The sequence below is a fragment of the Haloactinopolyspora sp. genome (assembly GCF_027324685.1).
Taxonomy (GTDB): domain Bacteria; phylum Actinomycetota; class Actinomycetes; order Jiangellales; family Jiangellaceae; genus Haloactinopolyspora.
Window position 1 is genome coordinate 1 of the sequence record NZ_DAHVSH010000105.1, and the last position, 40,972, is coordinate 40,972.

Annotated in this window: 41 protein-coding genes and 1 pseudogene; 19 read left to right on the top strand and 23 right to left on the bottom strand. The window is 67.7% G+C overall.

Translation table 11 applies throughout. The features are described from left to right. Positions 1-96 precede the first annotated feature (96 nt). The 5 genes from alaS to M6444_RS11995 all read left to right on the top strand — a co-directional run bounded on the left by alaS (position 97) and on the right by M6444_RS11995 (position 5,966). Entirely contained in the window at positions 97-2,778 is a 2,682-nt protein-coding gene (gene alaS, locus M6444_RS11975; RefSeq protein ID WP_298327380.1) for an alanine--tRNA ligase, read from the top strand. Positions 2,779-2,780: 2 nt separating this feature from the next. Next, positions 2,781-3,239: a Holliday junction resolvase RuvX gene (gene ruvX / locus M6444_RS11980; protein WP_363326339.1), complete on the top strand. Its 459-nt coding sequence runs from the start codon at positions 2,781-2,783 to the stop codon at positions 3,237-3,239. A gap of 145 nt (positions 3,240-3,384) precedes the next feature. Continuing rightward, entirely contained in the window at positions 3,385-4,440 is a 1,056-nt protein-coding gene (gene mltG, locus M6444_RS11985; protein WP_298327384.1) for an endolytic transglycosylase MltG, read from the top strand. A gap of 6 nt (positions 4,441-4,446) precedes the next feature. Beyond that, positions 4,447-5,286: a shikimate dehydrogenase gene (locus M6444_RS11990; RefSeq protein ID WP_298327386.1), complete on the top strand. Its 840-nt coding sequence runs from the start codon at positions 4,447-4,449 to the stop codon at positions 5,284-5,286. After that, entirely contained in the window at positions 5,283-5,966 is a 684-nt protein-coding gene (locus tag M6444_RS11995) for a prepilin peptidase (protein WP_298327388.1), read from the top strand. Before M6444_RS11990 ends, M6444_RS11995 begins: the two co-directional genes overlap by 4 nt. 7 nt (positions 5,967-5,973) lie before the next feature. Here the strand turns inward: M6444_RS11995 and M6444_RS12000 are convergent, their stop codons facing one another. The 6 genes from M6444_RS12000 to M6444_RS12025 all read right to left on the bottom strand — a co-directional run bounded on the left by M6444_RS12000 (position 5,974) and on the right by M6444_RS12025 (position 11,215). Next, positions 5,974-6,453, bottom strand: a complete 480-nt coding sequence (locus tag M6444_RS12000) for a hypothetical protein (protein ID WP_298327390.1) — start codon at positions 6,451-6,453, stop codon at positions 5,974-5,976. Then, positions 6,450-7,268 (bottom strand): polysaccharide deacetylase family protein, encoded by an 819-nt coding sequence (locus M6444_RS12005; RefSeq protein WP_298327392.1) that lies wholly within the window; start codon positions 7,266-7,268, stop codon positions 6,450-6,452. The genes M6444_RS12000 and M6444_RS12005 overlap by 4 nt, the downstream gene beginning before the upstream one ends. Before the next feature lie 68 nt (positions 7,269-7,336). Then, a complete protein-coding gene (locus M6444_RS12010) occupies positions 7,337-9,004 on the bottom strand; it encodes a substrate-binding domain-containing protein (protein ID WP_298327394.1) in 1,668 nt (555 codons plus the stop codon). 100 nt (positions 9,005-9,104) lie between these two features. Next, positions 9,105-9,305, bottom strand: coding sequence for a DUF1918 domain-containing protein (locus M6444_RS12015; RefSeq protein WP_298327396.1), 201 nt, complete (start codon positions 9,303-9,305; stop codon positions 9,105-9,107). 84 nt (positions 9,306-9,389) lie between these two features. After that, the gene (locus M6444_RS12020; protein ID WP_363326340.1) at positions 9,390-10,154 is read right to left on the bottom strand and encodes an ABC transporter permease; all 765 of its coding nucleotides are present in this window, start codon (positions 10,152-10,154) and stop codon (positions 9,390-9,392) included. 98 nt (positions 10,155-10,252) lie between these two features. Next, positions 10,253-11,215: an ATP-binding cassette domain-containing protein gene (locus M6444_RS12025; protein WP_298327401.1), complete on the bottom strand. Its 963-nt coding sequence runs from the start codon at positions 11,213-11,215 to the stop codon at positions 10,253-10,255. Positions 11,216-11,306: 91 nt separating this feature from the next. Between M6444_RS12025 and M6444_RS12030 the strand changes: the two genes are divergently transcribed. The 3 genes from M6444_RS12030 to M6444_RS12040 all read left to right on the top strand — a co-directional run bounded on the left by M6444_RS12030 (position 11,307) and on the right by M6444_RS12040 (position 14,147). Further along, on the top strand, positions 11,307-12,080 hold the full coding sequence (locus M6444_RS12030) for a TetR/AcrR family transcriptional regulator (RefSeq protein WP_298327404.1): 774 nt from the start codon (positions 11,307-11,309) through the stop codon (positions 12,078-12,080). Positions 12,081-12,228: 148 nt separating this feature from the next. After that, positions 12,229-13,671, top strand: coding sequence for an NADP-dependent phosphogluconate dehydrogenase (gndA, locus tag M6444_RS12035; RefSeq protein ID WP_298327407.1), 1,443 nt, complete (start codon positions 12,229-12,231; stop codon positions 13,669-13,671). A gap of 14 nt (positions 13,672-13,685) precedes the next feature. Continuing rightward, on the top strand, positions 13,686-14,147 hold the full coding sequence (locus tag M6444_RS12040; RefSeq protein WP_298327410.1) for a VOC family protein: 462 nt from the start codon (positions 13,686-13,688) through the stop codon (positions 14,145-14,147). 27 nt (positions 14,148-14,174) lie between these two features. On the opposite strand, the gene M6444_RS12045 is transcribed toward M6444_RS12040, so the two are convergent. Beyond that, positions 14,175-14,879 carry a haloacid dehalogenase type II gene (locus M6444_RS12045; protein ID WP_298327412.1) on the bottom strand — a complete coding sequence of 235 codons (705 nt, stop codon included), beginning with the start codon at positions 14,877-14,879 and terminating at the stop codon, positions 14,175-14,177. 72 nt (positions 14,880-14,951) lie between these two features. Between M6444_RS12045 and M6444_RS12050 the strand changes: the two genes are divergently transcribed. After that, a complete protein-coding gene (locus M6444_RS12050; RefSeq protein WP_298327414.1) occupies positions 14,952-15,347 on the top strand; it encodes a hypothetical protein in 396 nt (131 codons plus the stop codon). Here M6444_RS12050 and M6444_RS12055 read toward each other — a convergent pair. The 4 genes from M6444_RS12055 to M6444_RS12070 form a co-directional block, all read right to left on the bottom strand. Continuing rightward, positions 15,344-16,264 (bottom strand): aminoglycoside phosphotransferase family protein, encoded by a 921-nt coding sequence (locus tag M6444_RS12055; protein ID WP_298327416.1) that lies wholly within the window; start codon positions 16,262-16,264, stop codon positions 15,344-15,346. The two genes, M6444_RS12050 and M6444_RS12055, sit on opposite strands and share 4 nt — an antisense overlap. Beyond that, entirely contained in the window at positions 16,261-16,776 is a 516-nt protein-coding gene (locus M6444_RS12060; RefSeq protein WP_363326341.1) for a putative immunity protein, read from the bottom strand. Before M6444_RS12060 ends, M6444_RS12055 begins: the two co-directional genes overlap by 4 nt. 182 nt (positions 16,777-16,958) lie before the next feature. Further along, a complete protein-coding gene (locus M6444_RS12065; RefSeq protein ID WP_298327419.1) occupies positions 16,959-17,642 on the bottom strand; it encodes a hypothetical protein in 684 nt (227 codons plus the stop codon). Between the two features lie 179 nt (positions 17,643-17,821). Next, on the bottom strand, positions 17,822-18,712 hold the full coding sequence (locus tag M6444_RS12070; protein ID WP_298327422.1) for a phosphotransferase: 891 nt from the start codon (positions 18,710-18,712) through the stop codon (positions 17,822-17,824). Positions 18,713-19,302: 590 nt separating this feature from the next. Here M6444_RS12070 and M6444_RS12075 point away from each other — a divergent pair. After that, positions 19,303-19,914, top strand: coding sequence for a DnaJ domain-containing protein (locus tag M6444_RS12075; protein WP_298327425.1), 612 nt, complete (start codon positions 19,303-19,305; stop codon positions 19,912-19,914). A 199-nt stretch (positions 19,915-20,113) separates the two neighbouring features. Further along, positions 20,114-21,844 (top strand): FAD-dependent oxidoreductase, encoded by a 1,731-nt coding sequence (locus M6444_RS12080; protein WP_298327428.1) that lies wholly within the window; start codon positions 20,114-20,116, stop codon positions 21,842-21,844. A gap of 6 nt (positions 21,845-21,850) precedes the next feature. Here M6444_RS12080 and M6444_RS12085 read toward each other — a convergent pair whose 3' ends face one another. Then, the gene (locus M6444_RS12085) at positions 21,851-23,482 is read right to left on the bottom strand and encodes a cytochrome b N-terminal domain-containing protein (protein ID WP_298327431.1); all 1,632 of its coding nucleotides are present in this window, start codon (positions 23,480-23,482) and stop codon (positions 21,851-21,853) included. A 168-nt stretch (positions 23,483-23,650) separates the two neighbouring features. On the opposite strand from M6444_RS12085, the gene M6444_RS12090 reads away from it, so the two are divergent. The 4 genes from M6444_RS12090 (at position 23,651) to M6444_RS12105 (ending at position 27,423) form a co-directional block, all read left to right on the top strand. Beyond that, positions 23,651-24,547, top strand: a complete 897-nt coding sequence (locus M6444_RS12090) for an RNA polymerase sigma-70 factor (RefSeq protein WP_298327433.1) — start codon at positions 23,651-23,653, stop codon at positions 24,545-24,547. Between the two features lie 35 nt (positions 24,548-24,582). Continuing rightward, positions 24,583-25,380, top strand: a complete 798-nt coding sequence (locus tag M6444_RS12095) for a GNAT family N-acetyltransferase (protein ID WP_363326338.1) — start codon at positions 24,583-24,585, stop codon at positions 25,378-25,380. A 459-nt stretch (positions 25,381-25,839) separates the two neighbouring features. After that, positions 25,840-26,463 carry a DUF47 family protein gene (locus M6444_RS12100; RefSeq protein ID WP_298327439.1) on the top strand — a complete coding sequence of 208 codons (624 nt, stop codon included), beginning with the start codon at positions 25,840-25,842 and terminating at the stop codon, positions 26,461-26,463. A gap of 24 nt (positions 26,464-26,487) precedes the next feature. Further along, a complete protein-coding gene (locus M6444_RS12105; RefSeq protein ID WP_298327442.1) occupies positions 26,488-27,423 on the top strand; it encodes an inorganic phosphate transporter in 936 nt (311 codons plus the stop codon). A 50-nt stretch (positions 27,424-27,473) separates the two neighbouring features. Here the strand turns inward: M6444_RS12105 and M6444_RS12110 are convergent, their stop codons facing one another. From M6444_RS12110 to M6444_RS12135, 6 genes are all read right to left on the bottom strand, one after another. Beyond that, positions 27,474-28,373 (bottom strand): zinc-binding dehydrogenase, encoded by a 900-nt coding sequence (locus M6444_RS12110; RefSeq protein WP_298327444.1) that lies wholly within the window; start codon positions 28,371-28,373, stop codon positions 27,474-27,476. A gap of 46 nt (positions 28,374-28,419) precedes the next feature. Further along, complete coding sequence (locus M6444_RS12115; RefSeq protein WP_298327447.1) at positions 28,420-28,785, bottom strand: MerR family transcriptional regulator; 366 nt, start codon at positions 28,783-28,785, stop codon at positions 28,420-28,422. Between the two features lie 388 nt (positions 28,786-29,173). Next, on the bottom strand, positions 29,174-30,133 hold the full coding sequence (locus M6444_RS12120) for a TIGR03621 family F420-dependent LLM class oxidoreductase (protein WP_298327450.1): 960 nt from the start codon (positions 30,131-30,133) through the stop codon (positions 29,174-29,176). A 96-nt stretch (positions 30,134-30,229) separates the two neighbouring features. Further along, the gene (locus tag M6444_RS12125; RefSeq protein WP_298327453.1) at positions 30,230-30,649 is read right to left on the bottom strand and encodes a PPOX class F420-dependent oxidoreductase; all 420 of its coding nucleotides are present in this window, start codon (positions 30,647-30,649) and stop codon (positions 30,230-30,232) included. A 72-nt stretch (positions 30,650-30,721) separates the two neighbouring features. Next, positions 30,722-32,236 (bottom strand): DHA2 family efflux MFS transporter permease subunit, encoded by a 1,515-nt coding sequence (locus M6444_RS12130; RefSeq protein ID WP_298327456.1) that lies wholly within the window; start codon positions 32,234-32,236, stop codon positions 30,722-30,724. A 110-nt stretch (positions 32,237-32,346) separates the two neighbouring features. Next, positions 32,347-32,931, bottom strand: coding sequence for a TetR family transcriptional regulator (locus M6444_RS12135; RefSeq protein WP_298327459.1), 585 nt, complete (start codon positions 32,929-32,931; stop codon positions 32,347-32,349). A 328-nt stretch (positions 32,932-33,259) separates the two neighbouring features. Here M6444_RS12135 and M6444_RS12140 point away from each other — a divergent pair, with 328 nt between their 5' ends. From M6444_RS12140 to M6444_RS12155, 4 genes are all read left to right on the top strand, one after another. Then, entirely contained in the window at positions 33,260-33,511 is a 252-nt protein-coding gene (locus tag M6444_RS12140) for a hypothetical protein (protein WP_298327461.1), read from the top strand. Positions 33,512-33,638: 127 nt separating this feature from the next. Next, positions 33,639-34,406: an SDR family NAD(P)-dependent oxidoreductase gene (locus M6444_RS12145; RefSeq protein WP_298327464.1), complete on the top strand. Its 768-nt coding sequence runs from the start codon at positions 33,639-33,641 to the stop codon at positions 34,404-34,406. A gap of 55 nt (positions 34,407-34,461) precedes the next feature. Further along, on the top strand, positions 34,462-34,845 hold the full coding sequence (locus M6444_RS12150; protein ID WP_298327467.1) for a DoxX family protein: 384 nt from the start codon (positions 34,462-34,464) through the stop codon (positions 34,843-34,845). A gap of 51 nt (positions 34,846-34,896) precedes the next feature. Further along, the gene (locus M6444_RS12155) at positions 34,897-35,793 is read left to right on the top strand and encodes an RNA polymerase sigma-70 factor (protein WP_298327469.1); all 897 of its coding nucleotides are present in this window, start codon (positions 34,897-34,899) and stop codon (positions 35,791-35,793) included. Between the two features lie 12 nt (positions 35,794-35,805). Here M6444_RS12155 and M6444_RS12160 read toward each other — a convergent pair whose 3' ends face one another. From M6444_RS12160 to M6444_RS12180, 5 genes and pseudogenes are all read right to left on the bottom strand, one after another. Next, complete coding sequence (locus tag M6444_RS12160) at positions 35,806-36,690, bottom strand: glycine betaine ABC transporter substrate-binding protein (RefSeq protein WP_298327471.1); 885 nt, start codon at positions 36,688-36,690, stop codon at positions 35,806-35,808. A gap of 57 nt (positions 36,691-36,747) precedes the next feature. Further along, positions 36,748-39,138 (bottom strand): excinuclease ABC subunit UvrA, encoded by a 2,391-nt coding sequence (locus M6444_RS12165; protein WP_298327474.1) that lies wholly within the window; start codon positions 39,136-39,138, stop codon positions 36,748-36,750. A gap of 78 nt (positions 39,139-39,216) precedes the next feature. Next, the gene (locus M6444_RS12170; RefSeq protein WP_298327477.1) at positions 39,217-39,708 is read right to left on the bottom strand and encodes a nitroreductase family deazaflavin-dependent oxidoreductase; all 492 of its coding nucleotides are present in this window, start codon (positions 39,706-39,708) and stop codon (positions 39,217-39,219) included. Between the two features lie 33 nt (positions 39,709-39,741). After that, a pseudogene (locus tag M6444_RS12175) lies at positions 39,742-39,997 on the bottom strand (VOC family protein). Between the two features lie 97 nt (positions 39,998-40,094). After that, positions 40,095-40,972, bottom strand: an 878-nt coding sequence (locus tag M6444_RS12180; RefSeq protein ID WP_298327479.1) for a hypothetical protein, incomplete at its 5' end; no start/stop codon positions are given.

Below are 40,972 nucleotides of genomic sequence, written 5' to 3' on the forward strand. Positions count from 1 at the left end.
TATCGCCGCCGACGGTTCCGGCGCCACCCCCGGTGTCGCCGACGTCAAGGCTGTTGACGACCTGTTTCGCACCACACCGAGAGGCACGTACTGATCATGGAGACCGCCGAGATCCGGCGCCGCTTCCTCGACCACTTCGAGAAGAACGGTCACACCGTCGTCCCCAGTGCCTCGCTGGTCTCTCCGGACCCGTCGCTGCTGTTCACCGTGGCCGGCATGGTGCAGTTCATTCCGTACCTGACCGGCCAGCAACCCGCGCCGTGGCCGCGCGCGGCCAGCGTGCAGAAGTGCATCCGCACCCAGGACATCGAAGAAGTCGGCAAGACCACCCGCCACGGCACGTTCTTCCAGATGAACGGCAACTTCTCCTTCGGCGACTACTTCAAGGAAGGCGCCATCGAGTTCGCCTGGGACCTGATCACCCGGTCACAGGCCGACGGCGGGTACGGCTTCGATCCGGCGAAGATCTGGGTCACCGTCTACGAAGAGGACGACGAGGCCGCCACGCTGTGGCGCAAGATCGCCGAGTTGCCCGAGGAACGGATCCAGCGGCGTGGGCGCAAGGACAACTACTGGCACACCGGCCAGCCCGGCCCCGGCGGGCCCTGTAGCGAGATCTACGTCGACCGTGGTCCGGAATTCGGCCCGGACGGTGGTCCGGTGGTCGACGAGGACCGCTTCCTCGAGATCTGGAACCTCGTGTTCATGCAGTACGAGCTCGCCGATGTGAAGAGCAAAGAGGACTTCACCATCGTCGGGGACCTGCCGTCGAAGAACATCGACACCGGCATGGGCTTGGAGCGGGTTGCGTACCTGCTGCAAGGCGTCGAGAACATGTACGAGATCGACCAGACCTTCCCGGTCATCGAGCACGCCTGCGAGCTGGCCGGCAAGCGTTACGGCGCCGACCACGACGACGACGTGCGCCTGCGCGTGGTGGCCGATCACGTGCGCAGCTCGTTGATGCTCATCGGAGACGGCGTCACGCCGGCCAACGAAGGCCGCGGCTACGTCCTGCGGCGGCTGCTGCGCCGCAGCGTGCGCGCGATGCGGCTGCTCGGCGTCGACACTCGCGTGTTGCCCGAACTGCTCCCTGTGAGCCGCGATTGCATGCAGGCGGCCTACCCCGAGGTGGCGGCGGACTTCGCACGCATCTCGTCGGTGGCTTACGCCGAGGAAGAGACCTTCCGCAAGACGTTGCAGACCGGCACCCAGATGTTCGACCTGGCCGCGGCGCAGGCGCGAACGGCACAGCGCACCGAGCTCCCGGGTGAGACGGCGTTCAAGTTGCACGACACGTACGGCTTCCCCATCGACCTCACGCTGGAGATGGCCGCCGAGCAGGGCCTGTCCGTCGACGAGGCGGAGTTCCGGCGGCTCATGACCGAACAGCGTGAACGCGCCAAGGCCGACGCGCGGGCCAAGAAGACCGGCGCGGGCGAGTCGCCGGCCTACCGGGAGCTGCGCGAGGCGGGTCCCACACCGTTCACCGGCTACGACGAGCTGCGTACCGACAGCCGGGTACGCGGCATCGTCCGCGATGGTGTGGCGGTCCCGGCGGCCAGCGAAGGCGAGATCGTCGAACTGGTGCTCGATCGCACCCCGTTCTACGCCGAGTCCGGCGGCCAGGACAGCGACGCCGGCCGGATCCGGGGCGAGGGCGTCGAGCTCGACGTCCTCGACGTGCAGCGCCCGATCAAGGGCCTGATCGTCCATCGTGTCCGTGTCCTGCACGGTGAGCTGGTCACCGGCCAGGAGGTCGAGGCCGCCGTCGACGTGGAATGGCGGATCGGCGCGTGCCAGGCCCACTCGGGCACGCACGTCATGCACGCCGCCCTGCGGCAGGTTCTCGGTCCCCAGGCGCTGCAGAGCGGCTCGTACAACAAGCCCGGCTACCTGCGCCTCGACTTCTCGTGGGGGCAGGCGCTGGGCGCAGCCACGCGCAGTGAGGTCGAGGAGGCCGCCAACCAGGCCATCCGTCGTGACTATCCCGTGTCGGCGACGTACATGCCGCTGGACAAGGCGCGCGAGATCGGTGCGCTCGCCCTGTTCGGCGAGACCTACGACGAGCAAGTGCGAGTCGTCGAGATGAACGGCGCCTGGTCGCGCGAGCTGTGCGGCGGCACGCACGTCCAGCATTCGTCCCAGGTCGGGCTCGTGACGATGATCGGTGAGAGCTCCGTCGGCGCGGGATCGCGCCGGGTCGAGGCCTACGTCGGCATCGAGGGATTCCGGTACCTGACGAAGGAACGTGTCCTGGTGACGCAGTTGGCGGACCTGCTGAAGGTGCAGCCGGAGCAGCTGCCCGAACGCGTGGAGCGACTCGTCACCCAGGTCCGCGATGCCGAGAAGGAGCTCTCCAAGGTCCGCGCGGCGGCGCTGGGCTCGCGGGCCGCGGAGCTGGCGAGCTCCGCACGCGACGTGTACGGCGTGTCGTTCGTCGGTTTCGAGGCGCCCGTGGGCTCGGCGGCCGACGATCTGCGCAGCCTCGCTCTGGACGTCCGAGGGCGGCTCGGAGCGGACCGCCCGAGCGTCGTGGCCATCGCCGGAACATCGGACGCCGGGCGGCCCAGCGTCGTCGTGGCGGTGAACGAGACCGGCCGCGATCAGGGCCTGAAGGCCGGCGACCTCGTGCGGGTCGCGGCGAAAGAGCTCGGTGGCGGCGGAGGCGGCAAGGACGATGTCGCCCAGGGTGGCGGCACGAACGCCGCCGCGGTGGGTCAGGCGCTCGCTCGAGTCGAGCAGGCCGTCGGCGATACCGTCACGCGCGGTTCGTGACTGTGCGATCTGGGGCCAGGCTTGGCGTCGATGTCGGCAGTGTCCGCATCGGGGTAGCGGTCTGTGATCCGTCCGGGCTGCTCGCCACGCCGCTCGAGACGGTTCGGCGTGGCTCCGGCGATGTGCGTCGACTCGCTCGGCTGGCCGCTGAATACGAGGTCATCGAGATTGTCGTGGGCCTGCCGCGTACGCTCAGCGGTGAGGAGGGCATCGCTGCCGAGCACGTGCGTTCCTTTGCTGCCGATTTGGCGCGATTTGTGGCACCATGCCCGGTGCGGCTGGTCGACGAACGGCTGACCACCGCTGTGGCCACGCGCGGCATGCGGGCCAGCGGTGTCTCTGCCCGTTCCGGGCGGGCCACGGTTGACCAGGCCGCGGCCATGGTGATCCTGCAGGATGCGCTGGATGCCGAGCGAGCGGCCGGGAGGCCGCCGGGAGAGGTGCTGACGTTGACGCCATGACGGACCGCACGTATCGCCCGCACACATCCGTCCGGTGACCAAGAAGGCGAGCTTGACCACTAGCGATACCGACGAGATAGTCCGACCCCGGCGGCACCGCCGCCGGCGCCGGCGAAAGAGCCGTTTCGGATCATTCGTAGCGGTCGTGGCCTCGATCGCTGTCATCGGCGGCTTGGTGGCCGGGTTGTACTACGGCGGCAGCGCCGTGTTGGACAGCGCCTCGGACATGTTCGGCGAAGCCGAGGACTATCCCGGGCCGGGTTCGGGCGAGGTCACCATCACCATCGAGTCGGGGGATTCGCTGCGCTCGATGGGTACCACGCTCTACGAGGCCGGCGTCGTCGCCAGCCAGGACGCCTTCCTCGCTGCCGCCGACGCCAACCCGGACTCCACCAGCATCCAGCCCGGCACCTACGTGCTCGCGCGCGAGATGCGTGCCGCGGATGCGGTGGCCTCGCTCGTCTCCGGTGACACCGCGCGCCCGAGGCTGACCATTCCCGAGGGTTTCCGGGTGCGTCAGGTGGTGGCCCGTGTGGCTGAGCAGGCAGGCTTGCCGCCCGAGCAGGTCAAGGCGGCCATCGACGCAGCGCCGCTGCCGGAGTACGCCGAGGGCGATCCCGAAGGCTTCCTGTTCCCGGCGAGGTACGAGCTGCCCGATGACGTGACCGCCGAAGCGCTGGTCAAGCAGATGTTGGGGCGGTTCAACCAGACGGCCGGCAAGGTCGGGCTGGTCGACGGCGCGGCCGGGCTGGAGTACACGCCGCGCGAAGTCCTGACCGTGGCCAGCATCGTGCAGCGCGAAGTGAGCAACACCGAAGACATGCCGCAGGTCGCCGAAGTGATCTACAACCGGCTCAACGGCGCCTGCGAAGCCAACGGTGTTCCGAAGCGGCGGTTGCAGATGGATTCCACCGTGCACTACGCCGTTGACGACTACTCCAGCGTGTTCACCACCGCTGAGATGCGCCAGAGTGACTCCCCATACAACACCTACCGGGTCTCCGGGCTTCCGCCGGGACCCATCGCGTCACCCGGGGAGCAGGCGATGGCGGCCGCGCTCAATCCGTCTTCGGAAGGCAACTGCTACTTCGTTGCGGTCAACCTCGAGACCGGCGAGACGCGCTTTGCCGCCACCGCTGCCGAACACGCGCAGAACGAGAAGATACTGAACGAGTATTGCCGAAAGAGTGACCTGTGCTGAGGTGCCGTGTCCGATCCTGACCGTTCGCGGCGCTGCGCCGTACTGGGCTCTCCGATCTCACACTCCCTGTCCCCGGTGATCCACCGCGCGGCGTACCGCCACTTGGGCCTCGACTGGCACTACAGCGCCCATGACGTCGGCGAGGCGGACCTGGCGAGTTTCCTGGCCACGCTGGACGCGGACTGGCGTGGACTGTCGCTGACCATGCCGCTCAAGCGGGTGGCCCTGGACCTCGCCGACGACGCTTCGGACATCGCGCGAACGGTCGGCGCTGCGAACACGCTGATCCACGACGGCGAAGGGCGATGGTCGGCTGACAACACCGACGTCGGTGGCGTCGTGGCCACCCTGACCGAGCACGGTGTCGATGTCACCGGCTCGGTCTGCGTCTGGGGCGGCGGGGCCACCGCGGCCAGCGTTCTGGCCGCCCTGGCGCAGATGGGCACCGGCGCCGTACATGTCCACGCGCGTTCACCGCAACGTGCGGCGTCGGCGTTGGGCGTCGCTGAGGCACTCGGACATCCCGCCGCGCCGGTGGCCTGGGCGGTGAGCGAGCAGTGTCATGAAGCGGCGACGACGATCTCCACCGCACCGGCCGGTGCGGTGGACCCACTGGTCGCCGACATCGCGGAGCGCCCGAGTGGACGGCTGTTGTTCGACGTCGTGTACGCGCCGTGGCCGACCCCGTTGGCCGCGGCCTGGGCTGCGGGCGGGGGAACCGTCGCCGGCGGACTCGACCTGCTGGTGCACCAGGCGGTCGGACAAGTGCTGCTGATGACCGGTGCATCGGTGCCCGCCGGGGTACTGCGGACGGCTGCGGTCGAGGCGATGGGTACCCGCACGTGATCCCTGCTCTGGCTGCGGCCGGGCTCCTGGCCGGGCTGATGCTGCCCCAGGTGATCGCCCGCATCCCGGATCGCGCCCCGGCCGACGACGAGCCGGAACCGACGCCGTATGCCGAGCTCGCGCGGGCGCCACGACTGGCGTTGTTGCTGGGCGTGACCGCTGCCGTGGTGTGGGCGTTGGTCGGCTTCACCGGGCTCGAGGCGGTCGAACTCCCCGCGTACTTGCTGGTCGCCACGCTCGGCGTGGCCATGGGCTACATCGACCTGCGTGAGCACCGCCTACCGGACTGGCTGACCCTGCCCGCCCTGGCCGGCGCCGCTGTGTTGTTGGCGGTTCCCGCGGTGCTCGACTCGGACTGGTCGGCCTATGGGCGCGCCTGGGTGGCGGCGGGCGCGTGCTTCGTTTTTTATCTCGTTCTCGTTCTGCTGCGCCCGGCAGATCTGGGCTTCGGCGACGTCAAGCTGGCTGCTGTGCTGGGCCTCCTGCTCGGCTGGGTCGGGTGGCCGACGGTCGTGCTGGGGGTGTTCTGCGGCTTCCTCGTCGGCGGCGTCGTGGGCGTGATGCTGCTGTCGACCGGGCGGGCCGGTCGGCGTTCGAGCATCCCGTTCGGCCCGCCGATGCTGGTCGGCGCCCTGATCGCGCTGGTGTGGGTGGAGTTCGTCGCAGCACTGCCGGCCTAGGGGTCGCTCAGGTACGGCCGTGGCGTTCCTGAGCGGCGTGCAGCGTGGCCGCCTGGGTACCCCAGCTCACCTGCCGGACCTGGAATCCGGCCGTGCGCGCGGCGTCGCAGACTGCCGGGTCGTCATCGACGAGTAGGGCCACCGTCCGCTGGGCGGCCAGCCGCTTGAGCACGCCGATCTTGAACAGGCGGGCCGGGCGGCGGTCGTCGTCGGGGCGCAACATCACCCGTCCGTGCGGTGCCTCGTGCGCGGCCAGCCACGCTTGGGTGACCGCGCGAGTGCGTTCCGGGCGACCGCTGAGGTAGACGACCGCGTGCTCGGCGGCCAACTGGTGCGCCAGGGCCAGCCCCTCGGTGTACGGCGGGTCGTCGCCCATGCCGGCGAAGAAGCCGGCCCAGTTCTTGGGGCGGCCGCGCAGATGATGTAGCCGGTGGTCGACGTCGGCCAGCACACCGTCGATGTCGATGACCGCTAGGGGCCGGGTCATGTGTCCGCCCCCGGCAACACGTAGCCGTAGCCCGCGCGCGACAGCGCGTCGAGGATCTGCCCGAGCGCGGTGACCGTCTGGGAACGGTCGCCGCCACCGTCGTGCAGCAGCACGATCGCACCGGGCTGGACCTTGTTCAACACGCCCTGAACAATAGAGGCCGAACCCGGGCGTGACCAGTCTCGTGGGTCTACGGTCCAGTCCAGCGGCGTGAGGCCGTGGTCGGCGACGACGCCGGCAACAGCCGGCTTGACGAAGGTGTTCGGTTGGCGGAAGTACCGGACTTCGACGTCGGTGCCCACCGCGGCGTCAATGGCGGCGTCGGTGACCTCGATCTCGTGCTCGATCATGTCGTCGTCGCGCTGAGCCAGCTCCTCGTCGTGGCTGTCGGTGTGGTTGCACAGCGCATGGCCATCGTCGACGATGCGCCGGACGATCTCGGGGTGCGCCCGGACCTGCTCGCCGACGACGCAGAACACAGCCGTGGCCTCGTACTGCTCGAGAAGGTCGAGGATCTGCGGCGTATAGGTAGGATGCGGGCCGTCGTCGAACGTGAGAGTCAGCGCATACGTCCCGTTGGGGTCGGTCGTGGTGGGGGAGCCGTCAGTGATGGTCTCGTCCGGTGCGTCCGAGCCTGACCCGCTCGAATCCGGTGCGCCGTCGTTCGACGCGTCCTGCGCGCCCTGGCCGCCGGACGTCTCGGCGCCGTTGCGCTCGTCGACGCTACGGTCAGCGGCCACCAAAGCCAAGCCGAGCAAGATGCCCAGCAGGACGCACGTTGGCCACGACAGGTTGTTCATCGAGACCATGATCATGCGAACGCTCCGCCGGAGGCGGAAGGCGCGCCGCGCGGAGCCTCGTCAGCAGATGGTCAGCAGGTGGGTCAGCAGTTGGGGCGGCATTGCCGTTCGACCATGGCCTGGAAGAACACGCTGCGGATCTCGCGCGGGTCACGGGCCTGGTAGGCCGTCGTGCCGGTCGCGTCGGAGATCTGGCGCAGCGCGTCCATGTCGGCGTCCGGCCCCATACCGATGGTGATGACCGGTACCGGCGCACTGGGATCGAACTGCGCCGTGAGCGTGTTGAGCAGAGTAGCCAGGTCGACGCCGTCGGGATCGTCCTCGTTGCGCCCGTCGGTGAGCAGGACGACGGAGTTGATCATCCCGGGCTGGTAGTTGGCTCGCATCTCCTGGAACGCAGCCATCACCGTGTCGTACAGCCCGGTTCCGCCTTCGGCGAGGTCCGGCAACGACTCCAGTCCGGCGACCAGGTCGTCCATCCGTGTCCCGCCGTCGTCGAGGACGTCGTCGAGCGGACCGACCTCGACCAGTTCGATGTGATCGTCGGGTGGATTGCGCAGCGTGGAGAACGCCCAGAGGCCGACCGACGACGACGGCGGGAACAGTTGGACCGCTTCGAGTGCGGCGTCACGCGTCAGCTCGATCCGGGTGCCTTGGTCACCGACCTGCTCTTTCATCGAGCCGGACACGTCGATGACCGCCAGCATGCGCATGTCCAGCGACAAGGCGGCCCACTGTCGCTCGATCCCCGCGATCACCGCCGGATCGGGCTCGGGCAGCAGGTCAGGCATCTCCGCTTGGATACCTTCGACGATCTTGGCGACTTCGGCGGGCACGCCGTCCGGAGAGCGCAAGCCCGTGGCCCGGATCGTCTCCAACGCGTCGGCGGTGCCCAGGTACGTCACGAAGTCCGTCACCGCGGTCTGCACCGACTTGTCGGTGTCGGGACCGCGCACCGCCAGGGCGGGGAAGTCGAACGCCAGCGTTCCCTCGCCCGGGTAGACCGCCACGTACGGGGATTCGGGGACCTCGCGGTTGTGCAGGATGACGTCGCGCTCCAAAGCCGTGAACGTGTCGCCGCCGTTTTCGGCGGTGGAGGCGAAGGCGGTCTCGGTCGTGGGATGCACGGTCTGCGCGACCTGAGTCATCACCTGGACCAACTCGGCCTGGTCCACGTTGTCGCCGAGCGCGGCCTGCAACGCCAGCAGGCTGGCCAGACCCTCGTCGGTGCTCGCCGGGTCGACCAGGATCCCGGGGCCGCTGTCGAGCAACGATTGCCAGGAGTACTCGGCGTCGGGCCAGCCCAGCTCCTCGGCCTGGTCGCGGGGCATGGCGACGACGAGCGGTGAGACGGCCACCTCCGCCAGGCGCTCGAGGTCCGCACCCTCGCCCGGGCGGGCCAGCAGCTCAGTCTTCGGCACCCAGAGGTCGGGGGAGTCGTCGGTGGTCAGTGTCGGCTCGACCTCATCGGACGACGCCGCGTTCACCTCGATCTGCACGCAGTGTCCGCCGGTGGTCGGCTCCGTCTCGGCGTAGGCGTCGGCGATCTCGCTCAGCGCCGGGGCGATCGCCGGGTCGGCGCTGACCGCAGCCAGCACCGACCCCGAGCATTCCTCGTCCGAGGGTGCCACGACCGACGCCACGGCCAATCCGGCCGCACCGAGCGTGGCCATCGCGGCCACCGACAGCCCGAGCCGACGCGGCCACGAACGATCTTGCGACGCCCGAGGCGTGGCATGGCGACCCGTCATCGTCGGCAGCTCCGGACATATCAGGCATTGACACCAGAACTCTGTACAAAACGGCTACATTACCCTCGATGTCGTCCGGAGCGTCGACGCGGCCCCGGGCTCAGCCTGCCGACGTGGTGCCTGCGGGCTCGATGCGGGCGTCCGGCCCGGGGTAGACGAGCCCCTCGGACCCGTCGGACCACCGAACCACGAACGGTGGGGTGCCGTCCGGTCCGTGCGTCTCGAGAACCTCACCCTCGCGACGCGGTTCGCCGACCTTCGTCCCTTCGACTACCAGGCGGTCACCGTCACGTGCACGCACCTTGGCCTCCCTTCGACGTTGGTCTTCACAGACGGTTGTCCGTACTTCCAGATTCCCCCGAACGCGACGGCGGTTCAACTGTCGTCATCGACTGAGCCGTTGGTATCGCCATACCGAGAGCGGTACGAAGATCGCGAGCATCAGCAACGGCCACACCACGGCCATCACGAGGGCGTGCTCGGCGACCCATGAGCTGCCGCCCAGGCCGGGGTTGCCGAACAGTTCGCGAATGGCGCCCACGGTCGCCGACAGCGGGTTCCACTCCGACACCGCGCCCAGCCAGCCCGGCATGAGCTCGGGTGCGACGAACACGTTGGACACCGCCGTCAGGGGAAACGCGGTCGGGAAGACGATCACGGCGACCAAGTCCGGGTTCGGGACGATCAGGCCGAGCAGGATGCCCATCCAGGTCAGTGCGATCCGCAGCAGCAGGATCAAGCCCACCGCCAGTAGAGCGTTGCCGATACCGCGGTGCCACTGCCAGCCCACCAGCAGTCCGCACACGACGAGCACCGTCATCTCCAGCAGCGCACGCAGCAGATCGGCGAGGCTACGACCGGTCACCAGCGCCGAGCGCGTCACCGGCATCGACCGGAACCGGTCGACCACCCCGCGGCCGACGTCGAAGGCGATCCCGCTGGCGGTGGCGCCCAGGCCGTAGAGCATGGTCATGACGAAGACGCCCGGCAGCAGGAACTCCCGGTAGGCGGAGTCGCTGGAGGCTCCGGGCACGGCCATGCCACTGCCGAAGACGTACCCGAAGACCAGCACGAACATGATCGGCAACGTGAAGTAGATGACCACTTCTTCCGGCTCCCGGACGACATGAGTCATGTTCCGCTTCGTCATGACCCAGCTGTCGCAGACCCACCAGCGCAGGCGAGTCAGCGCCGAGGGCGCTGCCGTGGCCGGCGACGATGCGGGTGCGGATGTACTGATCGCCGTGCTCATGCGGCCACCTCTTCCTCGGCTCGGTGCCCGGTCAGGGCCAGGAACGCTTCGTCCAGGCTGGGCCTGCGCACGCCGATGTCTTCCGCCACGATGCCGGCCTCGCGCAGCCGCTGCACGACATCGCCGAGAGCCTCGACGCGGTCGCGGACAGGGCTGCTGACCCGGCGGGTGTCCGGGTCGGTGTGCACGGCGCCGCCGCCGACGGCTTCGACGACGTGCGCAGCTGACGCCAGATCAGCGGCATCGCGCACGACCACCTCGATCCGGTCGCCGCCGATCTGCGACTTCAGTTCGTCGGACGTGCCTTCGGCGACCACCCGTCCGGTGTCGATGACCGAGATGCGGTCGGCGAGCTGATCGGCCTCCTCCAGATACTGAGTGGTCAGCAGCACCGTGGTCCCTCCGGCGACCAGAGACCGCACGCCGTCCCACACCCCGTTGCGGCTGCGTGGGTCGAGTCCGGTCGTCGGCTCGTCGAGGAACAGCACGTCGGGCGCGAGGATCAGGCTCGCGGCGAGGTCGAGCCGTCGGCGCATGCCGCCGGAGTACTGCGCCGCGGACTTTCCCGCGGCGTCGACGAGGTCGAACTGCTCGAGCAGTTCGTCAGCCCGGGCCCGGGCAGCTCGGGGGCTGAGGTGGAACAACCGCGCGAACATGATGAGGTTCTGCCGTCCGGACAGCACCTCGTCCACCGCCGCATACTGGCCGGTCAGGCCGATTCGCGCCCGCACCCGTTCCGGCTCGCGCTGAACATCGAACCCGGCCACCTCCGCCCGGCCGGCGTCGAACCGCAGCAGCGTGGCAAGGATGCGCACGGCGGTGGTCTTGCCGGCTCCGTTGGGTCCGAGCAGCCCGTGGACCGTGCCCCTGGGGACCGTCAGGTCCACGCCGTCCAGCGCACAGGACCTGCCGTACCGCTTGTGCAGCCCCTCCGCGACGACGGCGAATTCGTTCGTCATGGGCCTGCCTCCAAACTGTGTATGCCATATACGTCGGTATAGGGTATACACAGTTCTAGGATGGGCGTCAACACGGCAGATGGGTGAGGAGATGCCACGTGAAGACCGCCGCGACCCCGCTCGCACGCTCGAGCTGTTGTGGGGCACCCAGTCACCGCGGACCCGGGGACCAAAACCAGGCCTGAGCCTCGAGCGCATCGTCGAGACGGCCATCAAGATCGCTGACACCGAAGGGCTCGGCGCGCTGTCGATGCGGCGTGTCGCAGAACAGCTCGGCTTCACGACGATGTCGCTGTACCGGTACGTGCCCAGCAAGGACGAGCTGATCGAGCTGGCCATCGAAGCCGTGGCAGGCGAAGAGATCCCAGCGCCCACCGCCAGCACCGACTGGCGCGTCGGCCTGGCCGACTGGGCGCGCCGGACGATCCAGATGTATCGCGACCATCCGTGGGTCATTGAGGTCCCGCTCAACTCGCCGCCCATGGGGCCGAACATGATCACCTGGACCGAGCGAGGCCTGGCGACGTTGAGCGACACGCCCCTGACCGGGGGAGAAATGATTCAGATCCTGGTCATGATCACCGGCTACGTGCGTGGCCACGCCCAATTGACCATCACGCTGTCCCAGGCCGAAGCCCGCACCGGCGTGCCCGAAGCGGAGTGGGACACCGCGTACGGCCAGGCGCTCGAGCGGGCGATCACCCAGGGCGAATACCCCATGCTGGCCCGGCTGGTCTCGGCGAACGTGTTCGATGTCGAAGAAGACGACGTCTGGCTGGAAGCGGATTTCGAGTTCGGGCTCGAGCGCATCCTGGACGGCATCCAGGCGCTGATCGACCATCGCCAGGCGGCCCCGGCGTCCTGATCACGCTGAACTGCGCTCGCTCGAGGGCAGGGTCCGACCTTGTCGGGCCGGCAAGGAATACTGAACTGGCGTCACCTCGCAACTGGGCTCGAAGGTGCGCCATGCGGGCGACGCGGCCTCCGACGTCGACACGGGAGATGAACAACTGATGGCTGGACAGGCGCAGATCGGTGTCACCGGGCTCGCGGTCATGGGCCGCAATCTCGCGCGCAACTTCGCTCGGCACGGCTACACCGTGGCGCTGCACAACCGGACGCCCGAGCGCACTCACGAACTCGTTGAACACTTCGGGCACGAAGGCACGTTCGTGGCCACCGATACGGCCGAAGAATTCGTCCAGGCGCTCGAGCGTCCCCGCCGACTGGTCGTGATGGTCAAGGCGGGCGAGGCAACCGACGCCGTCATCAACCAATTCGCGCCGCTGCTCGAACCCGGCGACATGATCATCGACGGCGGCAACGCCCATTTCGCCGACACGCGTCGCCGTGAGGCGAGCTTGCGCGAGCGCGGGATCCACTTCGTCGGCACCGGCATCTCCGGGGGAGAGGAGGGTGCGCTCAACGGGCCCAGCATCATGCCGGGCGGTTCCGCGGAATCCTACGCATCGCTCGGTCCGATCCTCGAAGACATCTCGGCCAAAGCCGCCGACGGCGCGCCCTGCTGCACCCACGTCGGCGCCGACGGCGCCGGACATTTCGTCAAGATGGTGCACAACGGCATCGAATATGCCGACATGCAGCTCATCGCCGAGGCCTACGACCTGTTGCGCCACGTCGCCGGATACGAGCCCGCCCAGATCGCGGCGATCTTCCGTGAGTGGGACGAAGGGCGCCTGGGCTCTTACCTGATCGAGATCACCGCTGACGTGCTCGACCACGTCGACGCCGCCACCGGCCGCCCGTTCGTCGACGTCGTCGCCGACGAAGCCGAGCAGAAGGGGACCGGCCGGTGGACGGTCCAGATCGCGCTCGACCTCGGCGTTCCGGTCAGCGGTATCGCCGAAGCGGTCTTCGCTCGCTCGGTGTCCGGGCACACCGATCTGCGCGCCGTCGGGCGCTCGCTCGCCGGGCCGGAGCGCACTCCGCTGTCCGCTGACGAGGCCCGAATGTTCGCCGCGCTCGTGGAACAGGCGCTGTATGCCTCCAAGGTGATCTCCTACACCCAGGGTTTCCACCAGATGCAGGCTGCCGGCGCCGAGTACGGCTGGGACCTCGATCTGGGTTCCATCGCCGCGATCTGGCGGGGGGGCTGCATCATCCGGGCCGCGTTCCTCGACCGGATCACCGCGGCCTACGCCAAGGACGCCGCGCTGGTCAGCCTGCTGGCCGACGAGCAGTTCGCCGGGGAAGTGGCAGCGGCACAGGATGCCTGGCGCGAGGTGGTCGCCACTGCCGCTCGTACCGGCGTACCCGCCCCTGGGTTCTCGACCGCGCTGGCCTACTACGACTCCCTTCGCGCCGAGCGGTTGCCGGCCGCACTGACCCAAGGCCAGCGTGACTATTTCGGCGCGCACACCTACCGCCGAGTCGATCGCGAGGGTGTCTATCACACGCTGTGGGCCGAGGATCGCTCCGAGCAACGCCAGAGCTGAAACGGAGGTCACTGATGAGTCGCGATGTCCAGGTCACCTTCGACGCCCACGATCCGCGCGCCTTGTCGACCTTCTGGCGAGACGTGTTGGGTTACGTTCACCCAGGCCCGCCCGGGGTCGACGTGCCCGACGGCGTCGACCCACTGGCCGCGTGGGACGACTTCCTCGAGCAGATCGGGGTGCCGGAAGATCAGCGCAACACGAGATCAGCCATCGAGGACCCGGACGGGAGCGGCCCGCGGCTGTTCTTTCAGCAGGTCCCGGAGGACAAGGTCGCCAAGAACCGGGTCCACCTCGATGTTCGTGCCGCTCCCGGCCTGCAGGGGGACGAGCGGATGGCAGCGCTGGAGGCCGAGTGCGAGCGCCTCGTCGCCCTCGGGGCTACTCGGCAGCGTCGTCACGACCCCGAGCCGCCGCTGAGCCAGGGCTTCATCGTGATGCTCGACCCCGAAGGCAACGAGTTCTGCCTGGACTGACTCCCGCCGGGGCCGTGACGCTGGCAGCTAGGCCCGAGTCAGGGCGTTGATGAGTCCGTGCAGGCTGGACGCGTGAAAGTCGAACGTGTCGTCGCTGGTCGGGCGATCGCCGACGGGGCGCGGTACGTACGCCGTCCGCATTCCGGTGGCCTTTGCGGCGCGAAGGTCCCACGCATGCGCGGCGATCATCAGGATCCGTTCCGGTGGGCATCCAGCGGCGTCGATCGCGAGGTGGTAGACCTCCGCGGCCGGCTTGTAGGCCTTCGCGTCCTCGGCGGACAAGGCCGCATGCCAGCGCAGGCCGGCGTGGGCGTTGAGACGCAGGAGAGCGGCGCGACTGGCGTTGGACAGCCCCAGCACAGGCAAGCACTCGGCCAGCCGAGCGAGCTCGGCGGGGGAGTCGTGCCAAGGTTCCAGGCGCTGCCCCGCAGTGGCCAACCGCTCGATGATCGCTGGATCGCTGCGGCCGGCATACTCGGCGACGAGCTGAGCAGCCTCGCGGTCGATGACGTCGGTATTGGCGTAGGTGCGGCATCCGGCCCCGATGCGGTGTTGCTCGCTTTCCACATGGTCCTGTCGGAGCTTGACCAGTCGATCGAGCGACGCGTCATCGAGGCCGGGCGCCGCCTCGCGGATGGCTGTTCGATGTCCGCCCGGCTCGTCCACCATCGTGCCGAGGACGTCGAAGACGACGACGTCGAACGCCGCCGTAGGGGAGTGTGCCTGCATCATCCGAGCACCTAACTATACCGATCAGTATACCTATGAAGGATCGACAGTACACCGCTCGGTATAGTGGCGTCCATGCCCGCTTCCGATTCAATGCCCGGCGCTGGAACGCCATGGGTGCTGGTGATCGGACTGGACCCGTACCGGGTACCCGGCCCGTGGGATCCCGAGCCGGTGGCACGCGCGATCGCCCAGGGAATGCAGCGCTTCGCCGATGCTCAGGTGAGTGCGACGAGTTGTCTGTTCGGTCTCGACGGCAGCGACGACATCGACGAGGTGGTGGTCGAGGCGCTCGACAGCCGGTCATGGGCCGTGGTGGTCATCGGCGGGGGAGTGCGGACCGCCGAAGATCCGCTGCTGTTCGAACGCATCGTCAATCACGTACACCGGCATGCACCCGAAGCAGCGATCGCATTCAACAGCAGCCCGGCGGACACCTTCGAGGCCGCGGCCCGGTGGCTTCCCTGTTAACCGGAGTACTCGAGGAAGATCTCGTCGAGCACGCGCCTCGCACTGGCGAAGTCATCTGCGTCGTCGGGATCGTCACAGGTGTACGAACAGGTGGCCAGTGCCTTCCACAACGCCCAGCCGCGCCCACGCGCCCAGGTGTGGTCGTCGATGGAAAGGCGCTGCTTGAACACCTGCCGCCCCGCATCGTTCAGCAGCGTCCAGGCGACCGCGAGATCGCAGGCCGGATCGCCGACTCCGCAGGTCCCGAAGTCGATGACGGCCGTCAGCACGCCGTCGGTGAGAAGGAGATTCCCCGCGGCGACGTCACCGTGGAACCAGCGCTGGACGCCATCCCACGGCGCCGCGAGGGCCTCGGCCCAGATCTCGCGAGCCAGGCCGACGTCGACATGACCCCTGAGGACCTCGAGCGCGCGCTGCGTGCCCTGGTCGTAGGTGCGTAACGGCCCGCCTCGGAACCAGTTGTGAATGCCTGGCCGCGGCCCGTCACCCGGGTCGACGCGCTGTAAGGCGGCCAGGAAACCGGCGAGGTCGTCAGCGAACCGGACCGGGTCGGCGATCCGGTCGACTCGCGCCGGCACGCCCTCGATCCACCGGTAGACCGACCACGGATGCGGATAGCCCGCACCCGGTGCGCCTTTCGCCAGCGGAACGGGGATCGGCAGCGGCAGCAGGGGAGCGAGGACCGGAAGCCATCGGTGCTCCTTCTCCACCGCCGTGGCGTACTCGGCCGCGCTGGGCAGACGGACCAGCAGGTCAGGGCCCAGATGGAAGGTCTGATTGTCCCAGCCGCCATGGGCCACGGGTTCGACCGCACGATCGGCCCACTGTGGGAACTGTTCGGCAACGAGACGACGTACCTGCACGGCCTCGACGGTGATACGTTCAGGCACGGGCCCGAGATCAGGCGTGTTGCTCATACTTCGAACACCGACCAGCAGATGTCGTTTCGCAACCGCTGGTCGTCCAGGACGAGCTCGCGAATCTCCGCGGGCAGTTGATCGCGCTGCCACCGGCATTCACGTCGCCCGGCGGCGTCGCTGTCGGCTTCGGGCACCGCAGCGCGCGCGGCCTTGATGGCGTAGGCAGCGGCGCCCAGCTCGTGGGCAGCGACGTGAGCGACGGCACCGGCCTGCCCGGCAGCGTAGGCGGCGTGCCGGGGCGCTCCGCGCAGGTCACGCGCCGCACCCATGGCGTGCCCACCTGCTGCGCGCGCTTGCATCATCGTCACTTCACCGCGGGTCCAGGCGCGAGCGTGCTCGATCGCCTGGCGCGGGCGTGGGTCGTCGGGTTGAACGGCCTCGAACAGCGGCAGCACGTGTTCCGCGCACACCGCCGCCCACAGCGCGAGCAAGCGATGATGCTCGTCGGTGAGGCTCCCGCCACGCCGGATCGTCACGAACCGTGGATCGCGGACCTTCGGGAGGATCAACGTCGGCACCCCTTCTGCCCTGGATCAGCTGTCGTGACGCCGTCGGCGCGGAGGCCAGTCTGTGATCCGCTCCGGCGGCGGCGCAACCGAATATGCAACTGACTGCGCGGGCGCCGAGTGTCAGGTCCACGCGCCGACGATGACGCCGATGATCAGCAGGTGCAGATCCGCAACCTCGAATGTCACCTGAGCTCACCGCTTTCCAGGGCCGTCTTGAGATCGGCGAGGCACCGGCCCCACAGGCGCTTTGCCTGATCGCGGGCAGCCGCGTCGGTCAGGCGCGCGTGTTCGATCGTGATGACGCTCTTGTCGGTCTCCTTGACCCGGATGTACACGTGCAGTCTGGACTCGTCGCCAGCCCAATCGAAGTGCGCCGACTTCGGGCGAGTGGCCTGCCGCTCGCGCAGCAGGCCCGCTTCGGGTAGCCAACGGCCACGCAGCGCCGGGTCGAGAACGGCGTCGTACACCTGCTCGACGGGCACGGCGATCGTGCGTGACGCGTTGACCGAGAACCCGTCGGGGTGTTCGCCGACGTCCCGGATCCCGCGCGCACGCTCGTAGCTGGTGGCGATCGCCTGAACGTTCCACGCGAGCGGCTGCAGATCCAGCTTGCCGGCGACCCACCGCGCGATCTCTCGGTGGGGCAGGTTCAGTCCGCCCGCTTCGTCGAGGAGGTCGAACCACATCTCCCAGCCGAGCCCGGTACGTTCCCGAATCCGTTCGTCGGTGGTGACCAGCGCCGGCTGGTCCGCCCGGCTGACCGGCGTCGTGGCGCTCAGCAGCTGGCGCCGCGCGGTCGTGTAGCTCTCGCCAGTCTTCGCCATCCGGGCTCGAACGAGGCGCTTGAAAGACTTCTGCCTGGTCATGTCGACTTCTCTCCTGGCGGCTGCCGCGGTGACTCACGCTCACCTCGACCCCGCCGGAAGAGTGACAGACCACCGGCAACCCGAGAGCTCAAGGCCCCCTTTGCCTCCGCTGCGCCGACGGCGTGAGCGCCGGAATCGGAGGTGAGGTGCGGGAACGGCACCAAGTCTTGCGGTCAACATTAAACCTGGCCGACAGCGCTGACAATGGGCTGCAGCGCGGCTAGTTGGCCGAGCGCCGACGAACCCCAGCCGGTCGGATCATCGCCTGGTGGCACGAACGCCAGCGTGTACCAGAGCACGAGGGCGTTCCACCAGTACTGCTCGACCGGTGTCAAGGCCCGCTCGGACTCGTAGCCGGCCAAGAATGTGGCCCGGACCTCCGGCGACACCGGCCCCCAGTCACGGAAGCGGGTACCGAGCAGGACCGCCGAGCGCGCCAACTCGTCGGCACAGTGGTCGAGCCGGGCCGATTCGAAGTCGATGACAGCGGCGATCCGAGAACCCACACACACGATGTTCGACGAGCGAAAGTCGCCGTGGACGAGTTGGACCGGCAGTGGGGTAGTGGGAGCGTCCTGCACCAGGCTTCGCAGTGCGGTGCGGCCGGCATCCGGCACATGTGGGCCGGCGGAGTTCAGCCAGCTGGCGATTCGCGCAGCTAACGGCTGTGGCCGAGCGTAGGCAGGCAAGATGTGATCGTGGCGGGGGTAGTCGGTGAGGGCATGATGGAGGCGAGCCAACACCTGGCCGGCAGCTCGAACCTGGTCCAGGTCGTCGACGTCGAGAAGATCGCCTTCGACGACACGCTGCAGGCACATCGACACCTTCTCGGTCTCGACCTGCAGGCACCCGGCCAGGGACGGCAACGGCGCTGAGACGGGCAGTCCGTTGACGTGGAGCCAGTGGGTGAACCGAGAAACCCGCGACAGGGACGCGAACGTGTCTGTCGCGACCGACCACTTCGCGATCAGCCGGTCGCCGGACGAACTGGCCAGCCAGGCCAGTGCATTGGTGTGGCTGATGACGATTCGCTCGACGGCCTCGATCTGCGCATCCCAGTGCGTGTTCACCGTGGCAGCGATCCAGCGGCCGGCTGAGGCCGGCGCCCGGAAGCCGAATCGTTCCCGGAGCGTCTCATGAGGGTCATGCGGCCCCACAGCATCTCCACGACAGGCTGCGGTGCACCGGGCATGGTCATATCCCAACACATGCACGGTCGACGTGCGGTCGGTGTCGATGTGGAGTCAAGGTGCTCGAACCATGATGTCGGCTGGCCAGGCAGCAGATGCCGGGTGCCCGGGCCAGCGAAACGAGGCATCGATCGAGGCACGAGAGCGTCTTAGTCGAACGCCGATAATGTGCATTATGTCAAGTAAGCCTTGGATCGAGCCTCTGACGCGGCGCTGTGCGCCCTCCTCCGGCCACGGTCACCCAGCCCCGACGCTGTTCATTGCCATCACCCGGCATCTGACGCTGGACGCTCGGCGATCATGGGTCAGTGACGGCGTTGTCGCGCCGCCAACGCCTCATGATCTGCCCGCTGCAGCGTTGTCGGCGCGTACTGTTTCAGGTGACGCACGACACTGACGCCCGATGTCACATTCCACGGCCGATCGCCGTCTTATGTGCACCAGGACGCACCTGGCCAGGAGGCAGCACGGTGAGGGCGAACAACGACTTCACAGAACTACGTGGGCGCGACCCGCATGCAGTGCTCGGCGTGTCTCACGGCGCCCGCGACCACGAGGTCGTCAGCGCATACCGGCGCGCCGCACGCGGCGGGCATCCGGACGCCGGCGGTGACGCCAGTACGTTCCGGCAGCTCACACGGGCTCGTGACGTCCTGCTCGACCCGCGCCGGCTCGCTGCGTACAACGTCGCTCGCCAAGCGGCGGGGATGGCTCCGGTCGGCGCCGGCAGTGCACCCAACGGCCGGGGTGCACCGAACAGCGCGTTTGCATCGGTCCACGAACCCCCGTCGGCTGGCACGCGTACCGCCACGGCTCCCCACCCCCGCACCGCACCGGTGACGCCACGGCGTTCGGCGAATGGCGCCGGCACCGATGCCAGCCCGTTGGCGGCCATCGCTCTCGTTCTCGTGCTGCTGGGCCCGCTGGCGTGGCCGTTGGCGATAGTCATCGGCTTTCTCGCGATGTGGCAGACCGGACGCTCCAGCCGCGATGGGCGCTCCGGCGTCTTCGGGGCGGTTGCCGTCGTTGCGCTCTTCGTGTTGCCGAGCCTGCTGGCGTTCGCCCTCGTCCTGATCATCTGAGCGGCCACGTTCGACTGTTGCATCAAACGACGAACCGTCGCCGCCTACTCCCCTCTCGCCCACTCCCCCCGGTTGTCACGACTTTCGCCGCGGCACGCTTTCCCTGCGACTTATGCCACACGTGATGTAGCGCATATTCACGCGCATTTTCCGGCCGTGGTCCGGACAATGAAATTGTCGGATGAATGGAGAACGGGCCATGAATAATTCCGAAATTCAGATCTCGACCTCGGTACTCGTCGTGGGCCTCGGCGGCTCAGGTCTGCGCGCCGCGATCGAACTGGCCGAACGCGGCGTCGACGTACTCGCCGTCGGAAAACGCCCCGTCGGCGATGCACACACTTCGCTGGCCGCTGGAGGTATCAATGCCGCGCTGGCCACGATGGACCCGGACGACACGTGGCAGCAGCACGCCGCCGACACACTGACGGAAAGTTACCTGCTCGCCAACCCGATCACCGTGCAGATCGTGACCGAAGGCGCAGCGGCCGGCATCGACGATCTCGTCCGGTACGGCATGCCGTTCACGACAACCGAAGACGGGCGTATATCGCAGCGCTTCTTCGGCGCGCATCGTTACCGGCGGACGGCATTCGCCGGCGATTACACCGGTCTGGAGATTCAACGCACCCTGCGCAACCGGGCGCAGCAGGTCGGCATTCGTATGCTCGATCAGGTCTACATTACACGGCTTTTAGTGCACGAGAATGTGATCTTCGGCGCCTACGGCTTCGATCTTTACAGCGGTACTCGGTATGTCATACACGCCGATGCGGTAATTCTCGCCTCGGGCGGACACAATCGCATCTGGCGTCGCACCTCGTCGCGGCGTGACGAGAACACCGGTGATTCGTTCCGGTTGGCGCTCTTGGCCGGCGGCCGCATCCGTGATCCCGAGCTGGTGCAGTTCCACCCGTCGGGCCTCATCGATCCGGAGAGCGCCGCAGGCACCCTCGTGTCCGAGGCGGCTCGCGGCGAGGGCGGCATCCTGCGCAACGCTCTCGGTGAGCGCTTCATGGAGCGTTACGACCCGCAACGCATGGAGCTGTCCACGCGAGACCGGGTCGCACTGGCCGCGTACACCGAGATCAAAGAGGGCCGCGGTACGCCGAAGGGCGGCGTGTGGCTGGACGTCTCACACTTGCCGAAAGAGACGATCATGAGCCGTCTCCCCCGCGTCTACCAGACGCTGCTGGAACTACAGCTGCTCGACATCACCGAGGAATCGATCGAGATCGCGCCCACGGCGCACTACTCCATGGGCGGTGTGTGGGTGCGCCCGGAGGATCACAGCACCGGGGTCGAGGGCCTCTACGCCATCGGCGAAGCAGCCAGCGGGTTGCACGGCGCGAACCGCCTCGGCGGAAACTCGTTGATCGAACTGCTGGTCTTCGGGCGGATCGTGGGTGCTGCCGCGGCCGAATACTCCACGACATTGCCGGCGCAGCAGCGTTCGGCAGCGGCGCTGGCCGAAGCCCGATCCGAGGTCGACGAGCTCCTCGCCAGTCGGGGGCCCGAGAACGTCCGGTCGCTGCAGCGTGCGATCCGCAACACCATGACAGACCACGCCGGTGTCGTCCGCGACGAAGCTGGGCTGCTCAAGGGGCTCACGGAGTTGGACGGCATCGAAGCTCGTATCGCCGACATCGGGGTGCATCCCGACATCGCCGGTTATCACGACCTGGCGCATGCCTTCGACCTGAAGGCGGCGGTGCTCGCTGGCCGCGCCACGCTCGAGGCGGCGCTCGAACGTCGCGAGACACGCGGCTGCCACAACCGCTCGGACTACCCCGAGCTGGATGAGTCGCTCCAGGTCAATCTGGTGTGGTCCGGCCCGGAGCGCCTCGAGCGAGAGGCGATTCCGGCCATCCCGGCCGAGATCGCCGAACTCATGGGCGACGTCGCAACCGAGGGCAAGCTCCTCGAATAGCGCGCCCTACGCCGCGGGCCGTTCGTCGCAGTCGACCTCCTGGGACGCCACGAGGTCGGCGAAGTAGAACCGCGCCAGCCGGGCGCGTCGCCGAGCTGCACGGTAGTGCGGGTTCACCACGCCGTTGGCATCGGTCGCCGAACCCGGGTCGGGCACCGTCCATCGTGGCGTCCGGACCTGTGCGTCGAACGCCGACAGTTGCGTATGCACCTCGGAGAACGCGCCGCTCGAGCTGACGACGATCACCCCGGAGGCCCGGCCGTGCAGCACCTCGTCGCGTTCGCGACGTTGCAGGCCGAGGCAGATCCGCTTGGTGATCCAGAACGCCACCACAGGCAGGACGATGGCGCCGACCTGCAGGAACCGGGTGATCCAGTTCAGCGGGACCTCGATCACCGTGGCGAGAATGTCGTTGCCGCCGGCGATCCACAGCACGAGGTAGAAGACCACGAACGCGACTCCGAGCCCGGTCCGTACCGGCATGTCGCGGGGGCGATCCAGCCGTAGCGGGTCCGGTCGGGCACCCGTGGCCAGCTGTTCGATCCATGGATAGGCCGCCAGCGCTGTCAACATGAGCCCCGGCACCACCATCGCGGGGATCAGCACGCTCAAGTTCAGTTCGTGCCCCATCAGGTCGAGGTCCCAGGGCGGCGTCAGGCGCAGGCCACCGTCGAGGAACCCGAAGTACCACGGCGGTTGGCTGCCCGCGAACGCCTGGGCCGCGTCGAACGGCCCCCACAGCCACACCGGATTGATCTGCAAGGTCGCGGCCATGATGACGATGACACCGGAGACGATGAACCCCAGCCCGACGACCTTGACCGGATGGTCGGGGAAGAGCGCGACCGTGCTCCCCCGCCGGTCGGATCCGCGGCCCGACGTCGTGGTGCCCGCAGCGGTGTCGGCCGCGGTGTCGGCTGCGGTGTCGGCCGCGCGTTGCTGTCGTCGCGCGTGTAGCACCAACACAGCGAACAGTGCGATCATCAACGCTGGCAGCACGTACACATGCACCGTGTTCAGGCGCGAGATGATGTCGTCGCCGGGGAACTCGCCGCCGAACAGCAGCGCAGCCGCGTGGGTGCCGATGATCGGGATCGCCAGCATGACGCCTTCGGTCACCCGCAGGCCCGTGCCCGTCAGCATGTCGTCGGGCAAGGCATTGCCGGTGTAGGCCTCCACCATGCCCACCACCAGCAGCCCCAGCACGATCAACCAGCTCACCCGGCGCCGACCGCGAAACGCGCCGGTGAAGAAGATGTGCAGCATGTGCACCGACAACGCGGCCACGAACACGTGCGTCGCCCAGGCGTGAATCTGGCGCATCAACAACCCGCCGCGCACCTCGAACGACAGGTTCACCGTGGACGCGTAGGCCTCGGACATTTCGACGCCGCGTAGCGGAACGTAGCCTCCGGAGTACTTGACGGTGGCCATCGACGGTTCGAACCACCAGGTCAGGAAAACCCCGGAGACGAAGATCAGGAGAAAGCTGAACACCGCGACATGACCGAAGAGCATGGCCCAACGGTCGGGGAACGCCCGCCGGAGGGTGCGCGAGAATCCGCGCGACGCCGAGTTGTCGCCGTCGGCGAGGCGCACGATGCGCGCAGCCAGCCTTTCGGTGCGGTTGGTCGTCATGCCGGCCTCCTGTGCTGTCTCGACATGAAGACCCCGGTGAACACGCTGATGTGACGCCTCACCGAGGTGAGCTCGACCACAGTCCAGGCGGCGCGGCGCGAATGGATGTCACACGACGGCCCGCTGCGGTGTCTGATGGGTGTGCATGAAGCCACGGACAACACCCGTATGAGCGACGACCGGGCTCCGAATGCCGCGACCGAGGCATTCCTGACCCACCGCAACCTGCTGTTCACCGTCGCCTACGAAATGCTCGGCTCGGCGGCCGACGCCGAAGACGTACTCCAGGAGACCTGGCTGCGCTGGGCCGGTGTCGATCTGGCCACAGTGCGCGACCAGCGCGCGTATCTGGTTCGCATCACGACTCGCCAGGCACTCACCCGGCTGCGTACAGTGGCGCGGCGCAGGGAGTCCTATGTCGGTCCGTGGCTGCCTGAGCCACTGCTCACCGCGCCTGACGTGGCCGACGACGTTGAACTGGCCGAAAGCATCTCGATGGCGATGTTGTTGGTGCTCGAGACGCTCACGCCCACAGAACGAGCGGTGTTCGTCCTGCGTGAGGTGTTCGCTCTGGACTATGACGAGATCGCCGAGGCCGTGGACAAGAAGGTGGCGGCGGTGCGCCAGATCGCGCACCGGGCCCGCGAGCACGTCGCCGCGCGTCGTCCTCGCCAGGCTGTCTCCCCGGCTGAGAACCGCGCCGCCCTCCAGGCGTTCCAACGAGCGGTCGATACCGGTGACGTTCAGAGCCTGCTCAACGTCCTCGCGCCCGACGTGGTCCTGTTGAGCGACGGAGGCGGCGTGAAGCGGGCCGTACCACGTCCCCTCGTGGGCGCGGACAAGGTGACGCGGCTGTTCGGCGTGGGGCTGGAGCAAGTCGGTGACGCGTTGTCGGTCGAGGCGACACAGGTCAACGGACACCCGGCTCTGATCATCCGCCTCGACGGGGAGGTCGACGGCGTCCTGGCGGTACGACTCGATCAAGGTCTGGTGACAGGGCTGTACTACGTGCGCAATCCGGACAAGCTCTCGCGTGTGGCGTACGAGACCGCAGTGAGCCGTTGAATACTGCGTAGCGTGCCGCTGCCTGACGGGGGATGATGCCGTGGGTGAAAACCGCTGATCAGCTGCTGGCTACCTATGACGAACAATTGCGTACCGACGCCGAAACGCCGAGTGCCCTGGCCGTCACCCGACTCGGGCCGCTGCGCCTGGTGACCTACGCGCATGGCCGGGGCTTCGTAACTTACCGCGACCTCGGCGGGCTCGACGCCGACGGTATCCGCCGGCTCGTACCGCAAGCACGGGCTCATTACGAATCCGATGCCACGGTCAACTGCGTGGAGTGGAAGACCCGCGCCCATGACGACGCACCTGGGTTGCCGGACGCGTTGGTCGCGAACGGGTTCGTGCCCGAGGAGTCCGAGTCGATCATGGTCGGCGAGGCCCGAGTACTCGACGTCGAGGTGCCGCTCCCCCGCGGCGTCACGCTGCGTGAGGTGTCGGCCGACGCCGATGTCCGAGCGATGAGCGCGATGCAGGACGAAGTGTTCGGCGACCCGGTGTCGGATGAGTCCGCCGATGCGTGGCTTCGGCGACTCGCGTTGGCCGACGGGATGCAGCTCTGGGTCGCCGAAGCCGAGGGCCGCATGATCAGCGCCGGCCGTCTGGAGCCGGTGGCCGGCACGGACTTCGCCGGCATCTGGGGCGGAGCGACCCGTCCGGAATGGCGCGGAAAGGGCATCTACCGCGCCTTGACCGCTGCGCGGGCGCGCCGCGCGCTCCACCTGGGCAAGACGCTCGTCCACAGCGACTCGACCGAGTTCTCCCGCCCCATCCTCGAACGCGCCGGGCTGGTCAAGGTTTCGACCACGACTCCGTACGTGTGGCGGCGCTGAAGACAGCCGCCCGGATGGATCATTGCCGCGGCCCCCCGGGTCGCTGCGGCCTCACCCGGACAGTCATTCCAGTTTAACGCTCCACTATGTTGAGTTTATAAAACTTGATGCTATGTATCACGATCGCTCGGAGGAGCTATTGTCAGGCAACGGGCACGGTCTGGCTAAGCTTGAACATGGGCGCGCAAACGTGGGTGGGTAGCGATCATGGACGACGGCGGGGCCGTGGCCACGCCGGCCGGGCCCCGGGCTGATCGCGCAGCACTCTGTATCTCCCCGCCGAGCTAGCTGCCCGAGGACCTGGAACCGGTCGAGGCAGCCGTGGCCGCCTACCTCGACGGGCGCCCGTACCGGGCTTGTCGCCCGCGATGAGTGACCGGCTTGTGCCCTGGCACGATGTGAGTGAGGCGAGTGGTGTTGGAGGAAGCAGCGACGGCGTCGAGGCGACCATGGACCGGTATGCGCAGGTGGCGAGCCCGCCGCGGCGGTGCGGCAGGCTTGTCCAAGGCGCTGGCCGGGCAGGTCCATGCGGCGCTGGAAGGCGCAGCTGTCGCCCGGGCGATGGTGGCCGATGAGATCACCCCGGCACAGGCTCGTTCGCGCATCGCCGAGGTCGAACACCGGGGCGACGCCATGCGAGCTGCCTTGATCGAGAAGCTCTCCCGGACGTTGGTCGTACCCCTGGACCGCGAAGACATTTTCCGGCTGTCCAGGTCGATCGACGACGTGCTCGACACCATCCGTGAGTTCATCCGCGAGGCCGACCTCTACCAGATCGAAGACAGGCGATCGTATGTGCCGGTCGTCGAGGCGGTCGGCACCGCGATCGAGGCGCTGGAGGCAGCGCTGGAAGCGCTGTGGCGCACACCTGGTGATGTGCTGCCGCGGGCGCTCGAGGCCAAGAAGGCGGCACGCGCGGTGAACCGCGAGTATCAGAACGAGTTCGCGCGAATCGTCGGAGGCGAGCTCTCCCCGCGGACGCTGAAACATCGTGAGCTGGTCAAGCGGCTGGATTGGGTCGGCGTCCGGATCAGCGAGGCCGCCGATGTCTTGGCCGATGGTGCGCTCAAACGTGGCTATTGACGGCGTGGCGGCAGGTCCGCTTCTGTGACGGCCGAGGTTGTCACGGCCGTGGCCGTGGCGTTCGCCGTCGTCACCGGCGCCAACGATGGCGGCGCGCTCATCGCCCCCGGGCTGCGTGTGCCGATCCTGAACGTCCCGATCAGTCTCGCCGTGCTCGCCGGGGCCACCGTGGCACTGCCGTTGCTAGCCGGAACCGCCGTGGCCAGTACGTTGATGCGATCCATCGTGCCGCCGGGTGACGCCGGGCGCACCGCCGTCGTCACCGGGTTCGTCGTGGCGGTGGTGGTCGTGGCCGTCTTGACGAGAGTCGGACGGCCCACGAGCCTGACGCTGGCTGTGATCGGCGGGCTCACCGGTGCCGGATTCGGCTTCGCCGTGCCGGTCGACACTGGCGTAGTGGGTCGAGTCCTGGCCATCGGCCTCGCCGCGCCGGCAGTCGGGATGCTGCTGGCTCTACTGGCCTCGTCGTGGTGGCGCCCCGCCCGCGGCGTCCGGTACCTGACCGCGGTTCGCCGCGCGCACGTCGTCGCGTACGTGACCCAGTGCGTGGCGTACGGAGCCAATGACGGTCAGAAGATGCTGGTTCTGTTCATGATCGCCGGGACGGGCGACAGCCTCGAGTGGTGGTCGTACCCGGTCGTCGCCATCGCTTTCGCTCTCGGCGCGGTGCTGGGCCTGCCGAGGGTCGCTCGCACCGTCGGCACCGGGATTCTGAACGTGCGCCCCACCCACGCGGTGACAGCGGAGATGTCTGCGGCGGTCGCCGTGCTGGGGAGTTCGGCGCTCGGTGCTCCGGTCAGCATGACGCAGGCGGTGACCGGCGGACTTCTGGGAGCCGGCGTGCACCAGAGCTATCGGCGGATTCGCTGGGAGGTCGTGCGCAACCTGGTGGCGGCCTGGATGATCACGCTTCCTGTCAGCGCCGGACTGGGCGCCCTGGTAGGAATTGTCCTCAGCTGAGCCACCGGCCGCACGCGACAGCTCGTGGCCCTCAGCCTGGAGCTCGGCTTCTACCGCCAGGGATCGAGGGAGTGCTTGCCGTGAGTAGCGCCGCCCTCGAGGTGCCGCAGGACGTCCGGCCCCTCGGCCAGGGGGTGAACCTGGGGGTTGCCCGGCGGGTAGACGCCGCAGGCGATGAGGGCATCGATCTCTGTGAGCAGCGACTGGTACGTGGACGGAGCTTGAGTTGCGAACGCACCGATGTGCAGGCCCTTGATCGTCGCGTGGTGGGTGAAGACCAGGTCGTGTGAGGTCACGGTGGCATCACCGGAGGCGGCGCCGAACACCACGACACGGCCGGAGAAGGGTCTGGCGACCGTCAAGCTGGTGGTGAAGGTGGCCTTGCCCACCGATTCCAGGACCAGGTCGGCTCCGGTCCCACCGGTCAACCGGGTGATCTCCGCGGCCTGGCCCACGCCGCCGGCCGCGGCATGGATGAGCACCACATCGCCGGTGCTGATCTCGCCTAGAGGCTTGAGTGCCGCCAGTGCGGTGACCCAGTTCAGCACCATGCCGAGCGCTTCGGTGTCGCTCCAGCCGGTCGGCACGGGCAGGGCACCGGCGGCCGGCATCGTCATGTACTGCGCGGAGGCGCCAGGACCCGCGCCGATGACGTGGGTGCCGAGCGGCAAGGGGCGCTCGACGTCCGCGCCGATCCCCACGATCTCGCCGGCGGCTTCGAAGCCCGCCACGTAGGGCGCCTCCGGCCCGCCGCCGTAGCGGCCGCGGGTCTGCATGACATCGGCGAAGTTGACCCCGGCGGCGACGACGCGGATCAGGTAATCGCCGGGCCCTGGAGCCGGGCGAGGGTGGTCGGTGGCGAGGGCGAGGTCCTTCGGTCCCCGGTCCGAGTGCTGGATCAGTGCTCGAATCGTTTGGTCAGCGGTCTGCTGCGGCTCGTTGATCACCATGCGCCGAACGTAGGAACCTGACGCATGTGTCAACGTCAAGCGGCTCTCAGAGATCGTTGCGGCGAGCCTCCCGAAGATATTTGTCCAGGGCCCGCCGCTGATCACTCAGTGCGGCAATGCGTGCGACGAGCCGATCGCGATAGTTCTGCGCCTCAACCAGAAACTCCGCGCACACCGCCTGGGTTCCGGCAACGGTTCCGTCCGTCAGAGTAGGCAGGACTTCCCTGATCAACCGCAGCGGCAACCCAGACTCCAAGAGCGAGCGGATGACGAGAACCCGGTCGATCGTGGACTGGCAATAGTCGCGGAACCCGTTGCTGAAGCGGCCAGGCGAGATCAGCCCCTCGTCTTCGTAGTGCCGCAGCGAGCGTGCGCTCACACCACTGACGCGAGAGGCTTCGCTGATCTTCACATCTGGCCGCAACGTTCGAGGCTAGCGAAAGCTTCCGGACCCAAGCGCCGCGGCGATCGAGGACCTGCTCAGGCGCTCACGACGTCATGTCCCGCAACAGCTAGTCGCCTGCCCCGGCGTAGCGCAGAAAGACCACGCCGTTGTACTCGGACTCGGCTTTCCAGACCCGTATCGCATCGGGGTCGAACGTCGGCTCGATCCTGGTACGCGCGCTGGCGGGCTCGGTCAGCGTCGTGGAGTAGGCGATCTACAGCCTGACCGAGGCCTCGATTCAGTTCGTGCCGGTGATGGCGGCGCTGGGTCGGTGGGGCTTGCGGCCTGCCCGCAGGACCGCCACCGGACGGCCAGCGGGTACGTGATCGCCTCAACGCTGCCTACCTCGAGGTCGTCACGCGTGGGTGAGCTTCTCCACGACCGGTGCGAAGTCGTCCATCACGGCGTCGGAGACGACGTAGTACGAGAACCCGTATTGGTCCCGGCGTTCCCGCATGCTCTCGGCGATGTGTTCGACGGACCCGATGAAGACCCCGGGCAGCTGCATGACGCCGTGCGGGTCGAGCCACGGCCAGCCACGGCTGGTCGCATACTGCTCACACGCCTGAACGACGTGGTCGGTGATGTGCGGGGCGATCATCATCGACAGCTCGATGTCGGCGAACCGGGAACCCGCCGCCTCGCGTACCCACTCGATCTTGGTAGCGATGGCTTCCGGCGTTCGCTCGTCGAGCGACTCGGAGATGGCGCCCTCGGGCAGCGCCTTGGGAAGGATGCCCACGATGTCTGCGGCCCGGCCGGCGAGCTGGAGCATCCGCTTCGCGCCGGCGCCGATCAGGATCGGCGGGCGTGGATACTGCACGGCCGGCGGATGGGTGGTCAGCTCCCGGATGTGATGATGCGCCCCGTCATGCGTCACCGATTTTCCGCTCAGCAACTCGTGGATGACGGCGACGGCTTCCTCCAGGCGGTCGACGCGGACACCTGCGCGGTCGAACGGCAGTCCGGCGCGCTCGTACTCCTCACGTAGCCATCCCGCTCCCAGCCCGAGTTCGAACCGTCCGTCGGACAGTGCGTCCAGAGTTGCGGCCTCTTTGGCGAGCAGGACCGGATGGCGGTAGTCGTTGGCCAGCACGAGCGTGCCCACGCGCAGGTGCCGTGTCGTCGCGGCCACGGCGCTCAGGGCCGGCATCGGCGAGAGCTGGTCACCGAACGGTTCGGTGATGAAATGATCCCGCAGCAGCAGTGTCGCGTATCCGAGTTGCTCCGCGCGGTGGGCGGTGTTCAGCAGGGCCGATGGGGTCGGTGCGTTCTCGGCGACGACCCCGAAGCGGAACGGGCGGGCAGAGGTCATGTCATGACCGTAGGGTCGCAGGGCGCGTTGAACTGGCGGGTTCCGGACGTGGCCTTGGCGGTGGGCTCCAGTGCCTTCAGGCCCAGCTGATCGTCGTCACTCCCGCGCCCACGGGCCGACCCCGCCGATGCGTTCGACGGTGTAGCGAACGATGTAGCCCGGGGTCTTCGGTGCGGGGAATTCGTCTTCGGGCGACATGTAGACCTTCGTCAAGCGGTTGAGCAGATGCCATGCGTCATCGCTCAACTCGATGGCGGCGCGCGCTCGCACCACGGCGTGCTCGTTCAAGAACACGGCCTTGTCCCGCGGCGCGTCGAATGACAGCACGACCCGCGGGTCGCGGGAGATGTTGCGCAGCTTCACGCGCCAGCTCAAGTGCCCACTGACCAGGTCGTCGCCGTCGAGCCCGATCCAGATGACGCTCACTTGAGGGCTGCCGTCCGGGTTGATCGTGCTCAAGTGGGCCATGGGGCCCGCGGCGATCAGGTCTCGCAGAGCAGTCGGCAGGGCGCTCATGGGTTTTCGCCTCCCGCATCGAATGCGGATCAGCGTACTCCCGCGATGAGCAGGCCCTGCCGACTCGTGTGGTCAGTGCATCGGCATGACCTCGACGGTGTCGCTCTCCCCCGCCCTGACCCGCCGCGGGAAGAACAGGGCCGGCACGAAGGCCAGCAACAACAGGACGGCCGCGACGGTGAACGTGGTCCCGAATCCCGAGGCGAGCTCGTCGAGGCCTTGTTCGACGACACCCGGCGGAAGCTGTTCGGCGATGGCGGGGGCGCGTTGCGCGGCCACGGCTGCCTGCGCGATCTCGGTGGTCTGGTTGGTCAGGACGACCGACATCACGGCGGTGCCGATGGACGTGGCCACCTGCTGCACGATGTTCATCATCGTCGAGCCTCGGGCGATCATGTGATCGCGCAGAGTCTGCAACGCTGCCGTCATCGTCGGCATCATGGAAGCGCCCATGCCCATGCCCATCAAGAACAGGGCGCCAAGCACCACGACGTACGACGTCTGCGCACCCACCTGGGTGAGTACGGCCATGCCGCCCAGGACCAGCGTGAGGCCGAAGAGCACGATGCGTCCGGGCCCGGTCTTGTCCACCAGCCTGCCGGCTATCGGCATGGTCAACATGGCACCGAGTCCTTGCGGCGCGACCAGAATGCCCGCCTGCAGCGTCGATTCACCCCTGACCTGGAGGAAGTAGCTCGGAATCAGCAGCATGGCGCCCATGACGGCGATCGCGAACAGCGAGAGCGTGACCACTGCCGTCGTGAGCTGCTTGTTCTTGAACAACCGGAGGTCGATCAGTGGGTGCTCGGGCTTGAACGCGTGCCGGACGAACGCGGCGATGAGGACGGCACCGACTCCGGCCGGCACGAGCACCTTGGCCGCGGCGACCGTTCCCTCTTCCGGGATGGAGGACACGCCGTACAGGAACAGCGCAAGACCGGGCGACATCAGCAGCATGCCCACGAAGTCGAACGACTCGGACGGGGTCGGCGAGTCCTTGGCCAGGATGCGCCACGCGGCGAACATGGCGACGATGCCGATGGGCACGTTGATCAGGAAGATCCAGTGCCAGCTCAGGCTCTCGATCATCCACCCGCCGAGGATCGGTCCCCCGATCGGGCCGAGCAGCATCGGGATCCCCAGCACGGCCATGACCCGGCCGATACGCTCCGGCCCGGCGGCGCGAGTCATGATCGTCATGCCCAGGGGCATCAGCATGCCGCCGCCGAGGCCTTGCAGCACCCGGAACGTGATGAGGGACGTGATGTCCCAGGCGACGCTGCACAGCACCGACCCCAGCACGAACAACAGCAGGGCCAGCAGGTACAGCCGCTTGGTCCCGAACCGGTCGGCGGCCCACCCGGTCAGTGGGATGACCGTGGCCAAGGCGAGTGTGTAGCCCGTCATCGTCCATGCGACGTGGGCGTAGGACGCGTCGAACTCGGCTTGGAAGGTGGGCAGCGCGACACTCACGACGGTGATGTCCAGGATGGACATGATTGCGCCCAGTACGACGACGGCGGCGACCTTGAGGACGGCGGCGTCGAGTTTGGCCTCGCCCGCGGGCGGGCTCGGAGATTCGGTCATCGGCAGTACTCCAGCGCAGTGATGATGGCGGTTGATTGGGCTCGGATGGACGTGGACATACTCGGCGCGGCGACGGTGCCGGGAGCGAACTCAGCGAGCTGTGGGGAACGTCAGTGGGCCAGAAGCTCTCGTAGTGCGTCGAACGCCCTCGAGATCTCGTGTTCGAGCGTGCCCGTGGAATCGGGTGCCTGCGAGGTGACGGCGATCTTGAGTACGCAGGCACAGGTCGCTGCCGCGATGCGCGGGACATCGTCGCCAGCTGCCAGGTCGAGACGTCGCGCGACGGCGTCGGCGAGTGACTCCTCGAATCCGGCGATGCTTTCGTGCAACGTGGGCAACAACTCGGGATATCGGGTGAGCAGGTCGTGTACCGCGCTCACGTCCTGGCGAATGTCCGGCGACCGGCGCGCATGGTCCACCAACAGGATCCGTAGCCCGTCGATCACCGGTGTCTCGCGGTCGGCGGCGAACTGCTCGACACTCTCCGGTGCCAGGGGCTCGGGCCCCGGGATGAGCGCGGCCCTCTTGGACGGGAAGTAGTTGAAGAACGTCCGCGGCGAGATGCCGGCACGGTCGGCGATGTCGTCGACCGTCACCTCCCCCAGTCCCTGTTCGAGAACGAGATCCATGGCAGCTCGGCTGATCTCGCGCCGCGTCATGTCGCGACGACGCTCGCGCAAGCCGGAGTCGTTCATGGGCGGGTGTGAGCGGGAGTCGACTCGAGCACGGAGTGCACTTTACGCAGACTTTGCAGAGACTGCAACTTGGGCCGAGGTGTCGTAGGACACGTCGTCGTGCCCAGTCCGAACGCAGCTCCATGACGTCCTCACTCGTGGCGTCGACGCACCGTCCGGATGGTCCGCACGGTGCCCCTTCATCGTGAAGACGTCGCCGGCGCGACGCGTGTGACGCAACAGTGGTGTGACGTGCGACACCGGCCGCAGGTGTGATCGTCCGCGCATCCGGGTAGAGCCAGCAACACAGGGAGGCACGGTGCTGCCGGATCAGCGGCACCGAGACGGCATGAGGGGTGACCGCGTCGAGATCGTCATCGACGCCGGCGACGGTAGCCGGACCTACGAGGTGACAGCCACCAAGGCGGGCCGGCGCGTCGACGTCAGCATCGGCCGGGGCGTGGTCGTCGTGGCCGAGGTGACCCGTACCGGCACGCCGGTACGCTCGGCCCGGTTCATGGCCAGCCGGGTGCTCGCGCTCGTCGAGCACCCGGTCACGCAACCTCCCATCGCCCAGGACGTGGGCGAACCTCCCGAATGACCCGAGCACGCGTGCCTGATGCCGTTCGGCGATTACCCGCGGTCTCGTGATCGCAGAAAAACGATCTTCTTCTCGTTGATCTCGGCTGGTATGTCACAGATGACGGGGGTCGTGTCGTCTCAAGGTCATGAGCGAGAACATGACACATCACCGAGTAGCGCTGGTGACCGGAGCCAACAAGGGCCTTGGCCGGGCAGCAGCCGAGCAGCTCACCACGCTGGGCATGACGGTCCTGATCGGCGCCAGAGACCCGAAGCGCGGGGAGGAGGCCGCCGCCGCGCTGCGCGCTGCCGGCGGTGATGCCTACGCGCTCACGTTGGACGTCACTGACGCCGGCTCGGCGCGCGCTGCGGCAGCGCAGGTGCATGAGCGCTTCGGCCACCTCGACGTGCTGATCAACAATGCCGGTATCACCGGATCCGGACAGATCGCGCCAGAAGACGCCCACGACCAGCTCCCGAGCGCGGTCGACCTGGACACCGTGCGCTCGGTGTTCGAGACCAACGTCTTCGGCGTGATCTCGGTCACCAACGCCATGCTGCAGCTCCTCCGGCGCTCCCCCGCCCCGCGGATCGTCAACGTCAGCAGCCACGCGGCGTCGCTGAGCATCGCGAGCATCCCGGACGGGCCGCTGGCAGGCCTTCCGGCGTCGGCGGCATACACGCCGTCCAAGACCGCGCTCAGCGCGTTGACCGTGCAGTATGCCAATGAGTTGCGGGAGGAGGGGATCGTGGTCAACGCCGCGGCCCCGGGGTACGTGGCCACCGACAGCAACGATCATCGCGGGCATCTCACCCCCGCCCAGGGGGCCGCGGTCCTGGTGCAGCTGGCCACGCTCGGTGCCGACGGGCCCACCGGTGGGTTCTTCGATGCCGACGGCCCGGTGCCGTGGTGAGAATTCGCTCTTCGATCGTTTGTCACAACGATCGAAGCAGCGGTGTCTGCTGCGTATGAACCTCACGTTGTGGATCGCCACCGGGCTGCTGGCCGCTGTGGCTCTGTTCGCCGGTGTCACCAAGACTTTCATACCGAAGGAGAAGATCGCCGCCCACGAAGGCGGCCAATGGACGGCGCAGGCCAGCGCCGGCTTCGTCAGGACGCTCGGCGTTCTCGAGATTCTGGCGGCCGCGGGCCTCATTCTGCCCGGCGTCCTCGACGTCGCCCCGGTCATGGTGCCGGTGACCGCCGCCTGCTGGGTCGTACTGATGATCGGTGCGATGATCACCCATGGTCGGCTGGGTCAGGCCAAGCTGGTCGTGTTGACGGGGGGCTACCTCGTCCTGGCGACCTTCATCGCGTGGGGTCGATTCGGCCCCGAGGCCCTAGGCGCGTGAACATGGGTCACCGGTGTCTCGCGGCAGCCACGAGCAGGGAGGATGGGGTGTATGGGTGAACCCGCCGTCGACCCGGCGACCGAGAGCTTCGTCGCACACCGCAACCTGCTGTTCACGGTGGCCTACGAGATGCTCGGCTCGGCTGCAGACGCCGAAGACGTTCTGCAGGAGACCTGGATCCGGTGGGTCGACGTGGACTTGGACCAGGTTCGCGACCAGCGCGCGTACCTGGTGCGGATCACGACCCGGCAGTCGCTCAACCGGCTGCGCACCATGAACCGTCGCAAAGAGGCCTACGTCGGGCCGTGGCTGCCCGAACCGCTGCTCACCACGCCGGACGTCGCCGACGACGTCGAACTCGCCGAGAGCGTGTCGATGGCGCTGTTGCTCGTCCTCGAGACACTGGCACCGACCGAACGGGCGGTGTTCGTCCTCCGTGAGGTTTTCGACGTCAGCTATGCCGAGATCGCTGCCGCGGTGGACAAGAGCCCGGCGGCCGTCCGGCAGATCGCCCACCGCGCCCGTCGGCACGTCGAAGCCCGCCGCCCCCGCGAGACGACGCCCAGTCCGGAGCACCGAGCCGTGTTGGAAGCATGCAAGCGCGCGTTGGACGCCGGAGACCCGCAAGCGCTGCTGGACATCCTCTCCCCCGACGTCGTCCTGGTCAGCGACGGCGGCGGAGTCAAGCAAGCCGCTCTTCGGCCGGTTGTCGGCGCCGACAAGGTGGTCCGCCTGATCGCCGGTGGCTTCGGCAAGGCCGATGGCCACCTCACCGGCGAGCTCACCGTCGTCAACGGCGGTCCGGCTCTTCTGGTCCGCCTGGACGGTAAGCTCGACGGCATCTTGGCGGCACGAGTCGACGACGGGCTTCTCACCGGGTTCTACTACGTCCGCAACCCCGACAAACTGACCCGACTGGAATCGGCGACCCGGCTCACGCTGCGCTGAACGGCCTGGAGTTCAGCTCTTCAGGGTCTCGACCCAGTCCTGGTTGTTCTCCAGCCATTCGGCGACGGCTTCGGCCTCCTCGCCATCGTCGTACTGGTTCACGACGAGATCTTCCAGTGTCCCGTACTGCTCGTCGTCGAGATCGGCGTTGCCGATCATCTCGGCGAGCTCCGGATAGTCACTGGAGAAGTCCTCATTGGCCAGGACATGCAGCGCCTCCGCACCACCGAGCGCGCCCTTCGGGTCCTCCAGGTCTTTCACCGGGAACGCATTGTTCGCCCAGAACGGTCGCCAGAGCGTGACGACGATGTCCTCCTCGGCCTTGATGGCCTTGTCCAGTTCGGCTGTCATCGCCAAGGTGGACGAGGTGATGAGTTCGTAGTCACCGGCGAGTCCGTACTCCGGCATGACGGTGTTCTGCGTGACCTCGGTGAGTCCGGCTCCCGGCTCGATGCCCACGATGCGCCCGCCGAACTGGGCGGCGTTGCCGGTCAGATCGGCGATCGAGTCGATGTCGGTGTACTCCGGCACCGCGAAGGTCAACTTCGCCCCCTCGTAATAGGTGCCGAGATCCTCGATGCTGTCGCCGTGCTCGTCCATGAAGTGAGCGTGGGTCACCTCCGGCCACGCCGACGGCATGAGGTCGATGTCGCCGTCGGCGAGACCGGTGTAGAACGGCCCGTTGTCGGTCATCTCCCGGATCTGCACCGTATGGCCCTCGTCCTCGAGAACGTGCTTCCACAAGTAGCCCATCGACAGGTAATCGGTCCACGAGGGGATGACACCGATCGTGATCGGCTCGTCATCGGCCGTGCCGTCGTCGCTGCCACATGCGGCGAGCGCGCAGCCCAGGACCAACGTCGATGCCACGAGTTTCAGGTTCGTCTTCAATGCCATGGGCGACCACCCTCCCATGCCTCCGCGCCGTGACCGCCCGGTGCCTGGGCGAGACGATCAATTGCCGACGTAGGCAGCCAAGTGTTCGCCGGTGAGGGTGGAACGGGCTTCGACGAGGTCGGCCGGGGTTCCTTCGAACACCACGCGACCACCGTCGTGGCCGGCGCCGGGACCGAGATCGATGATCCAGTCGGCATGTGCCATCACGGCCAAGTGGTGCTCGATGACGATGACCGACGTGCCGGAGTCGACCAGGCGGTCGAGCAGGCCGAGCAGGTGCTCGATGTCGGCGAGGTGCAAGCCGGTGGTCGGCTCGTCGAGGATGTAGATGGCACCGTTGTCGCCGCCCATGTTGGCAGCCAGCTTCAGCCGTTGCCGCTCACCACCGGACAGCGTCGTCAGAGGCTGGCCGAGCGTGAGGTAGCCCAGCCCGACGTCGGCGAGCCGGTCGAGGATCTTGTGTGCGGCCGGGGTGCGCGCCTCGCCGTCGCCGAAGAACTTCTCGGCTTCGGCGACCGACATCGCCAGGACCTCGCTGATGTCACGCCCGCCGAAGCGGTACTCGAGCACGGCGGGTTGATACCGCTTGCCTTCGCACTCCTCGCAGGTGGTCGCAACCGTCTCCATGACACCCAACTCGGTGTAGATCACCCCGGCGCCGTTGCACGTGGGGCATGCGCCCTCGGAATTGGCGCTGAACAAGGCCGGCTTCACCCCGTTGGCCTTGGCGAAGGCCTTCCGGATCGGCTCGAGCAGGCCGGTGTAGGTGGCCGGGTTGGACCGGCGCGATCCCTTGATGGGGGTCTGGTCGACGACCATCACGCCGTCGCGGCCAGCGAGATTGCCGTGGATCAGCGAGGTCTTCCCGGAACCGGCCACGCCGGTGACCACGGTCAGCACGCCCATGGGGACGTCCACGTCGACGTCTTGCAGATTGTTCTGCCGCGCACCGCGGATCTCTTGCACGTGGGTGGGTGTGCGCACGGACTTCTTCAGCTTGGCGCGATCGTCGAAATGCCGGCCGGTGATGGTGTCGCTGGTGCGCAGCCCGTCGACGGTGCCTTCGAAACAGATGGTGCCGCCGTTCGTGCCCGCGCCAGGCCCGAGATCGACCACATGGTCGGCGATGGCGATGGTCTCGGGTTTGTGCTCCACGACGAGCACGGTGTTGCCCTTGTCGCGCAGGCGCAGCAACAGATTGTTCATCCGCTGGATGTCGTGCGGGTGCAAGCCGATGGTGGGCTCGTCGAACACGTACGTCACGTCGGTCAGCGCGGAGCCCAGGTGGCGGATCATCTTCGTGCGTTGGGCTTCACCGCCGGACAACGTGCCGGCCGGCCGGTCGAGGGAGAGATAGCCCAGCCCGATCTCGACGAACGAGTCGAGGGTCTCCCCCAGCGTGGTCAGCAGCGGGCCGACCGAAGGCTCGTCCAGACCGCGCACCCACTCGGCGAGGTCGCTGATCTGCATCGCGCAGGCATCGGCGATGCTGACGCCGTTGATCTTCGACGAGCGGGCGGCTTCGTTGAGCCTCGTCCCGTCGCATTCCGGGCACGTCGTGAACGTCACGGCCCGGTCGACGAAGGCGCGGATGTGCGGTTGCATCGCCTCGCGGTCCTTGGACAGCATCGACTTGCGAATCCGGGAGATCACGCCCTCGTAGGTGAGGTTGGTCCCTTCGACCTTGATCTTCTCCGGCTCGCCGTAGAGCAGCTTGTGCCGCTGCTTGTCGGTGAAGTCCCGGATCGGTTTGTCCATCGGCAGGCCGGCGCCGCTGAAGATCCGCCCGTACCAGCCGTCCATGCTGAAGCCGGGAACCGTCAGCGCCCCCTCGCTCAGCGATTTGTTCTCGTCGTAGATCGCGGTCAGATCGAAATCGGTCACCCGGCCCATGCCTTCGCAGCGCGGGCACATGCCGCCAGTGATGCTGAACTCGCGCCGCTCCTTGACCTTCGTGCCGGCCTTTTCGAACGTGACGGCTCCGGCGCCGCTGATGGAGGCGACATTGAACGAATACGCCTGCGGCGAGCCGATGTGCGGCTGCCCGAGTCGGCTGAACAGAATGCGCAGGAGGGCGTTGGCGTCGGTGGCGGTGCCCACGGTGGAGCGCGGGTTGGCGCCCATTCGTTCCTGGTCCACGATGATCGCGGTCGTCAGCCCCTCGAGGACGTCGACGTCGGGCCGAGCCAGTGTGGGCATGAAACCTTGAATGAACGCGCTGTAGGTTTCGTTGATCATTCGCTGCGACTCGGCCGCGATGGTGTTGAACACCAACGAGCTCTTGCCGGAACCGGAAACGCCGGTGAACACGGTGAGTCGGCGCTTCGGGATGGCGACGTCGACGTCTTTGAGGTTGTTCTCGCGCGCGCCGTGAACACGAATCAGGTCATGGCTGTCGGCGGGGTGCCTCGACGATGCCTGGGCATCCGATGTCGGCAGTGCAGTCATCAGGTAACTCCATCGATCAGGCGGTGTGATCTGGCATCCGTCGGTCGCGCTGCGTTCAATCTATTACTGCTGCGACCGTCATGACTGTGGGAACCGGTCCACGGGGGTGAGCCGGATCACCGGATACACCCGGCCTGACTTGCTCTGGTATTTGGCCATGCGAGGCTGCGCGGCGGCGATGCGTTGCCACGCGTGCTCGCGCTCAGCGCCGTCGAGTTGGTGCGGCGTCACGGCGACCCGGCCGCGGCCTGGCAGTTCTATCGACGTCCGGTCCGGATTGGCCATCAGGTTTGCATGCCAGTCCGGGTTCTGGGTGCCGCCGCCGGAGGCGACGATCAGCCGAGCGCCGTCATCCTCGGGGAACCAGGCGAGCGGGGTTTCTCGCGGCTGTCCACTTCGGCGGCCCACCGTGTGCAAGATCAGCATGTTCATGCCCATGACCGTCTCGTCGCCGCGTCTGATCTTGCGGTTCGTCCGAGCGTTCGCCTTGTGTTGCACCCACCGCGAGAATGCTCCGGGGGTTCCCTTCTTCTTAGCCGCGGGATCGTCGGGCCTGGTGCTCGATGTCATGACAACCTTCAGTCGGTCGGATCGATGTGGTCGTTACCGCGCTTTGACTTGCTGGATGCGGATCGTGCAGCCGGCGGGGTCGCGGAAGGCGCAGTCGCGGGCGCCCCACTCTTGATCGGTCGGCTCCTGGAGCACCTCGCCGCCGGCGGCCTGCACACGGTCGAACATGGCATCGACGTCGCTGGTGGCGAGCATGATGCTGGCGAACGCCGAGGGCGTAGCGATAGAAGGCCAGGGAGGCGTCTGGATCGTCGTGCGGGAGGAAGCTCGCGTGAATCGTGGTGTCCATGGCCGTCACGCTAGATCTGGCTCGGATGTCGGCGCTTCTCGATTCCTGATCGATCCGCACCGGGATGGCTGCTGGCCGGTACCAGGCCACCACGGATCTAGTGCGCCAGCCGCAGCATCGCGTGGTAGGCGGTGTTGACCAGAGCCTCCAACTGCCGGCCATCCCAGGGGGCCGACGGCTCGGCTGGCGCGTTCGGGTCGAGGCCGGCAGCGCGGACCGCTTCGGCATAGCCCAGCGGGGCGGGAAGTCCCAGCCGCCTGCGCAGGAGGTCCCACTCCCCCACGAGATTCTGACCGGCGGCGTGCTCGCCGAGCTCGGTGGCGAGCCAGCCGGCCGTCAGGACACCCGGCAGGCTCTTGCTGTAGTCGCTACGGTCGACTGACTGCTCGAGACCATCGATCAGATGATCGAGCGCTTCGCGGGGCCGGCCCGCCCGCCGGGCGGCCTCGGCCAGCAGGAGTTGTAACCAGTACGCGCATGAGACCGTCTGCGGGTAGCGAGCGCTCAAGTCCGTCACGGCACCGGCGATGGCCGTGCAAGCCAGCTCAGGTGGCGTCGTCGCGAGGCTGTACAGCGCGGTCGCCATCCGCGGCAACGCGTGGTGGATGTAGTTGTGCGGGTAGCCGAGACGATCGAGCAGGCGGCTCTTGGCTTCGGCAGCACCGGCCAGGTCCGCCCGGGCGAGCTCAGCCAGGCAGTGCACGGCCGCGAGCCGGGTGAGGTCCGCATGGGCCGGCTCACCGGGCGAGCCGGCTGCGTCGAAGCGGGTACAGACCTGGGCCGCGTCCTCATACCGGCCCCACGTGATGAGCACTTCGGCCAGCATCGTCGCTCCGTGGAGCTGATAGTGCAGATCGTCCGCAGCGCTGGCGTCGGCGAAGACCTGCGCGGCTCGGGTCAGGGCGTCCGGGTCCAGCATCCAGGACATCACCCGGGCTTCGATGATCCGCGCCTCCAAGTGGGCGTCGGGATCGT

Bases quoted from the DNA above. Each gene is read 5' to 3' on its own strand.
- alaS (WP_298327380.1), top strand. From the start codon at position 97: ATGGAGACCGCCGAGATCCGGCGCCGCTTCCTCGACCACTTCGAGAAG.
- M6444_RS12000 (WP_298327390.1), bottom strand. From the start codon at position 6,453: ATGACCCGGCCCCTAGCGGTCATCGACATCGACGGTGTGCTGGCCGAC.
- M6444_RS12005 (WP_298327392.1), bottom strand. From the start codon at position 7,268: ATGATCATGGTCTCGATGAACAACCTGTCGTGGCCAACGTGCGTCCTG.
- M6444_RS12010 (WP_298327394.1), bottom strand. From the start codon at position 9,004: ATGACGGGTCGCCATGCCACGCCTCGGGCGTCGCAAGATCGTTCGTGG.
- M6444_RS12020 (WP_363326340.1), bottom strand. From the start codon at position 10,154: ATGACGAAGCGGAACATGACTCATGTCGTCCGGGAGCCGGAAGAAGTG.
- M6444_RS12025 (WP_298327401.1), bottom strand. From the start codon at position 11,215: ATGACGAACGAATTCGCCGTCGTCGCGGAGGGGCTGCACAAGCGGTAC.
- M6444_RS12030 (WP_298327404.1), top strand. From the start codon at position 11,307: ATGCCACGTGAAGACCGCCGCGACCCCGCTCGCACGCTCGAGCTGTTG.
- gndA (WP_298327407.1), top strand. From the start codon at position 12,229: ATGGCTGGACAGGCGCAGATCGGTGTCACCGGGCTCGCGGTCATGGGC.
- M6444_RS12040 (WP_298327410.1), top strand. From the start codon at position 13,686: ATGAGTCGCGATGTCCAGGTCACCTTCGACGCCCACGATCCGCGCGCC.
- M6444_RS12045 (WP_298327412.1), bottom strand. From the start codon at position 14,879: ATGATGCAGGCACACTCCCCTACGGCGGCGTTCGACGTCGTCGTCTTC.
- M6444_RS12050 (WP_298327414.1), top strand. From the start codon at position 14,952: ATGCCCGCTTCCGATTCAATGCCCGGCGCTGGAACGCCATGGGTGCTG.
- M6444_RS12055 (WP_298327416.1), bottom strand. From the start codon at position 16,264: ATGAGCAACACGCCTGATCTCGGGCCCGTGCCTGAACGTATCACCGTC.
- M6444_RS12065 (WP_298327419.1), bottom strand. From the start codon at position 17,642: ATGACCAGGCAGAAGTCTTTCAAGCGCCTCGTTCGAGCCCGGATGGCG.
- M6444_RS12080 (WP_298327428.1), top strand. From the start codon at position 20,114: ATGAATAATTCCGAAATTCAGATCTCGACCTCGGTACTCGTCGTGGGC.
- M6444_RS12085 (WP_298327431.1), bottom strand. From the start codon at position 23,482: ATGACGACCAACCGCACCGAAAGGCTGGCTGCGCGCATCGTGCGCCTC.
- M6444_RS12090 (WP_298327433.1), top strand. From the start codon at position 23,651: ATGAGCGACGACCGGGCTCCGAATGCCGCGACCGAGGCATTCCTGACC.
- M6444_RS12095 (WP_363326338.1), top strand. From the start codon at position 24,583: ATGCCGTGGGTGAAAACCGCTGATCAGCTGCTGGCTACCTATGACGAA.
- M6444_RS12100 (WP_298327439.1), top strand. From the start codon at position 25,840: ATGCGCAGGTGGCGAGCCCGCCGCGGCGGTGCGGCAGGCTTGTCCAAG.
- M6444_RS12110 (WP_298327444.1), bottom strand. From the start codon at position 28,373: ATGGTGATCAACGAGCCGCAGCAGACCGCTGACCAAACGATTCGAGCA.
- M6444_RS12120 (WP_298327450.1), bottom strand. From the start codon at position 30,133: ATGACCTCTGCCCGCCCGTTCCGCTTCGGGGTCGTCGCCGAGAACGCA.
- M6444_RS12125 (WP_298327453.1), bottom strand. From the start codon at position 30,649: ATGAGCGCCCTGCCGACTGCTCTGCGAGACCTGATCGCCGCGGGCCCC.
- M6444_RS12130 (WP_298327456.1), bottom strand. From the start codon at position 32,236: ATGACCGAATCTCCGAGCCCGCCCGCGGGCGAGGCCAAACTCGACGCC.
- M6444_RS12135 (WP_298327459.1), bottom strand. From the start codon at position 32,931: ATGAACGACTCCGGCTTGCGCGAGCGTCGTCGCGACATGACGCGGCGC.
- M6444_RS12140 (WP_298327461.1), top strand. From the start codon at position 33,260: ATGAGGGGTGACCGCGTCGAGATCGTCATCGACGCCGGCGACGGTAGC.
- M6444_RS12145 (WP_298327464.1), top strand. From the start codon at position 33,639: ATGAGCGAGAACATGACACATCACCGAGTAGCGCTGGTGACCGGAGCC.
- M6444_RS12150 (WP_298327467.1), top strand. From the start codon at position 34,462: ATGAACCTCACGTTGTGGATCGCCACCGGGCTGCTGGCCGCTGTGGCT.
- M6444_RS12155 (WP_298327469.1), top strand. From the start codon at position 34,897: ATGGGTGAACCCGCCGTCGACCCGGCGACCGAGAGCTTCGTCGCACAC.
- M6444_RS12160 (WP_298327471.1), bottom strand. From the start codon at position 36,690: ATGGCATTGAAGACGAACCTGAAACTCGTGGCATCGACGTTGGTCCTG.
- M6444_RS12165 (WP_298327474.1), bottom strand. From the start codon at position 39,138: ATGACTGCACTGCCGACATCGGATGCCCAGGCATCGTCGAGGCACCCC.
- M6444_RS12170 (WP_298327477.1), bottom strand. From the start codon at position 39,708: ATGACATCGAGCACCAGGCCCGACGATCCCGCGGCTAAGAAGAAGGGA.